Origin of the sequence: Eubacterium sp. ER2 (assembly GCF_000765215.1) — a bacterium.
Lineage (GTDB): Bacteria > Bacillota > Clostridia > Lachnospirales > Lachnospiraceae > Claveliimonas > Claveliimonas intestinigallinarum.
In genome coordinates, this window is sequence record NZ_JPJE01000002.1 from 1 (window position 1) to 57,671 (window position 57,671).

The 57,671-nt window shown below is 55.1% G+C and carries 51 protein-coding genes (1 of these 51 running past the window's edge); 7 read left to right on the forward strand and 44 right to left on the reverse strand.

Features of this window, described 5'->3' with window-relative positions; genetic code table 11:
- Positions 1-91: 91 nt before the first annotated feature.
- A complete protein-coding gene (treP, locus tag NI21_RS0100345) occupies positions 92-2,083 on the reverse strand; it encodes a PTS system trehalose-specific EIIBC component (protein WP_033124257.1) in 1,992 nt (663 codons plus the stop codon).
- Positions 2,084-2,277: 194 nt separating this feature from the next.
- Between treP and treR the strand changes: the two genes are divergently transcribed.
- Entirely contained in the window at positions 2,278-3,036 is a 759-nt protein-coding gene (treR, locus tag NI21_RS0100350; RefSeq protein ID WP_033124258.1) for a trehalose operon repressor, read from the forward strand.
- A gap of 74 nt (positions 3,037-3,110) precedes the next feature.
- Here the strand turns inward: treR and NI21_RS0100355 are convergent, their stop codons facing one another.
- The 33 genes from NI21_RS0100355 to rho form a co-directional block, all read right to left on the reverse strand.
- Positions 3,111-4,526 (reverse strand): glycoside hydrolase family 32 protein, encoded by a 1,416-nt coding sequence (locus NI21_RS0100355; RefSeq protein ID WP_033124259.1) that lies wholly within the window; start codon positions 4,524-4,526, stop codon positions 3,111-3,113.
- A 15-nt stretch (positions 4,527-4,541) separates the two neighbouring features.
- Positions 4,542-6,449 (reverse strand): PTS transporter subunit IIBCA, encoded by a 1,908-nt coding sequence (locus tag NI21_RS0100360; RefSeq protein WP_033124260.1) that lies wholly within the window; start codon positions 6,447-6,449, stop codon positions 4,542-4,544.
- Positions 6,450-6,575: 126 nt separating this feature from the next.
- The gene (locus NI21_RS0100365) at positions 6,576-7,637 is read right to left on the reverse strand and encodes a LacI family DNA-binding transcriptional regulator (RefSeq protein WP_033124261.1); all 1,062 of its coding nucleotides are present in this window, start codon (positions 7,635-7,637) and stop codon (positions 6,576-6,578) included.
- 4 nt (positions 7,638-7,641) lie between these two features.
- Positions 7,642-8,157 (reverse strand): methylated-DNA--[protein]-cysteine S-methyltransferase, encoded by a 516-nt coding sequence (locus NI21_RS0100370; protein ID WP_033124262.1) that lies wholly within the window; start codon positions 8,155-8,157, stop codon positions 7,642-7,644.
- A gap of 2 nt (positions 8,158-8,159) precedes the next feature.
- Positions 8,160-9,155, reverse strand: a complete 996-nt coding sequence (locus NI21_RS0100375; protein WP_033124263.1) for a hypothetical protein — start codon at positions 9,153-9,155, stop codon at positions 8,160-8,162.
- Between the two features lie 143 nt (positions 9,156-9,298).
- Complete coding sequence (locus tag NI21_RS0100380; protein WP_033124264.1) at positions 9,299-10,579, reverse strand: amidohydrolase family protein; 1,281 nt, start codon at positions 10,577-10,579, stop codon at positions 9,299-9,301.
- Between the two features lie 2 nt (positions 10,580-10,581).
- Positions 10,582-11,259: a hypothetical protein gene (locus NI21_RS0100385; RefSeq protein WP_033124265.1), complete on the reverse strand. Its 678-nt coding sequence runs from the start codon at positions 11,257-11,259 to the stop codon at positions 10,582-10,584.
- Between the two features lie 12 nt (positions 11,260-11,271).
- Positions 11,272-11,976 (reverse strand): DUF5058 family protein, encoded by a 705-nt coding sequence (locus NI21_RS0100390; protein WP_033124266.1) that lies wholly within the window; start codon positions 11,974-11,976, stop codon positions 11,272-11,274.
- Positions 11,977-12,206: 230 nt separating this feature from the next.
- Positions 12,207-12,794, reverse strand: a complete 588-nt coding sequence (locus NI21_RS0100395) for a TetR/AcrR family transcriptional regulator (RefSeq protein WP_033124267.1) — start codon at positions 12,792-12,794, stop codon at positions 12,207-12,209.
- Between the two features lie 146 nt (positions 12,795-12,940).
- Positions 12,941-13,528, reverse strand: a complete 588-nt coding sequence (locus tag NI21_RS0100400) for a 50S ribosomal protein L25 (protein WP_033124268.1) — start codon at positions 13,526-13,528, stop codon at positions 12,941-12,943.
- A 138-nt stretch (positions 13,529-13,666) separates the two neighbouring features.
- A complete protein-coding gene (locus NI21_RS0100405) occupies positions 13,667-14,677 on the reverse strand; it encodes a DNA/RNA non-specific endonuclease (protein WP_330637129.1) in 1,011 nt (336 codons plus the stop codon).
- On the reverse strand, positions 14,658-15,449 hold the full coding sequence (locus NI21_RS0100410; protein WP_052083731.1) for a zinc dependent phospholipase C family protein: 792 nt from the start codon (positions 15,447-15,449) through the stop codon (positions 14,658-14,660). The genes NI21_RS0100405 and NI21_RS0100410 overlap by 20 nt, the downstream gene beginning before the upstream one ends.
- 172 nt (positions 15,450-15,621) lie before the next feature.
- A complete protein-coding gene (xylB, locus tag NI21_RS0100415) occupies positions 15,622-17,079 on the reverse strand; it encodes a xylulokinase (RefSeq protein WP_033124270.1) in 1,458 nt (485 codons plus the stop codon).
- A 77-nt stretch (positions 17,080-17,156) separates the two neighbouring features.
- The gene (locus tag NI21_RS0100420) at positions 17,157-18,641 is read right to left on the reverse strand and encodes an L-fucose/L-arabinose isomerase family protein (protein ID WP_033124271.1); all 1,485 of its coding nucleotides are present in this window, start codon (positions 18,639-18,641) and stop codon (positions 17,157-17,159) included.
- Between the two features lie 36 nt (positions 18,642-18,677).
- A complete protein-coding gene (locus NI21_RS0100425; protein ID WP_033124272.1) occupies positions 18,678-19,298 on the reverse strand; it encodes a DUF4867 family protein in 621 nt (206 codons plus the stop codon).
- A gap of 244 nt (positions 19,299-19,542) precedes the next feature.
- A complete protein-coding gene (locus NI21_RS0100430; RefSeq protein ID WP_033124273.1) occupies positions 19,543-19,932 on the reverse strand; it encodes a hypothetical protein in 390 nt (129 codons plus the stop codon).
- Between the two features lie 156 nt (positions 19,933-20,088).
- On the reverse strand, positions 20,089-21,249 hold the full coding sequence (gene mmsB / locus NI21_RS0100435) for a multiple monosaccharide ABC transporter permease (RefSeq protein WP_033124274.1): 1,161 nt from the start codon (positions 21,247-21,249) through the stop codon (positions 20,089-20,091).
- Between the two features lie 2 nt (positions 21,250-21,251).
- A complete protein-coding gene (gene mmsA / locus NI21_RS0100440) occupies positions 21,252-22,769 on the reverse strand; it encodes a multiple monosaccharide ABC transporter ATP-binding protein (protein WP_369792750.1) in 1,518 nt (505 codons plus the stop codon).
- Between the two features lie 99 nt (positions 22,770-22,868).
- On the reverse strand, positions 22,869-23,975 hold the full coding sequence (gene chvE / locus NI21_RS0100445; RefSeq protein WP_033124276.1) for a multiple monosaccharide ABC transporter substrate-binding protein: 1,107 nt from the start codon (positions 23,973-23,975) through the stop codon (positions 22,869-22,871).
- A 187-nt stretch (positions 23,976-24,162) separates the two neighbouring features.
- Entirely contained in the window at positions 24,163-25,248 is a 1,086-nt protein-coding gene (locus NI21_RS0100450; protein WP_052083733.1) for a sugar ABC transporter substrate-binding protein, read from the reverse strand.
- Entirely contained in the window at positions 25,245-26,846 is a 1,602-nt protein-coding gene (locus NI21_RS0100455) for a response regulator (RefSeq protein ID WP_033124277.1), read from the reverse strand. The genes NI21_RS0100450 and NI21_RS0100455 overlap by 4 nt, the downstream gene beginning before the upstream one ends.
- Positions 26,824-28,326: a sensor histidine kinase gene (locus tag NI21_RS0100460; protein WP_033124278.1), complete on the reverse strand. Its 1,503-nt coding sequence runs from the start codon at positions 28,324-28,326 to the stop codon at positions 26,824-26,826. The genes NI21_RS0100455 and NI21_RS0100460 overlap by 23 nt, the downstream gene beginning before the upstream one ends.
- 3 nt (positions 28,327-28,329) lie before the next feature.
- Positions 28,330-29,358 carry a substrate-binding domain-containing protein gene (locus tag NI21_RS0100465; RefSeq protein ID WP_033124279.1) on the reverse strand — a complete coding sequence of 343 codons (1,029 nt, stop codon included), beginning with the start codon at positions 29,356-29,358 and terminating at the stop codon, positions 28,330-28,332.
- A gap of 6 nt (positions 29,359-29,364) precedes the next feature.
- On the reverse strand, positions 29,365-30,183 hold the full coding sequence (locus tag NI21_RS0100470) for an AraC family transcriptional regulator (RefSeq protein ID WP_033124280.1): 819 nt from the start codon (positions 30,181-30,183) through the stop codon (positions 29,365-29,367).
- Positions 30,184-30,215: 32 nt separating this feature from the next.
- Positions 30,216-31,064 carry a DUF368 domain-containing protein gene (locus NI21_RS0100475; RefSeq protein WP_033124281.1) on the reverse strand — a complete coding sequence of 283 codons (849 nt, stop codon included), beginning with the start codon at positions 31,062-31,064 and terminating at the stop codon, positions 30,216-30,218.
- A gap of 3 nt (positions 31,065-31,067) precedes the next feature.
- Positions 31,068-32,129 (reverse strand): histidinol-phosphate transaminase, encoded by a 1,062-nt coding sequence (gene hisC / locus NI21_RS0100480; protein WP_033124282.1) that lies wholly within the window; start codon positions 32,127-32,129, stop codon positions 31,068-31,070.
- Between the two features lie 16 nt (positions 32,130-32,145).
- Positions 32,146-33,333, reverse strand: coding sequence for a pyridoxal phosphate-dependent aminotransferase (locus NI21_RS0100485; RefSeq protein WP_033124283.1), 1,188 nt, complete (start codon positions 33,331-33,333; stop codon positions 32,146-32,148).
- 66 nt (positions 33,334-33,399) lie between these two features.
- Positions 33,400-34,305, reverse strand: coding sequence for a DUF2156 domain-containing protein (locus NI21_RS0100490; protein ID WP_033124284.1), 906 nt, complete (start codon positions 34,303-34,305; stop codon positions 33,400-33,402).
- A gap of 33 nt (positions 34,306-34,338) precedes the next feature.
- Positions 34,339-35,412 (reverse strand): peptide chain release factor 1, encoded by a 1,074-nt coding sequence (prfA, locus tag NI21_RS0100495; RefSeq protein WP_033124285.1) that lies wholly within the window; start codon positions 35,410-35,412, stop codon positions 34,339-34,341.
- Between the two features lie 28 nt (positions 35,413-35,440).
- Entirely contained in the window at positions 35,441-36,322 is an 882-nt protein-coding gene (gene prmC, locus NI21_RS0100500) for a peptide chain release factor N(5)-glutamine methyltransferase (protein WP_033124286.1), read from the reverse strand.
- Positions 36,285-37,226, reverse strand: coding sequence for a DUF1385 domain-containing protein (locus tag NI21_RS0100505; RefSeq protein WP_033124287.1), 942 nt, complete (start codon positions 37,224-37,226; stop codon positions 36,285-36,287). The genes prmC and NI21_RS0100505 overlap by 38 nt, the downstream gene beginning before the upstream one ends.
- Before the next feature lie 70 nt (positions 37,227-37,296).
- The gene (rpmE, locus tag NI21_RS0100510; RefSeq protein WP_033124288.1) at positions 37,297-37,500 is read right to left on the reverse strand and encodes a 50S ribosomal protein L31; all 204 of its coding nucleotides are present in this window, start codon (positions 37,498-37,500) and stop codon (positions 37,297-37,299) included.
- A gap of 98 nt (positions 37,501-37,598) precedes the next feature.
- Positions 37,599-39,098: a transcription termination factor Rho gene (rho, locus tag NI21_RS0100515; RefSeq protein WP_033124289.1), complete on the reverse strand. Its 1,500-nt coding sequence runs from the start codon at positions 39,096-39,098 to the stop codon at positions 37,599-37,601.
- Between the two features lie 214 nt (positions 39,099-39,312).
- Between rho and NI21_RS0100520 the strand changes: the two genes are divergently transcribed.
- From NI21_RS0100520 to NI21_RS0100530, 3 genes are read left to right on the forward strand one after another with little or no spacing between them, the layout of a single operon-like run.
- Positions 39,313-40,461: an NADP-dependent malic enzyme gene (locus NI21_RS0100520; protein WP_033124290.1), complete on the forward strand. Its 1,149-nt coding sequence runs from the start codon at positions 39,313-39,315 to the stop codon at positions 40,459-40,461.
- Entirely contained in the window at positions 40,461-41,423 is a 963-nt protein-coding gene (locus NI21_RS0100525; protein WP_347562484.1) for a TIGR01212 family radical SAM protein, read from the forward strand. The genes NI21_RS0100520 and NI21_RS0100525 overlap by 1 nt, the downstream gene beginning before the upstream one ends.
- The gene (locus tag NI21_RS0100530; RefSeq protein ID WP_033124291.1) at positions 41,416-41,928 is read left to right on the forward strand and encodes a DUF4364 family protein; all 513 of its coding nucleotides are present in this window, start codon (positions 41,416-41,418) and stop codon (positions 41,926-41,928) included. The genes NI21_RS0100525 and NI21_RS0100530 overlap by 8 nt, the downstream gene beginning before the upstream one ends.
- Before the next feature lie 44 nt (positions 41,929-41,972).
- Here NI21_RS0100530 and NI21_RS0100535 read toward each other — a convergent pair whose 3' ends face one another.
- The 6 genes from NI21_RS0100535 to NI21_RS0100560 form a co-directional block, all read right to left on the reverse strand.
- Complete coding sequence (locus NI21_RS0100535; protein ID WP_033124292.1) at positions 41,973-43,688, reverse strand: ABC transporter ATP-binding protein; 1,716 nt, start codon at positions 43,686-43,688, stop codon at positions 41,973-41,975.
- A gap of 2 nt (positions 43,689-43,690) precedes the next feature.
- The gene (gene cysK, locus NI21_RS0100540) at positions 43,691-44,626 is read right to left on the reverse strand and encodes a cysteine synthase A (RefSeq protein WP_033124293.1); all 936 of its coding nucleotides are present in this window, start codon (positions 44,624-44,626) and stop codon (positions 43,691-43,693) included.
- Positions 44,627-44,677: 51 nt separating this feature from the next.
- Positions 44,678-45,454: an SseB family protein gene (locus NI21_RS0100545; RefSeq protein WP_033124294.1), complete on the reverse strand. Its 777-nt coding sequence runs from the start codon at positions 45,452-45,454 to the stop codon at positions 44,678-44,680.
- Positions 45,455-45,579: 125 nt separating this feature from the next.
- Positions 45,580-47,526: a DUF5107 domain-containing protein gene (locus NI21_RS0100550; RefSeq protein ID WP_033124295.1), complete on the reverse strand. Its 1,947-nt coding sequence runs from the start codon at positions 47,524-47,526 to the stop codon at positions 45,580-45,582.
- A gap of 114 nt (positions 47,527-47,640) precedes the next feature.
- Entirely contained in the window at positions 47,641-49,482 is a 1,842-nt protein-coding gene (ftsH, locus tag NI21_RS0100555; protein ID WP_033124296.1) for an ATP-dependent zinc metalloprotease FtsH, read from the reverse strand.
- Positions 49,479-49,934: a hypothetical protein gene (locus NI21_RS0100560; protein WP_033124297.1), complete on the reverse strand. Its 456-nt coding sequence runs from the start codon at positions 49,932-49,934 to the stop codon at positions 49,479-49,481. Before NI21_RS0100560 ends, ftsH begins: the two co-directional genes overlap by 4 nt.
- A 210-nt stretch (positions 49,935-50,144) precedes the next feature.
- On the opposite strand from NI21_RS0100560, the gene NI21_RS0100565 reads away from it, so the two are divergent.
- On the forward strand, positions 50,145-50,687 hold the full coding sequence (locus NI21_RS0100565) for a TetR/AcrR family transcriptional regulator C-terminal domain-containing protein (protein ID WP_033124298.1): 543 nt from the start codon (positions 50,145-50,147) through the stop codon (positions 50,685-50,687).
- On the opposite strand, the gene NI21_RS0100570 is transcribed toward NI21_RS0100565, so the two are convergent.
- The 3 genes from NI21_RS0100570 to NI21_RS0100580 form a co-directional block, all read right to left on the reverse strand.
- Positions 50,684-52,432, reverse strand: a complete 1,749-nt coding sequence (locus NI21_RS0100570) for a S8 family peptidase (protein ID WP_033124299.1) — start codon at positions 52,430-52,432, stop codon at positions 50,684-50,686. The two genes, NI21_RS0100565 and NI21_RS0100570, sit on opposite strands and share 4 nt — an antisense overlap.
- Before the next feature lie 39 nt (positions 52,433-52,471).
- On the reverse strand, positions 52,472-53,086 hold the full coding sequence (locus NI21_RS0100575; RefSeq protein WP_033124300.1) for a rubrerythrin family protein: 615 nt from the start codon (positions 53,084-53,086) through the stop codon (positions 52,472-52,474).
- A 95-nt stretch (positions 53,087-53,181) separates the two neighbouring features.
- Positions 53,182-54,198, reverse strand: a complete 1,017-nt coding sequence (locus NI21_RS0100580; protein ID WP_033124301.1) for a glycosyltransferase family 2 protein — start codon at positions 54,196-54,198, stop codon at positions 53,182-53,184.
- Between the two features lie 191 nt (positions 54,199-54,389).
- On the opposite strand from NI21_RS0100580, the gene NI21_RS0100585 reads away from it, so the two are divergent.
- Positions 54,390-55,616, forward strand: a complete 1,227-nt coding sequence (locus NI21_RS0100585; RefSeq protein WP_033124302.1) for a 6-phosphofructokinase — start codon at positions 54,390-54,392, stop codon at positions 55,614-55,616.
- A gap of 80 nt (positions 55,617-55,696) precedes the next feature.
- On the opposite strand, the gene NI21_RS0100590 is transcribed toward NI21_RS0100585, so the two are convergent.
- Positions 55,697-57,148 carry an aminotransferase class V-fold PLP-dependent enzyme gene (locus NI21_RS0100590; protein WP_033124303.1) on the reverse strand — a complete coding sequence of 484 codons (1,452 nt, stop codon included), beginning with the start codon at positions 57,146-57,148 and terminating at the stop codon, positions 55,697-55,699.
- 131 nt (positions 57,149-57,279) lie between these two features.
- On the opposite strand from NI21_RS0100590, the gene NI21_RS0100595 reads away from it, so the two are divergent.
- Positions 57,280-57,671, forward strand: the beginning of a protein-coding gene (locus NI21_RS0100595) for a LysR family transcriptional regulator (RefSeq protein ID WP_033124358.1). 493 nt of this gene lie beyond the right edge of the window; 392 of the gene's 885 nt are visible here — the first part of the coding sequence; the start codon lies at positions 57,280-57,282; its stop codon lies off the right edge, out of view.

Genomic DNA, 57,671 nt, shown 5'->3' on the forward strand with positions numbered 1-57,671 from the left:
TCAGCAAATCTTATTTTACTCTGAGGTATCTTTTTTTCTCAACCACCTTTCGTGGAATTCCCTATATTTGTATTATACAGGAAGCTCCTGTCTACTGAAAGCGGATCACCGGTGTCTCCCCTGCCACGGCCTCCATGCCGGACAGGTACTGGATCCCCTTTGCGTTTCCTTCCTCTGTCACGATAAATACTGTCACGGACGGATGTCCTGCCGCGTGGATCTTCTCCTTGTCAAAGCGGATCAGCGGAGTGCCCGCCTTCACCTTCTGTCCTTCACTTACCAGCAGAGTAAATCCGTCTCCGTTCATATCCACTGTGTCCACACCGATGTGGATGAGCAGCTCCATGCCGTTGGCGAAGGTGAGTCCACAGGCGTGGCCTGTGTCTGCCATGACCGCATTCACTGTGGCGTTAGCCGGCGCCACCACTGTGTCGCTCTCCGGCTCAATGGCAATGCCGTCCCCCATGACATGCTGGGAAAATACATTGTCCGGCACATCGTCAAGAGGAATAACCTTTCCGGTCAGGCCGGCCTTAAGCTCTGTGAGGGGCTCTGCCGTCTCCCCGTCGCTCTCCTCTGCCGCCCTGACAGACTCATCAGACTGTATCTCAGACCCGCTCTGTGTGCCAGCTTCCTCTTCTGCCACTGCGTCTTCGCCGAGGAGGGCCTCCCTGGACAGCTTTCTGCTGCCGACGATCATGGTCAGGATAAAAGGAACTACGATGGCTACTGCCATGGCCAGCAGGAAGTACAGATAGAACTCCGGCTTAATGGACAGGATGCCCGGAAGGCCGCCCACGCCGATGCTGAAGGCCTGCACGCCGCTTCCCACGGAGATCATGGCCGCGATGGCGGAGCCGATCATGCCGCACACAAGGGGGAACCCGTATTTCAGGTTGACACCGAAGAGGGCCGGTTCCGTAACACCCAGGTAGCAGGAAATGCACGCAGGGATGTTGACCTGCTGCGCTCTCTCATTTTTCTTCTGCAGGATGGACATAGCCAGAACAGCGGAGCCCTGGGCGATGTTGGAAAGAGCGATCATGGGCCACAGGATGGTGCCTTTGTAAAGGCTTGTGAGCTGTGAGTCGATGGCGTTTGTCATGTGGTGCAGACCAGTCATGACGATAGGCGCATACAGGAGACCGAAGAGTCCTGCGAAGGCCACGCCGAAGGGTGACATCAGTCCATTGTAAACTACGTTTGCGATGGCATCACCGATCTTCCAGCCGATGGGTCCTACGATAGTGTGGGCGATGATGACCGCGGGCACAAGGGAGCAGAAGGGGACAACGATCATGCTGATCACTTCCGGACAGTGCTTCTTAAAGAATTTTTCCAGGTAGACAAGGACAAAGCCCGCCATCATGGCCGCGATGACCTGTCCCTGATAGCCAATCATCTCCACCTTGGCAAAGCCGAAATCCCACACCGGAATATCCGCCGCGGGGGTGTCCGCAACGCTGAAGCCGTTGAGAAGCTGGGAGGACACAAGCGTCAGTCCAAGGACAATACCGAGGATCTGGGTGGTTCCCATCTTCTTTGTGATTGACCAGACGATACCGACGGGGAGCAGGTGGAATACCGCTTCACCGATGAGCCACAGGAAGTTGTATGTACCTGCCCAGAACTGGGAGATATCTGCCAGACTCTGTGTACCGTCGTTAAAGAAGTTGATCTCACCGATCACGTTTCTGAAGCCCAGGACAAGACCTCCGCAGATCAGGGCCGGGATCAGGGGAGCGAAGATCTCGCCCAGAGCGCTCATGATCTTCTGCAGCGGGTTCTGGTTTGTCTTTGCCGCTGCCTTCACCGCGTCCTTGCTGACTCCCTCAATGCCTGCGTACGCGGTAAATTCATTGTAGAACACAGCCACATCGTTTCCGATGATGACCTGGTACTGTCCCGCCTGTGTAAAGGTTCCCTTTACGCTGGGGATCTTCTCGATGGCTTTCTCATCTGCCTTTTTCGGATCGATCAGGACAAACCGCATCCTTGTCATGCAGTGTGAGACAGCCTGGATGTTCTCTTTCCCTCCTATGAGGGTCAGAAGCTGTTTGACATCATTTTCATACTTTGCCATTGTTTCCTCTCCTTTTTCCACGATAATCCGTTCCAACTTGTTTGAACAAGCATAAAATAACACACTTGTTTAAACATGTCAAGCACAACTTGTTTAAACAAGTTTGACTGTTTTTCTTGACTTCCCTCTTCTGTATATTCTATAATAGTATTAAATTGTTTAAACAGGATTATTCATGACTGGATGTGAAGCGATTGCCTAGAAGTAAATATGAAGCTATCTACAGAGATTTAAAACAGAAGATTGAGAACAACGAATTTGCCAGCCATGCCCTGCTTCCCTCAGAGCACGCTCTTGTGCAGGAGTACGACTGCTCCAGGAACACGGTGCGTCGGGCCATAGCCCAGCTTGTATCAGACGGGTATGTGCAGACACTGCAGGGAAAGGGTGTGCGCAACATCTACCGCCCGGTGGATCAGGCCGCCTTCACCATAGGGGGGATCGAGTCCTTCAAGGAATCCTCCGCCAGGAACCACAAATGGGGCGTCACCAGAGTTCTCCAGTTCATGGAGCTGACATCAGACGAGAAGATCGAGAGGCGTACCGGCTTCCCCGCGGGGACCCAGCTGTACTACATACAGCGCCTCCATTACCTGGACGGGAAGCCCCTCATCATCAACCACAACTACTTTCTGAAGGACGCGGTTCCGGGACTGACACCCCAGATCGCCTCCGACTCCATCTACGAGTATCTGGAAAAGGAGCTCCACATGACCATCGTCAACAGCCAGCGGGTCATGACGGTAGAGAAGATCACACAGATCGATGAGAAATATCTGGAGATGGATGTCAACGATTACAACTGCGTGGCCGTGGTGAGCAGCCACACCTACAACAGCGACGGCGTCATGTTCGAGTTCACTCAGTCCCGCCATCGGCCGGACTACTTCCGGTTCCAGGATAACGCGGTGCGCCGGGCGCCGGAGCCGGCGCAGGCCAGAAGCGCGGGATAGCTCTTTAAGAATAGAAGAAGAGATAAAAAACGGATGGGAGAAAGCACATCGCCTCTCCCATCCCTTTTCTTTTTTTACAACTCAACAGAGTACAGGGAAATCTCTGCCCCGTCTGCCTCCGCCTCCAGGGTGCGAGTCTCCGGATAGTACCTGGTGGTAAAGACATATTCTCCGCTGTTCACGAACACCTCCACAGAGGAGGCATCCCCCAGTATCTTCACGCTGTCCAGGCTTTTCATCTCCTGATACCTGAGTCTCCTTCCGCCGGAGATCTTCTCTCCCTCCGGGCCCTCAAAGCGCATTTCAAAGCGGCTGCCGGTGTATGTCAGCGCCAGACCGCCGCCCAGCACCGCCCGGAAGGCTCCGCCCTGGATGCCTGTGATGTCTGCCTCCCAGGCCGACGGGCACTCCGCCTCAAGGCGGTCCTGCGCTTCCTTCACCTTTCTCTTAAGCTTCTCCAGCTCCCGGACGGGCCTCTGGCGCACAGCGCCGTCCCTGATAAAAATCTCCCTTGGGAAGGTGAAGCAGTGCTGCCACCCCTCCGCGAGAGCCGGTTCGTTGCCGTACTCCGGGCAGTCCGGCATGCCCATCCAGGCCACCAGGACCACCCGGCCATCCTCTGTCACAAAGCTCTGAGGCGCATAGAAGTCAAATCCGCAGTCCCAGAGCTGGTACTCTGAGAGGCTGTACTCTCCCAGGATATCCCCTTTTATATAGAAATAACCGGACTGGTAAACATTTTGGTCCCTCCACTTATCTCCCTCCAGGCCCTGGACGGAGGCCGAGAGGAGCTTCTGCCCGTCCACATCCATGTAGTCCGGGCACTCCCACATGTAGCCAAAGGGCTCCTCTGTGCGGATCCGCTTCAGAGGGCTCCAGGACAGCCTGTCACCGGACACGAAGATCTGGGCCTCCCCCACATCCTCCTTTGTCCTGACTCCCTGGATCATGTAGTACCGGCCGTCCTGCTTCCACACCTTCGGATCCCGCACGTGACAGCTGAGATCCGCAGGGTAATCCTCATTTCTCATGAGGAGCTGCTTTCTCCCCATGCTAAAGCCATCTTCACTCTCCACCAGCACGGTGTTGCCCTCCCGTCCGGCCAGCACATAGTCGTACTCCCGGTCCTCCAGCTTCACGTTACCGGTGTAATAGAGGTACATCCTTCCGTCCTCCACAAGAGCACATCCGGAGTAGGCGCCGTGGCAGTCAAAGGGCTGGTCCGGGTAGAGGGCTGTGCCCTGGTACTCCCAGTGCACCATATCCCTGCTTGTGCAGTGTCCCCACATTTTCACGCCCCCCTCCGGATTGAAGGGAGAATACTGAAAAAACGCGTGAAAAAGGCCCTTGAACTGGCACAGCCCATTGGGATCGTTGAGCCACCCTGTGGGGGGCATCAGGTGGATCTTCTGGCGGAAGTGCCCCCCGGCCGGCGCTGCCTTCTCCGCCAGCTCCACCAGCTGCTTTAAATCTCTCGTCAATGCGTTCATATGCTCACCTGCTTTTTATGCTTTCTCAATCTTCATGACAATGCTGGACGGATCCACCTGGCCCGGCTCGGCCTTCTGCGTGCTGGCATAGTCGTCCGCATTGGTCAGGATCATCATGGTGGCCGTGTCGTAGCCTGCGTCCCGGATAGCGTCAAGATCCGCCTCCACCAGCACATCTCCCGCCTTCACCTGGTCGCCGTCAGCGACCTTCTTTGTAAATCCTTTTCCCTCCATCTTCACCGTGTCGATGCCGATGTGGATCAGAAGCTCTCCGCCTGTCCTTGTGGTCAGGCACACGGCGTGGCCTGTGTCGTAAATGCTGGACACGGTGGCGTCGCAGGGTGCCAGGATCCTTCCGTCTGAGGGGACCACAGCCACGGTAGCGCCCAGGATCTCCGATGCAAATGTCTCATCCTTCACTTCTGTGAGGGGGATCAGCTTTCCCACGGCCGGGCTGTGGAGCTCCTCCTCCTTCGTCTCCTCCTCCTTTGTCTCCTCCTTTGTCTCTTCCTCCTGAGCGTCCGCTGTCTGTACATCTGCCGGCTGCGCATCCTTATACAGGATAAAGGAGAGGACAAAGGCAACGCCCACAGCGATCACCATCTCGATCAGGTACTGCACCGGTGTGTCCAGACAGAGCAGGATGCCGAAGATACCGGTCACGCCGGTCCCCTTTGCCCCCAGATGGACGATGGAGGCGTAGAGGGCTCCGCAGCCTCCACCGATACATCCTGCGATGAAGGGCTTGAAGAACCGCAGGTTCACACCGAAGATGGCGGGCTCGGTAATGCCCATGAAAGCGCTCAGGGAAGAGGGCAGAGCCAGTGATTTGATCTTCTTGTCCCTGGATTTAACCGCCACAGCCAGAGCCGCCGCTCCCTGGGCGATGTTGGCCGCGCTCGCCAGGGGCAGCCAGTAGGTGACGCCGTACTGGGCGATCTGCCCGATATCGATGGCCGTGTACATCTGGTGAATGCCGGTGACAACGGTGGGCGCGTAGAGCGCTCCCATGACAAGGCTTCCCAGCCCAAGGGGCAGGGTCAGCAGCCACTGGATGCCTCCCAGGATGGCGTTCTCAGCCCAGACAAAGACAGGGCCGATGATGGACAGCGTCAGATAGCCGGTGACAAACACGCTGACAAGGGGTGTGACAAACAGGTCCAGCACCTCCGGCACCACCTTGTGAAGCTTTTTCTCGATAACGGACAGAAGCCACACGGCGATGACCACAGGGATCACATGGCCCTGGTATCCCACCATGTCAATATCGTAGAGCCCGAAAAACACGGACTGAGTCTGCTGCACTCCCTCCGTGGCCACTGTGTAGGCGTTCTGCAGGGACGGGTTGATCATGATCATGCCGATGACCGCTCCCAGATAGGGGTTGGCTCCAAATGCCTTGGCCGCCGAGAAGGCGATCAGGATCTGCAGAAACGTGTAGGCCGTGTTGCTGAACAGGCTGGCAAACACGTAGATAGAGCTGCTCGTATCCATGCTGATAAATCCGTTGTTGATCATAAAGTCCAGGGAATTCATGATCCCCATCAGGAAACCGCTGGCGACGATGGCCGGAATGATGGGCACGAAAATGTCACCCAGCAGCTTGATAGCCCGCATGAACACGTTCTGCCTCTGGGCCGCCGCCTCCTTTGCCTCGGCCTTCGTGCTGGCTGTGATGTTGCCGATTTCAATAAACTCGTCAAACACTTTGTTTACGGTTCCGGTTCCCAGAATGATCTGGAGCTGTCCGGAGGCCTCAAACACGCCCTTGACTCCCTCCACATTTTCAATGGCCTCCTTGTCCGCCTTGGAATTGTCAGCGATGACAAGTCGGAGCCTGGTGGCGCAGTGGGCGGCGGACACGATATTTTGGCTGCCGCCTACTTTGTCCAGAATTTCCTGCGCGGTCTTTCTGTAATCCATAAGTTCTCTCCTTCCTTTATATGTAATCGATTTCATATTTTCCATATAAAATAATATCGGCAAAACTCCCGTTTGTAAAGACGGAATTTTTGCCGATTTTGGTTTCCCTGTTTTGTGCATATTGCACTATTTTGTGAAATCGATATTATTTTCATTCTCCTGACCACTGACCAGCCGGAAGCCCAGCTTCATCTCCACAGGGATCTGCTCTCCCCTCTCGATCACGTCCAGGAGCAGCTCCGCCCCCCGGATGCCGCTCGTCTTATATCCAAAATGTACAGTGGGAATCCCCCCTGTGACAGCCTTCAGGAACTGGTTGTCCCCAAAGCCAGTCACCCGGATCCCGGTGCGGTTCAATATATATTCCATCCTGCCGCCGGACTGTACGGCGGACCTGGGAATTTCCGCCCGGGTGTAGACCAGCAGGGCCTCAATGGCCCCCGCCGCGATGGTGTCTGTAGCGCAGGACAGAACGCCTATATCCCGCTTTTTTTGCAGAAGATCCAGAGCCGCCGCAAAGCCCGAGTCCATGGTAAACTGAGCCCGCCGAAAGCAGTCATCCTCAATCTCCATGCCTGCTGCCCGCAGTCCGGCCCGGAAGCCGTCCTCCCGGGATACACCCACGGCCCGGTCCTCCCTTGTCACGCCGATGTAGGCTATCCGGCCGCGCCCGGCCGCCTCCTTTGCCGCCAGCTTCCCCATGGCCTTCCCGGCGCCGTAGTCGTCGTGATAGATGCAATTGGCATATCTGGTGTACTGCCCCACCACGACCACCGGCGCCCTGGCGCCCTTCAGGAACTCCCGGTGCTTTGGCGTGATCACCGTGCCGATAAGGATGATACCGTCCACCGGGTAATTTTCAAACAGCTTCAGGTATGTGAGCTCCTTTGCCGGATCGTTGTCTGTGCTGGCCAGCAGCATCTGATATCCCCTGGAGGAGAGGACGCTCTCGATGCCCGCTGTGATCCGGCTGATGGACTCGGAATTAATCTTGGGCACCACCACCCCCACAAGGCAGGCCCGCTTTGTCCGCAGCATCCTGGCCTGGGCGGAAGGCTGGTAGCCCGTCTCCTCGATAACCCGCCTAATCTTGTCCTTCTTCTCCTCGCTGACATAGCCCCCGTTCAAATACCTGGACACGGCGGCGCTGGACACACCGGCCAGCTGCGCGATTTCCTTGATAGTCATAGGTTCAGTGTCTCTCCCTTCTCTCCAGCTTCAGCAGATATTCCTTTTTGTCCAGTCCCCCCGCGTAGCCGGTAAGCTGTCCGCCGCTTCCCAGGACGCGGTGGCAGGGAATGATGATGGAGATGGGATTGTGTCCCACAGCTCCGCCCACAGCCTGTGCGGACATGCCTGTCTTCTCCCCGGACAGGGCCTTCGCTAGATCTCCGTATGTCCTCGTCTCCCCGTAGGGGATTGCAAGGAGGAGCTCCCACACCTGCCGCCGGAAAGCGGAACCCTTGGGGGCAAGAGGAGGCCGGGACATAGGGCGCTCCCCCGCGAAATAGGCGTCCAGCCATTTCTTCGTCTGCCCAAACACAGGGATATCCTCCCCCGCCCTGTGCTCCGGCAGCTCTTCGCGCTCCTTATCCAGCGTGCTTCCGAAATATTTCTGCCCGTCAAACCAGAGACCTGTCAGATGTATGCCGTCCGAGGCCATGGTCATCTCGCCAATGGGGGAGCTGTACCCGCATGTGTATTCCATTCTCATTTGTCTCCTTTCCCGTAATGGTCGGGCTTCAGATTGCCCTGCCCGTCAAACTCCAGCGCTGCCGGCCCTTCCAGCAGGCGGATCTGCGGGTTGTCCTTCAACTCCTCATACAGCGCCTCCGACACATAAAGCCGTGCGATCTGGTTCGTGTTCTCAATGCGGACCACCCTGGCCTTTTCCGCGTCCTCCAGTCCGGCTGTCTCCAGAGCCGCCCGGATGGCTTCCCTGTCATTTTCCAAAATGCAGGGGATCTTTCCCTGTGCCGGAGCCATAGAGGCCACCGCGTTCTTTGCCGTGGCGGCAAAATCGATTTTCTCCAGCACGGCCCTGGTGGAAAAGTCCGCCAGCCCGATCCCGATGGCATTGCCGTGGGACTCCTCTGTAAGGCCCAGCACCGCCAGCCTTTTTACCCTGGGGCTCTTTGGCTCCTTCTGACCGGTCACGTACACCCGCCCTATGACCTTTGTGTCCATGCCGGAGCCGGAAATATTTTTCCCCATCTCATCCACGATCAGCACATCGATCCTGTCTGAGGGAAGCTTCATGCGGCCGCTTTTCACCTCTTCCAAGAGTCTCTTCTCCGTCTCCAGAAAATTCTCCGGTCTTTCCATATAGATACCGTTCAGCTCATGGACTGCATTCTCTGTCAGGAGCACGCCGAAGAGCACCGGAGCCCCCGTCTCCTCCTCCGTCACGCCCAGAGAGGCCAAAATCTCCCGCTGCCCCCGGGCCGTGCCGTTTCCGTGGGAGCCCATAGCGCCGAAGATATACGGCTCTCCCCCTGACTTTCTCACCGCCTCCACAGTCATGCGGACGACCTGCTGTATCTTGTCAATGCCCCTGCTTCCCACAGCAATCCCCACTCTCTTCCCACGGATCTCCTCTGTGGAAAGCTGAAGACCCTTCAGTCTTTTTTTGAATTCTTCCTCCACATCCCCAAGTCTTACGCTGTTGTAGTCCTGATTGTGGATGAGTGCCATACGAGGGAACATGCAAACACCTCCCATTTTTTCTTTATCTGCATTATAGCTTTTTTCTCTCCGGCGCACAAGATAAAAGGGCGTGCGGGGAAAAGCTCCGCAGGCCCTTTTATCCTGTTTCCTTTTATGTATCCGATTTCATATGCCGCAAATATCTATGCGTCCTCGTCCATATCCTCGCATCTCTCTGTGGGATATACCACGCCCTCCTTCATGACAAAGGCGCAGTCGAGAAGCGCCTTGGGATCTGTCATCAGATCCCGTTTCCATGCGGAGATGTCCGCCAGCTTGCCCTTTTCGATGGTGCCGATCCTATCGTCCAGCTGCAGGATCTCAGCGTTGATCCTGGTGGCTGCCTCCAGGGCCCGGAAGGGATCCATGCCGCTCTCCAGCCATGCCTTGTACTCGTAGCCGCTCTCATAGTTCTGGTGGGTAGCCACCTGGTCTGTGCCGTAGCCCAGCTTACACTTGCAGTTTTTGATGACCTCACGCCCGGCCTGAAGAGCGTCCTTGTAGTACTCCAGCTTGGCCCGGAACTCCGGCTGCTTGGTCTGGATCTTCACCGGATCATAGTGGACAGCCTCCTCGTAGGGGCAGAAGGTAGGAACAATGTAGGCTCCTGCCTCCTCTACGATCTGGGCTGTCTCCTCGTCCAGAAGGGAGCAGTGCTCCAGTCCGTCGATGCCAAAGCCCACCAGCTTGCGGATATGGTCCGGGCTGTACACGTGGGCGGTGACTGTCTTACCCCACTCATGGGCGGTGCGGATGACTGCCTCCATCTCCTCGTCATTCATCTGCTGCTGCCGCGGATTGTCGTAGGGTGTAAAGAAGCCGCCTGTGGCCATGATCTTGATAAAGTCTGATCCTGCCTTGATCTCTTCGCGGACCGCGTTTGCGAAGAAGTCCTTTCCTGCCCCCAGAGAGCTGATCATATTCTGGACAGCAAAGGAGAACTCCGGCCTCCTGGCAAAGGTCTGGGAGAGATCCCCGTGGCTCCCTGCCGTGCAGATCAGCCTTGCGGCCGCCACGATCCTGGATCCGGAGAAATATCCCTGGTTAATCATATCTCTCACATCCAGCACGCCGAACCCGTTGGAGGTGATCCCGCCGGGATGACGAACCGTCGTAAACCCGCGGGAGAGAGCCTTCTGTGCCGTCCGAAGAATGCCAAGCGCCTTGTGCTCCTCGGAGGTGTAGTAGACCTCCTGGCGGATCGTATGCCAGTCAATATTGTCCATGTGCATGTGGGCATCGATCATGCCCGGTGTGACTGTGGTGTCTGACAGGTCAATGACCTGGGCTGACTCGGGCTGCTGTACCTCCGGTCCCACCTCCACGATCCTGTCGTCCTCGATCAGGATTTTTTGATTTTCCTTCAGCTCCCGGTCTATGCCGTCATAGAGCTTTCCGCAGATAATGTACGTCAGTTTTCCCATGATTACTCCTCCTTTTCTTTTCCTTTCTTATAATCCACGATGTAGATCGCCGCAGAGACAGCGATAGCGATCAGCATATAGTAGGCCCCGCTGATAGGGGTGAAATAACAGCACACAAGGCAGACCGCCAGGGGAACAAGGTAAAATCCGAACTGCTTCTTCCCCTTCAGTATCGTCTGGGCCACCAGTCCTCCAAAGAGGGCAGGCACTACGTAGTCAAAGGCCGGCTGCAGCGTAGGCGAGTTGAGCACCGGCGAGAGAGGCGCCGCGACCACAACGCCGATGGCCACGATGGCCACTGTAGTGATAACCGACGCGCCGCAGGCAATGATAGCCATTGTGTGGCAGGCATCTGTGTTGGGCTTGATCCCCAGGGAATTGATGGTCCCTACCGTGGCGGGCATCCTCAGGTTCGTGACATTGCCCGTGATATAGGACATGTACAGAGCTCCCGGTCCCATGACGGGCATGTACCCGATGGTCTCAGCCGGCCAGTAGGGGGCCATGAACAGGATCACCGCGATAAACCCGGGCCACAGCGCTCTGAAGTCCGGCCACAGGCCGTACACTGCGCTGGCCACTACCGGGAATGCGGTCATTCCCACAAAAAGTATCAGGCTGGACAGTATGCCAAATCTGTGTGTCCACTTGTTGAAATCTTCTCTAGACTGTAGCTTCATACCGTTCCCTCCTTAAAAAATGATGCACGCTGCCGCCATTCCGATCAGCATGCTGATAGCCATGATATAATCAGAGAGCCATTTCAGCTTTGGAAATTTCTTATGTAGAATAACTAAAACCGCGCCCGCCGCAAAGCTGATCAGGAAGACCACGCCCTGGGTGGACATCTGTCCGAAGCCGTATGCCACAGAGACATATGCCATTACACCGGCCAGGCAGCCGCTTCCGATAGCGAGCACAAGGCCCATATCAATCTTCTCCGCCTTATTGTAAAGGGAGGAGATGGGCTTGATCATGATGGTGGACCAGAGGATACAGGCGCTTCCTCCCACTGTCATGACCCAGGCAGCCGCGATCCAGCCTACAGCCGAGTACCCGTTTACCGTCAGGGACTCGCCCACGCACTCCAGCGCGGTAGTAGCCGCGTAGGTCTCATAGTACGCGGATCCGATCACTGAGAGCCGAAGCCAGGGCAGAGGAGCCCCGAGAAGAGGCATGAGGGACAGAAATACGACCAGTACCGGCAGAGTCGGCACAATGCTGATGGTCACTCCCGTGGTCAGGCCTTTTCTTATCTGCTGGTTGGAAAGGCCCAGCCCCCTCGCCCTCGTCCACGCCTTTTTCATGAAGATCAGGCACTGGACAATCACTGCGATCAATAAAACTCCTACCCAGATGTACATCCACGGTGCGTTGCATATATCACTATAACTCATAGTATCACTCCTTCCTTTAGAAACCGTGGTCTGTTGATTTTCGTTAATTGTATCACGATCTTCGCTTTCATACAAGTATGTTGTCCCTATAATATGGATTTTTGTGAAATATTTTCTATTTCATTTGTGAATATTAGATAATTTTCAGATAATATTTTGTGTATATTTACCCTTGAAAAAAAGACCGCGGTTTGCTAATAGATAAAAAATCGCAGAAGAGAAGATTGCCTCTACTCTTCTGCGTCCTTCCCGGATGGCTCCAGAAATTCCATATAAAGATTAAAGCTGTGGGCGCCGAAATATCCCAGAGAATACCCCCCGTCCTCCACACACCAGTCTGTGAGGAGTCCCCGCTCCACGAGGAGTATATGCTTGACCAGCTCGTCCGCAGTCAGGTCTGACCGTATCTCTCCCTTCTTCTGCCCCTCCGTGATCAGTCTTTTGACAAGTCTGATATAATATCTGTTCGGATCCAGAAAGTGGGTCTGCTTCTTTTCAGCCAGCTGAGACCTGTACAGGGACGCCAGAAGATCTACCTTTACATTCCCCTCGATAAAGTAGAACACATACTGGTTCAGCAGCTTGATCTGCATGATGTAGTTCAGGGATTTGTCCATGCTCTGATAATACTTTTCATATTCCCGGTCAAAGAAATAGTACAGAGAGTTCAAAAGCTCGTCCTTGGCATGAAAATAGTAGTAAAATCCGCCCTTGGACGTCCCCGCCTTCTCGATGATCTCATTGACTGTGGTCGCTGTGTACCCCTTCTCCTGGAACAGCTCCCAGGCTGCCTCCATGATCTTTTTCTTCAGATCCATATGTGCTGTACTCCTTTTCTCAGTCTATCTTTAGATATTATCACAGAAACCGCGGTTTGTAACCATAAAACGCAAAAAAAGACTGTGCTTTCACACACAGTCTTTTCCTTATTCTATCCTGTAGCCGGAGAATATCTGCCGCACTCCTATGCTTCCGCCTCGGCGTCCTCCTCGGCATCCTCCACCGGCTGGTTGTGAATCTCTGTGACAGCCACAACCGTTGTCTCCGGATTGGTGATCAGATCGATATCTTTATTCTTCGCGATATCCAGATCCTTAACCTGGATGGAGTCTCCCAGCTTCATATCTCCTACATCTATCTCGACTTTCTCTACCAGCGCAGCGGGAACAGCCTTGAAGGCGATCTCATGGAGCATCTGGTTCACAAGCCCTGTGTTGACCTTCTCATGGTTCAGCAGGATCACCTCTGCGACAGAGTGTACCTTCTCACCGCTCACCAGAGCCTGAAAATCAATCTCGTAAATCTCTGTCTTGAGGGGGTTGAAATCAATCTCTTTTACAAGGACGTCCATGGTCTGTCCGTCTACCTCCAGCATAATCTGGCTTCCCTTTCCGTGTGTCTTTACAAGACGCTCCGCATCGGCCTTCAAAATCTGGATCGGCATGGACTCCTTCATTTCCCTGCCAAATACATTGCCGGTAACAAATCCTTCTCTTCTTAATTTCTTTGCTTTTGTCTGCATGTTTCTCTTTTCAGCTTTTAAAGTATTCATTTATCTTTTCCTCCAAAATCTGATGATGCTTAGCAGCCTTCAACTTTGCAAAACAAAGAGGTCAGTTAAGTATGTTTTCTTGTTACACGTATATTATAACACCTATGATAGATAACACAAGAGTTTTTTTCAATTTTTTTACGGGCAGCATCTGCCGCAGGGTTCATATCCCTCATCAAGGAGCTGCTGCCTGTCCCCGGTATACTCCTCTTTATTCTTTTCCTTGATATCCTCCACGCTGGCGCAGCCCGGGTCGTGGAATTTGCGGGTATTCCTGTTGAGGATGTAGGTTCGCTCCTGGCCGTCGTCCGCCCCCTGTGCCTGGCTGGCATCGGCCTGGCCGCTTTGCGCCTGGCTGCCGTCCTGCGCCTCCCGGCTGTCCCCCTGGGCGTAGTCGATCTCTATGCCGGGCTGCACATTGTAGACGTACACGTTAAAGGAGACGCCCTGGCCGTCGTCCTCCACGGACTCGGCCTCCATCCACACACCGGAGACTACCAGATTGTCCCCCTCGAACACAGGAGTCACCCGGTACAGGACATGGTTCCCTGTCTCCTCCACATAGTCGGCCACTTCGTCCTCAAAGGGAAGCATGCCCTCTGTGTTCATATATCGGGTGCCTGTGATCAGATTTTTCTCATTGGCGTTCTCCGCGGTAAGCTGGTAGCCGATGAGATGACACCGGTTGTAGAGGTAGCCTCCGTCCACCCCGTCATACTCCACGGACTGCCACCCGGTAGGCTTCACCTCGCTGATGCTCTCCCGCTCCCCGTCAGGCATGGTCTCCTGTCCCACACAGGCCTGGGCCTCCTGACATCTGCCCAGCTCGTCCAGGTCACTGTAGGACTCGTAGGGCTCCTCCGTCATCTCCTCCTCCGCAAAGTCCGGCTGGCCGTTCTCCACCTCCACGTAGGGGTCGCCGCTGTACTCCGGTATATCCCCGAGAGCGATCTCCTCCTCCGTGACAGAGACCGTGCCGGCAGACGAGACGGGAGCGGTGGGGGTCCCGGGCAAGCCAGCTTCCGGTATGCTCTGGCAGGAAGAAAGGAGAAGAACCGCCAGCGCAAGAACATATGCGCCGGCCGTTCTTCTCCTGTATTTCCATATTCCGCGGTTCTGTCCTTCTCTCCTATTCGAATGTTCTGTCAAACCGCCTGTTCAGCTCCTTTCCGGTCTGTATCGTCTCATCCAGGCTGTAGATCATATCCACAGCGATCTTTACCGCTCCGTCAAACCGTCGCAGCAGCTCCTGGCTGCTCCTTCTGCACCGCAGGTTATCCCTGTGCTGGTTCATCAGTCCCTTCATGTAGGGGTACTTCCCAGTCAGCTTCATCACTGTGTTGATGGTGTCGTGCTTCAGTCTTCCCGGCGCGGTGAAAATTCTCTTCACCAGTCGCATATCTCTGAGGGCCGTGAGGGCCGTCTCCTCTGTGATGTCATCGTAGAAGGGGCAGATGGCCTCCGCCGTGGTCTCGTCCGCCGGCACCAGATCTGCCAGAGGATAGGCAAAGGGATCCTTCCCGTCCATCCGCAGGAGCAGCTTCTCAAACTCCTCCTCGATCTCCAGGTGCTGTACGCCGCTCTTCTTTATATAGGCCTCCACAAAGGGATGGCACTCGCTGTCCAGGATAAAATGGCACACAAAGCCCAGAAGATAGGCATACTCCTTACTTGTTCGCCCTTTCTCCCTGACTACAGCCGCCCCGTGTCGGAAAAAGGGATAGGCAGATATCTCATGGAGATGATTTCCATATTTGGAGACCTTATTTGGATGCCAGGGCCGGTAAAAGAAAAAGAGATCCGGTCCCTGCAGCCCGATCCGGAACTGCCGGCTGTGCTTTTTGATCGTCTGTTTTATCTCTCCGTCCAGTCTGGAATACACCTTTCTCCCAAACCGGTCATGTGCGTAAAATGCGGGCATGATGATATCTCCAATCTTTTCTGATCTATTTTTGCGGCTCTGTGTTTGTCTGTTGTTCACTTTACCGCCGCATGACCTCATTATAATCCGTTTTTTGACAGATAACAAGAGTATAAAAGCTCCAAAACCCGTATGAGGGATTTTGGAGCCTGCTGTTTTTTCATCCTGTTTTTTAATACAGACACTTCACCGTGGGATAGATGGTGCGGAACTTCTGGTACTTCTCCTCGTACTTTTTCACCAGCTCCTCCTCCGGCTCAACAGTGTCCACGACCTTCACGATCTTCTCCGCGATGGTCTTCACATCCGGGTACTCGCCGCAGCCCACAGCCGCCAGCATGGCGCCGCCCAGGGCCGGGCCCTCCTCGCTCTCGATCACATCCACCTTCAGATTCATGACATTGGCAATGATCTTCTTCCAGAGAGGGCTCTTGGCTCCTCCGCCGCAGATCTTCGTCCGCTCGATCTGGATGCCCAGACTTCTGGCCACCTCCAGGGAGTCCCGAAGGCCAAAGGCAACACCCTCCAGCACAGCCTGGGTCATATCCTCTCTTGTGGTGTCCATGGACATGCCGATGAACATGGCTCTCGCGTCCGGATTATTGTGAGGAGAGCGCTCTCCCATAAGGTAGGGAAGGAAGAACACATTGTTCTCTCCCAGCTTCTGGATCCCCTCCTGCTCCTTTCCGAAATCCTTTGTCTTTAAAATATCCTCCATCCACCACTTATTGCAGGAGGCAGCGCTGAGCATACATCCCATCAGGTGGTAGTTTCCGTCCGCATGGGCAAAGGAGTGGAGGGCATTGTTCTCATCCACGCCGAAATTCTCGCTGGAGATAAAGATCGTTCCGGATGTGCCCAGGGAAATGTTGCACATGCCGTCTCCTACTGTGCCGGTTCCCACAGCGGCAGCCGCATTGTCCCCGGCGCCCGCAATCACTTTTACGTCGGCTGAAAGTCCCAGCGCTTCCGCTACGTCTTCCTTTAAAGTTCCTACTACTTCGTAGCTCTCATAAAGCTTTGGAAGCATCTCCTCTGTAATGCCGCATATCTCCATCATCTCTTTGGACCAGCAGCGGTTCTTCACATCCATCAGCAGCATGCCTGAGGCGTCTGACACATCTGTGCAGAAGGAGCCGGACAGCCTGTAGGCCAGATAATCCTTGGGCAGCATGATCTTTACAATCTTCGCAAAATTCTCCGGCTCGTGCTTTTTCATCCAGAGGATCTTGGGGGCTGTAAATCCCGCGAAGGCGATGTTGGCTGTGTACTGGGAAAGCTTGTCCTTGCCGATCACATTGTTGAGGTAGTCGGTCTCCTCCCCGGTGCGGCCGTCATTCCAGAGAATGGCCGGCCGGATCACCTGATCATCCTTGTCAAGGGCCACCAGGCCGTGCATCTGCCCGCCAAAGCTGATGCCCGCCACCTTTGACCTGTCAAATCCTTCTGTCAGTTCTCGAATCCCCTCCATGGACTTTTCAAACCAGTCCTCCGGGTTCTGCTCAGACCAGCCCGGATGAGGGAAGAACAAAGGGTACTCCTTTGACACAATATTTTTGATATCTCCTGTCTCGTCCATCAGAAGGAGCTTCACCGCTGATGTGCCGAGATCCACGCCAATATATAACATATGTACCTCCTGAAACAGAGGGCGGGGTTATGCTGTCACCCCGCCCTGTTGTATTGTCAATATAGCTGCTCTTTTACTTATCTCCAGGGATTTTCTGTCGGATATCTCACGCCCGCCGGCTGGTTGTATCCGATCTCGTCCACCGGAACGCCTATGTATTTGAACACTTCATACAGCGCTTTTCCGTGATGTCCGAAAGCGACTGCCCCGTGATGCGGGAAGCCTCCCTCGATCAGCACATGGCGGTAGAAGCGTCCCATCTCCGGAATAGCGAACACGCCGATTGCTCCGAAGGATCTGGATGCCACCGGAAGCACCTCGCCCTGCGCGATGTACGCACGGAGGATGTTGTCTGATGTGCTCTGCAGGCGGAAGAATGTGATATCGCCTGGAACGATGTCTCCCTCCAGAGTTCCCTGTGTCACTTCCTCAGGCAGCGTTCTTGCCATGATCTTCTGGTACTTCATCTCGCAGAAGGACAGCTTTGAGGAGGCTGTGTTTCCGCAGTGGAAGCCCATGAACACATCCTGAAGTGTGTAGTTGTATTTGCCCTTGATATCCTCGTTGTACATATCCTTGGGCACGCTGTTGTTGATGTCAAGCAGGGTGACTGTATCGTTGCTCACAACGGTTCCGATGAACTCGCTGAGAGCTCCGTAAATATCCACCTCGCAGGACACCGGAATGCCCTGGGCTGTCAGGCGGCTGTTTACATAGCAGGGCACAAAGCCGAACTGTGTCTGGAATGCAGGCCAGCATTTTCCGGCGATCGCCACATATTTTCTGTAGCCTCTGTGCTCCTCCACCCAGTCTTTTAAAGTCAGCTCATACTGAGCCAGCTTGGACAGGATCTCCGGCTTCTTGTTTCCGGCTCCCAGCTCCTCTTCCATCTCCTTGACAATGGCGGGAATTCTCTCGTCCCCTGCGTGCTTATTGAAAGCCTCGAACAGGTCGAGCTCTGAGTTCTCCTCGATCTCCACGCCGATGTTGTAGAGCTGCTTGATAGGTGCGTTGCAGGCGAGGAAGTTCAGCGGACGGGGTCCGAAGGAGATGATCTTTAAGTTGTTCAGTCCCACAATTGCTTTTGCGATCGGAACAAACTCGTGGATCATGTCCGCGCAGTCCTCAGCGTCGCCTACCGGATACTCCGGAATGTAGGCTCCTACGTTGCGCAGCTTCAGGTTATAGCTTGCGTTGAGCATACCGCAGTATGCGTCTCCTCTTCCGTCCAGAAGGTCATTTCCTGACTCCTCCGCAGCGGCGATGAACATCTTCGGTCCGTCAAAGTGCTTTGCAAGCAGTGTCTCGGAGATCTCCGGTCCGAAGTTTCCAAGGTATACGCACAGAGCATTGCAGCCTGCCTTCTTGATATCCTCAAGAGCCTGCACCATGTGGATCTCACTCTCCACGATGCAGATAGGACATTCATAGATCTCCTCTGAGCCGTACTTCTCTGTGTAGGCTTTCATCAGGTTCTGTCTTCTCGTCACAGACAGACTCTCCGGGAAACAGTCACGGCTTACAGCCACAACTCCGATTTTTACTTCTGGCATGTTGTTCATAGTGTTTCATTCCTCCTTTAAATTTTATCAAACATTCTACAGTGTGATGTTCTCTCCTTTTAATCCGTTAAACGCGCCCTCGATCTTTGCTTCCTCGTGGGCGATAAGCCACTTATTCTTTGCGGTGATGAGCCTGTCCTCCCCGTCTTTTCCCACAGGGAAGGTCAGGTCCGTGTTGGTGTCCTTAGGCAGCACGACTACCACGCGGAAGCCTTCCTTGTCCCCCACTGTACAGGGAGCGTAGTGAAGCGTTGTGGCATACACCTCTATGGCTGTCCCGGCAGGAACAAGAAATGCCTCCACCTTCGATGTATCGTAGGTGTAATCCGGCTCCACATCCTGCTGCTTTCCGATCAGCAGGATAGCATCCGTCACTGCCACATTGATCTCTGACGAGCGGTGATACTCCAATGCGTTGAGCTTTTTATTGTTTCCATTGCAGTATCCGATCTCGATCGGCAGACCACCAAACCCACGGTTTTTCAGTTCCTCCGCCACCGGAAGGGTCTCCAGCTCCTCCACAGAGGGCACATAGATGACATCGTCAGCGGGCAGGGGCGTGTGCTCCATCTCCTTTAACAGGCGGCCGAAATCATAGCCTTCCAGCACCTTGCCGTATGCCCTGAAGGACGCATCCGTCACTTTCTGGATCTGCATGTCCATCTCCTCCTTCTTTTATTCACTAAAGTCAGTATATCAACATTTTTTATTGAATACCACCAATTTTTTGTGCTCTTTATGGCAAATTCTTATCTTTTTGCACTCTTCTCTCTGCTATTTTGTATCACATTGTTTTGGGGAAAATAAAAAACAACAACTCACATCATCTGACAGCAGCATATGCCGCTTACACGAAAAGATAAAGATATTTAACAGATACCTGTTTTGGGGCAGGATAAAGCTAAAGAGCCATCCGCTCTTTGATTATGTGTACTTCATTTTCAAGATGTGTAACCCGAAGAAGCAGCAGTTCCTTCTCATTGTCTACTTTCAGCGCGTCATCCAGCTTTCTCGATAAGTCAAGATGTCCCTCCGCAATTATTCTGATCCCGCGGTTTGTCTCGTTCTCCAGCGTGGTCTCGATCCGGGTCAACCTCTGCTTCACTCCACCCATTTCTTCTCTCATGGAACCAATCTCTGACCGCATGGAGCCCATCTCCTGCTTCAGGCCACTGATATTCTGCTTTACATCGCTCATATCCAGCCTGAGTTCACGGATATCTTCACGAAGGGGACTGATTTTTGCTTCCAGCATTTCTCCTATTGAGATCAACAATTCCTGGCTTGTCATATTCTGTTCACCTCCTTGCCGTAAATCTTTTGAGTAAATGGATTATAGCACAGGGAGAGGCAGATGTCCAGCTTCACATAACACATGGATACACAAAAAAGAGAACGGCGGTCTGCAAAACTGCCGTTCCCTCTGCATGTAACATTTGTTCTCTGTTTATCTGGAATTCTTCTTGGACTCCACGTCGAAGATAACAGCCGCCAGAACAACCAGACCCTTTACAACCTTCTGCCAGTTCATGTCGATACCCATGATAGACATACCAAGGTTGATGACACCCATCAGCGTAGCACCGATGATAACGCCGGGGATAGTTCCGCTTCCGCCGTATGCGGATGCGCCGCCGATGAAACAGGATCCGATGGCGTCCATCTCGTAGCTGTCACCGGCTGTCGGGTTAGCAGAGTTCAGACGGGCGATGGTCACCATACCTGCAACTGCTGCCAGAAGTCCCATGTTGGCGTAGGCGAAGAAGTACACCTTGTTTGTGTTGATACCGGAGAGCTGTGCAGCCTTCTCATTTCCACCGATGGCGTACAGGTGACGTCCGATGGTTGTCTTGGATGTGATGTACCCGTAAATGAGGACGATCACAGCGATCCAAAGGAGCATGTTGGGAAGACCCTTGTACTGTGCCAGTCTCCACATAAAGCCGATGATAACAATGCTGATGATAGCGCAGCGGATAATGTCGTTGCTTGCCTTGTTCACCGCGTAGCCCTTCTTGACCTTGGACATTCTTCCCTTGAATGTGATGAAGATAAAGACAGCTGCCGCGATCACACCGATGAGCACACAGGTAATGTTCAGTCCCTGACCTCCGAAGAAGTCAATGATGTAGCTGTTGAACAGGTTCAGGTAGCCCTGGGGCATAGGCGCGATGGTGAAGCCGTCCAGCACGATGTTGGAGAGACCTCTGAACATGAGCATACCTGCCAGAGTTACAACGAATGGAGGGATACGCCTGTAGGCGATCCAGAAGCCCTGCCATACGCCGATGGCCAGTCCTACCGCCAGCATGACAATGATACCGATGAACACATTCATCTTCATGTTAACCATGACCGTAGCGCCCACAGCGCCCACGAAGCAGACTACAGATCCCACGCTCAGATCGATGTTACCGCCTGTCAGGATACAGAGCAGCATACCTGTTGCCAGGATGAATACATACGCGTTCTGCGCGATCAGGTTGTTGACGTTCTGCGGCAGGAGCATCCTTCCGCCTGTCTGCCATGCAAAAAACAATACCACAATGACCAGGACAATGACCATTGTATACTTCTTCAAAAATTCTGATACTTTACTCTTTTCCATAGCTATTCTCCTTTGCTCGATTTCAAGATGCGTGACATGATCAGTTCCTGGGTTGCCTCTTCCCCGCTCAGCTCTCCCACCATCTTTCCTTCATTCATGATGTAGATGCGGTCTGACATGCCGAGGACCTCGGGAAGCTCGGAGGAGATCATGATCACGGATTTCCCCTGCGCCACCAGATCGTTGATGATGCAGTAGATCTCATACTTGGCTCCCACGTCGATACCTCTTGTGGGCTCGTCCAGGATCAGCACATCCGGCTCAGCGAACATCCATTTTGCCAGGAGCACCTTCTGCTGGTTACCACCGCTCAGGTTCCCTACGTTCTGCTCCACTGAGGGGCATTTTGTCCGCAGCTTTTCGCGGTATTCCTCCGCAACGGCGATCTCCTTGTCGTTGTCGATGACACCGTGGCTGCTGACTCCTTCCAGATTCGCAAGAGTGGTATTGACACGGATAGGATTGCTCAGGATCAGTCCGTTCCCCTTCCGGTCTTCTGTCACGTAGGCCAGTTTATGTTTGATAGCATCCTTTACAGAGTGGAGATGCACTTCTTTTCCATTTATAAACAGCTGTCCGGAAATGTTTTTGCCGTAGCTCTTTCCAAAGATGCTCATGGCCAGCTCGGTACGTCCTGCACCCATCAGTCCGGAGATACCGAGAACCTCTCCCTTTCTCACGTACATGGATACGTTGTCCACGACTTTTCTCTCAGAATACAGCGGGTGATGCACGGTCCAGTTCTTTACCTCCAGGGCCACATCCCCGATATTTTTCTTCTCCCTCTTGGGGAAACGGTCCGTCAGCTCACGGCCAACCATCCCCTTGATGATCCTGTCCTCCGTAAAGGTGTCCTTCTTTTTGTCCAGCGTCTCAATGGTAGAGCCGTCACGGATTACAGTGATTTTATCTGCCACATAGGCAATCTCATTTAATTTGTGTGAGATAATGATCGAAGTCATGCCCTGCTTCTTGAACTCCAGCAGAAGATCCAGGAGCGCCTGGGAATCCTCCTCGTTCAGAGAAGATGTGGGCTCATCGAGAATGAGCAGCTTCGCGTTCTTGGCCAGAGCCTTGGCGATCTCCACAAGCTGCTGCTTGCCGGTTCCAATGTCTTTGATAAGTGTGCGGGAGGACTCTTTCAGTCCTACCTGCTTCAGGTATTTGTCCGCCTCCCCGTATGTTCTGCTCCAGTCGATGGCAAAGGATTTTCCCTGCTCATTTCCCAGATACATATTTTCACCGATCGTCATCTCCGGTACAAGAGCCAGCTCCTGGTGGATGATAACGATGCCTTTTTCTTCGCTGTCTTTGATCTTGTTAAATTTACAAACTTCTCCGTTGTATATGATATCTCCCTCATAGCTGCCGTACGGGTAGATACCGCTTAAGACGTTCATCAGTGTGGATTTCCCGGCTCCGTTCTCACCCACAAGAGCGTGGACCTCGCCCTCCTCCACCTGCAGATTTACATTGTCAAGTGCCTTGACGCCGGGGAAAGTCTTGGTAATATTTTTCATCTCCAACAGGATATTTGCCAATGTTCTCCCTCCCTTTCCTTCATAAAACAGGCGGGCCACTCGTTCCCGCCTGCATTTTCACAAGTTACATTTTCACTCTTACTGAATATCGGATGCCTCATAGTATCCGGAGTCAATCAGCATCTCTTCGTAGTTGTCGATGGTTACAACTGTAGGCTCGCAGAGGTATGTAGGAATGACACCTGTTCCGTTGTCGTAGGACTCTGTATCGTTTACTTCTGCTTCCTCGCCGCCCATGATGGCGTCTACCATCTTAACGGTCTGCTCTGCAAGGAGACGTGTGTCTTTGAATACAGACATTGCCTGCTTGCCGGCTACAATGTTCTTAACGTTCGGCATATCGCAGTCCTGACCTGTGATGATCGGCCACTCGCCTGTGTAGTTTGCCTCAAGAGAGTTCTCAACACCAAGTGCTGTGGAGTCGTTGGAGCAAAGTACAGCGTCAAGCTGCTTGTCTGCGTAGTTGGAGCTTAAGATCGCATCCATTCTGGACTGAGCCTTCTCTGTGGACCAGTCTGCTGTAGCGCACTGCTCTTTTGTCGTCTGTCCGGACTGAACAACCAGCTTTCCTTCGTCAATGTAGGGCTGAAGGACATCCATAGCGCCGCCGAAGAAGAAGTTTACGTTGTTGTCACCCGGGTCACCTGTGAAGATCTCGATATTGAAAGGTCCTGCCTGGTTCTCAAGGTCGAGAGCGTCCACCAGGTACTCGCCCTGCTTCTGGCCAACTAAGTAGTTGTCGAATGTGGCATAGTATTTAACAGCTGTCGTGTTCATGATCAGACGGTCGTAGGAGATAACCGGAATACCCTGCTCCTCTGCTGTTGCCAGAGGTGTTCCGAGAGACTCGCCGTCGATGGAGCCGATAACCAGAAGGTCGCAGCCACCGGAGATCATGTTCTCAATCTGGGAAACCTGTGTGGCGATATCGTTGTTCGCGAACTGAAGGTCAACCTCGTATCCGGCATCCTCCAGCTGTTTCTTCATGTTCTCGCCGTCCTGGTTCCATCTCTGCAGATCCTTTGTCGGCATGGCAACGCCGATCTTTCCTGATCCGGCCTCAGTCTGTTTGTCATCGCTTCCGGAGGTAGCTCCGCCGCTTCCCTCGCTTGAGCATGCAGCCAGAGATGCTGTCATCGCAGCGATCAGGCCGATTGCCAGAAGTCTCTTTGTTCTGTTTTTCATAATATCGTTCCTCCATTCATTTAAGAATTATTTGATGGTATTACTATAACAGGATGTCATCTGGACATGTTTGCAAAGGTCTGCACAAATTTACGAAAATTCAGGTTCAAAAAAGGGACTAGCACATTTTTGTGCTTGTCCCTGTTAAAAATGTCCTATTGACACGTGCTGTTCCCGTCTCTTTTTGTCAGTTTTCTACATTCAGGTATACCTCTTCCCTGGAGTGGAAGCCCGAGGAAATGATCACCCTGTCCATATTCTCCTTTGTCACGGCCACCGGCTCCAGCCCGTAGTAGGGAACCTTCTGTCCATCCTCATTTTCTTTCACGTCGGAAGCATCCAGCAGGTCTCCCGTGATCTGTTCCCCTTTTGCCAGCTTTACGGTGCACTCCGCCGCCTCCTTGGCCAGATCGTTGATGGGCTTGAAGACGGTCATGGCCTGGGTTCCCTCCACGATTCTCTGGCAGGCCTCCAGATCCGCGTCCTGGCCAACCACCACCACATCCCCGGCAAGCTGTCTCTCGCTCAGGGACCGGATCACATAGCCGGCCAGCCCATCGTTTCCGCACATAACCGCATCGATCTGCTCCTCCGTCCCCGCAAAGGCATCCGCCACGGCCTGGGTGCCGTTCTCCGGAGTCCAGGATTTCACATGGCTCTTGTACACGATCTTCCAGGGCCCCTCGCCCAGCTCCGCCTCAAAGCCGTTCACCACGTCCATGCTGTTGGAGTCTGCCTCCGGGCCGCAGATCATGACTACATTTCCTCCATCCGGGAGATTTTCTTTGATGCTCTGGGCCATCAGGGCACCCACCATCTCGTTGTCCACCGTGATGTACAGATCCGTCTGCTCCCCCTGGATGAGCCTGTCGTAGGAGATGACCTGAATTCCCTTGTTTCGGGCGTCCTTGACCTCCTCTGACAGAGCGTAGCAGTCTGTCGCCACAACGACGATGGCGTCCATGTTCTCCTCCGTGAATTTGCGGATCTGTGCCTTCTGCTTCTCCACGTCCCCGTTGGCTGTCTGCACGTCCACTGTGGCTCCCAGCTTCCGGGCCGTGTCCACGAACACATCCCTGTCCCTCGTCCAGCGCTCCAGCACAAAGGTGTCAAAGGTGATGCCGATGCGGATCCCCTCGTCCGTCTCCTTTTCCATCTCCCCGGAGGGCTCCTGGGAGGTCTCCTGAGAGGTGTCCGCGCAGGCGGTCAGAAGGAGACCCGCCGCCGCGATCAGGGCGGCTGCAGCTGCAGCCAGTCTTTTTAGTTTCATCATATAGATACACCCCCTCGGTACTCTGTCGGCGTCATGCCTGTCCACTTTTTAAAAATGCGGCTGAAATAGTTGGGATCCTGGTAGCCCGCGTCATGGCAGATCTCCTTGATGCTCCTGTCGGTGGTCCCCAGCTGCTCCTTGGCGTAATCCATCCGCAGCTTTGTCGTGTACTCTATGTAGCCCGTCCCCTCGGACTCCTTAAAGAGCTTGCTCAGGTAGTAGGGGCTGATCCCCACCTCCCTGGCCATCTCCTCCAGGGACAGCTCCTTGTTAAAATGCTCCGCAATGTACTGCTTTGCCTGCTCCACCACGCTGTCTGTCTTTGTCTGCTGCTTCCGGGCAATGTGGCAGACGCTCTCGTCCAGCTTTTTCAAAAACCAGTGCCGCAGCTCCTGGTAAGAGTTAAAGGAGAGGAGGAGCTCCATATACCCCTCTCTGTCCTCAAACCGGTACTCGGAGAGGCCTCCCTGCATATAGGCAAGATGCTCCGCCCAGAGGACAAACTCCATAGCCTTCAGCCGGACCACGTTCTTCAGCTTCGGCTCGTAGCCCTGCATCCAGTCCATATACCGCTCGCCCAGGATTCGGGTGTTCTCCACATCCCCCTCCCGGACGGCCTCAAAGAGCTGCTTCTCAAGATCAACGGGATAGTCGTCGGCATAGCCGCAGCTCGTGGAGATATCCTTCGCGTGGATCACCTTTCCCACTGTCTGGTGCACGCTCTCCAGGGCCTCACGATAGGACTCCTCCATCTCCTTCCAGCTCTTCACCGTGCCGATACCGGCCTTGAACTTCAGCTCCGTCTGCTGCTCCAGCTTCCGCAGGAGAGCCCGGGTGTTCTCGATCTTCATGACCCGCTGGCTGTACTCCTCCTCCTCGCTCTGACACGGAATGAGCACGATCACCTTGTTGGCCATGAGGGCTCCCACGATTCCTCCGGTGGCCTCCTTTACTGTCTCCCGGAAGACCATGTAATGCTTCTGCAGCTTAATGCCCGAGCCCACCGTGTTGGTCAGCTCTCCTCTGTGCAGCTCATCACCGCACTCGATCACCATGACGTAGCCGTACTCCTCCTCCACGTTGAGGAGGTCCCGGTATCCGACGTACTCCTCCTTGCCGGTTCCCTCCATGAGAACGCTGTACACAAAACCGCTCTCGATCATGGGGACGACGGCCTCCAGCTTTTCCTTGATCCGCAGGTCGTTTCTGGCCTTCTCCCGGCGGTCCCGCACCTGCTTCATGGCCTTTCTCAGGGTGTCCGTCAGCGTATCCCGGTTGATGGGCTTGGTCAGATAGGACAGGACGCCCACGTCGATGGATTTCTGGGTATACTCAAACTTATCATAGGCAGTCAGCACGATAAAGACCACATGCTTGTCTTCCTTTCGTATCTCCTGCATGGCCTCCAGCCCATTGATACCCGGCATCTGGATATCCATCAGGATGATATCCGGGTGAAAGCTCTCAGCCAGCTCTATGGCCGTCCTTCCGTTTCGCGCGAACTCCAGCTCGCACTCATCACCGAAGGCCTTCTCGATCATAAACTGAAGAGATTGCCTGACAATTCCCTCATCGTCACAGATCAGTATTCTCGTCATCCTCTAGCTCCTCCCCTTTCTTCGGAATGTACAGCGTTACCGCCGTTCCCCCCTCTTCTCTTCTCCTGATCTCAAACACATGCTGTCTGCCATAGTAGCTGCGCAGCCGGTTGATCACATTGTCCAGGCCGATTCCCTCCGAGTCCCGGCCGCTCATGCTGTGGACGCTCTCTCCTCGCATGACCTTAGCCGCGGTCTCGGGCTCGATCCCCACTCCGTTGTCCGTGATCTCTATGCACACCTCGGCCTCATTCCCAAAGACAGACAGGTGGATGACTCCCTCACCCTCCATCTCACGGATACCGTGGTTGACAGCATTTTCGATGATGGGCTGCAGGATCATGCTGGGCATGGAAATGTCCAGAAGCCTCTCATCGATCTGTCTGCTGTAGTGGATATCCCCCGCAAACCTTACGTTCAGGATGTAAATGTAGCTGTCCACAAGCTGCAGCTCCTCCCGCAGGGTCACGTCCTTCTCCATCTTCCGGACATTGTACCGGAAGAAATCCGCCATGTTCTGGATGAACATACAGGCCTTCTCTGCCCCCTCCATCATGGCCAGCTGGGCGCCGGCATTCAGACTGTTAAAAAGGAAATGGGGGTTGATCTGTGCCTGCAGGTACTTGAGCTGGGCCTCCTTCAGGTCGTTTTTCATCCGCAGCTCATTGGCCACAAGCTCATTCTCCCTCTCATAGTTTCTCTTTGTCTCTTCTATATAATTGCGGATGCTGCCGATCATCTTGTTGCAGGCCTTGGCCACGGCAGTCACCTCATCGCCGGTCTCCACAATAGGGAAATCCACATCCATATTTCCCTGGGCGATCTCAGTGGCCACGCCAGCCAGCTCGATCAGGGGCTTCGTAATGCTCCTGGTCATCATGATGATCCATCCCACCGCGATCGCCATGACTCCGAAGAGAACGCAGATGCTGAAGCCGGTGGTATAGCTTAAGATCACCCGCAGCGTAGAGTAGTTCTTGGCGTTGCTCACAAACGTCGAGGTATTGACGCTGCTTATGTTGGCCTGGATATAGCCGTATATCTCCTCCGTCTCCTGGTAGGACTCGCGGACTCCCGCCGCGTCCCTTCCCCTCTTTCTGTCCACCGCCTCGTCCGCCACCTCCAGATAGGTCTGGGACAGGTAATAGATATTTTTCTCCGCCAGCTTCACCGGATCGCCGCTGACCTGATTGTTCAGTCCGTCCAGAAGCTCCTGATAGTCCTGGCTGTACCGGTAATAGTCCTCCAGGGAGTCCGAGCTCTTTGTGCTCAGATACTGATAGAGAGAATTCTGGATTTCCCCCACGTTCTCTGACAGGTCGTTAAACTGGATATTGCTGTTGTAGACCGTATCCATCTCCCGTATAGTCCTGTTCAGATTATAGTAGATAAAAATCACAATGACAAAAACCGTGACCGACACAATGAGGAATATCTCCACCAGCTTCACACGTATTGACTTTGACTGGGATCCCTCCATCTCTTACTCCCCGCTTTCTTCCTGGATATACTCTTCCACGTTTGCCTCATTGACCAGCTTCACAGACACCGGAAAGTACTCGCTTGTGTATCTCTGGGACAGATACTCCTCCATGGCCTGCATGCACAGCTCCCCTGCCTCCCTGGCATCCACCACAATGGTGGACTCGATGATGCCCTTCTGGATACCCTCCAGTATTTCCGGGGAGGAGTAGTAGCCGATGATCTTCACCTTCCCCACCAGGTTGTAATCCCTGACACACTGGTAGGCGCTGATGGTGTCCACCACATTCAGGCAGACAAGCACATCCGGGCGGCTCTCCTCGTCCAGCAGAAGGCTGCGCACCCGCTCCTCTGACAGGAACTCCCTGTCTTCCCCTGTCCGCACCGTGGACACGGATATAGCTCCGGAGGCACGGCCAACCGTCTCACTGATGCCGGTGTAGATAAAGCTGGGTGAGGTTTCCTCCTCGTTCACCGGCACGAGCACCGCGGCGCTCGCGCTGGTCCTGTCACTTCCCACCGCCTTCAGCACCTCCTGCCCGTACATCTCACCCAGAGTATAATCATTGGCCCCCACGTAGCTGACCCGGCCGCTCTCCGGAATATCCTCCATCAGCGTGACGACGGGGATGCCCGCCTCCTCCGCCTGGCCGATCAACTCCTCTATATCCTTCGTGTCGTCCGTCTCCACAATGATCCCGTCCACTCTTGAGTCTATCGCCATGCGCATCAGCTCCGAGGCCGTGTAGTCCTCGTTCAGCAGAGCGCCGAAATTCTCCGCGTAGATGCCGGCACTGGCGCCGGTGCTTCTGGCCTCTTCATAGAGAGACTCCCAGAACACGTCCGATGTATCTCCGCTGACCATGGCCACATGGTAGGCATAGCTCTGTCCATCGTCCGCGTCCCCCTTCTTCCCGTCTCTGTCCTGGTTCAGAAACACACTGAATCCGACCATGATACTCAGGGCAAGGAGGACCGTGGCTGCCATGACCACATACATCAGCCGGTTGTTATCTTTAAAATACTTCATTCCCTGTCAGTCCCCTTTTCGAAATCTGCTCGGCAGCACCCCATACTTCTCCCTGAACGCTCTGGAAAAGGACTTGCTGTTTGGGAAGCCGCACCGCACCGCGATCTCCCCTATGGAGAGATCCGTCCTCTCAAGCTGCTCCATGCCGTGCTCCAGGCGGATGCCGTCCAGGTAGGCCTTATAGTTTGTCCTGGCATACTTTCGGAACATCCTGGAGAGATAGGTGGGCGAGTAGCCAAAGGTTCTGGCCAGCGTCTCCAGGGACAGCTCCTTATTATAGTTCTTTTTCATATAATCCGTGATGGCGGACAGGCGGTTCAGCTTTTTCCCAATGCGCACCATCTCCGGATTGACCTCCATCTTCCGGTACTTTGTCACCAAGATGTAGATCAGCATGTAGAACTGGCTCTGTACCTTCAGCTCGTAGCCACATTCCCTGGCCCTGTAGGTCCGGTACATATCCTCGATGAGCTTCATCACCTCGTCGTCCTGGAGCCTGGAGCTGCGGGAAAAATAAATAAACCGCTCATCAGTGTAGTAATTTTCAAACGTAGAGAGCGGTATCTGCAGCACGATAGTCTGGTTTGCCCTTGGCGAAAATACAGAGTGTACCTCGTTGGAATTGACCAGCATAAACTCACCGGGCCTTAAGGGATATTCCTCCTCATTGATGAAGAACGTCAGCTCCCCCTCAAAGAGGGCGAATATCTCTATGGACCGATGCCAGTGCTTCTGCCTTATGTAGTTTCCGTCCTTCCCCTCGAACACAAAAAGCTTGAAGGGGATGTCCTCGTTGGGTCTTATGATCTCGTGGGAATATTCCATAAAAGCACCTCCGGCTGTTTCTGTGAGTCAGTCTATTCTCCTCCCAGGCGCCCTGCGACAAACCAGCCGGCCACAAATGCCACAATGCCCGCGGCAAGTGTGAGGATCGAGAACGTGCTCCAGTCGATCTTGATGAGGATCGCCAGGGGAGACGCCACGATCAGGCCGATGATGGCGTAGTACGCGTGGATCTCTGCCCGGGCAAAAATAAATTCTATGATCTTGGCGATCAGAAAAATTCCCAGCAGCACGCCGATGCCAAAGGGAATCAGTATGCCGCACCGCACCAGAAGCTCCGGCACGTCAAAGGCAAACAGGGCGTCCATAAACTGGTTGATGGTCCGAAGGATCGTATCGTAATAGCCCAGCAGCATCAGCATCATGGAGCCGCTCACACCCGGAATAACCATCGTGGCCGCGGCGATAATCCCCACCAGCAGCAGCTTGATCTCGTTGATCAGGGTAAAGCTCACATCCGCCGCCTTTCCCCCTGTCTCCCCCATGACAGCCATCAGGATGACAATGGCAAAGAACACGAGAAGCGGAATCATCCTGCTGACGGTCGGCCTGTGGCCCTTCACCTTCTGGAAGATAAAGGGAAGGCTGCCGGCGATGAGTCCGCAGAAGGCAAAGTTCGTCGGGATCGGATACACCTCCAGAAGAAACTCGAACACCCTGGACAGGATCACAATGGCAAGCGCCGCCCCTATCAGAATGGGAAGGATCAGCTTCATGCTCTTTCCAAATTCACTCTTCAGATGGGTGATGGCGTGGATCAGCCTGTCGTAAAGTCCCATGGCGACCATCATGGTTCCGCCGCTGACTCCCGGTATGATATTGGCCACTCCGACCACAACTCCCTGTAATATAAGTCTTAACATGTTTTATTCCCCTTTTGAAAGATATTGTTCCAGGAAGGCAAAGAGCTTTTCCATCTCCTCATCCGTTCCCACTGTGATGCGCATGTACTGGCGGATTCTCTCGCTATCCCACCAGCGTACGTAGATGCCCTCTCTCTTCAGCGCCTCAAAGAGCTCCCTCGCGTCGCAGTCCGGATGGGTAGCAAAGAGGAAGTTGGCGCTGGACCTTGTACAGGAAAAGCCAAGGCTTCCAAGCCTCTCCATGGCTCTCTCCCGCGTGGCTTTGATCTTCTCCACCGTCTCCTCAAAATAGGCCCGGTCCTTTACCGCCTCCGCCCCGCACACGAGGGAGGCACGGTTCAGAGTGTAGGAGTTGAATGAGTATTTCACATCGTTCAGATACCGGATCAGCTTCGGATTCGCAATGGCATATCCGATGCGCATGCCCGCCATGGACCGGGACTTGGAGAAGGTCTGGGTCACGATAAGATTGTCGTACCGGTCCACCAGCTCCACAGCCGATGGCCCCGCATAGTCTATGTAGGCCTCGTCCACAATGACGATCACATCCCGGTTGTGGCGGAGGATATCCTCCACAAGCTCCAGATCCTCGTAGAGGGCCGTGGGTGCGTTGGGGTTGGGAAAAATGACGCCCCCGTTCTCCCCGTAGTAGTCCTCCCGAACGATTCGAAACTGCTCATCCACCCTCTTGCACTCATACGGGATGCGGTACAGCTGGGCCCATACCTTGTAGAAGGAGTAGGTGATGTCCGGAAAAAGGATCGGTTTATCCGAGTTGAAAAAGGTGAGGAAGCACAGGGACAGGACATCGTCGGAGCCCACTCCCACGAACACCTGATCTCTTCCCACCTTGTAGAAATCCGCGATGGCGTCCACCAGCACGCTGCAGGCCGGATCCGGATACAGGCGGAAATCCGCCGTGTCAAGCTCCTTAAGAGCCCGCTCCACCCCCGGCGCCGGGGGGTAGGGATTTTCATTTGTATTCAGCTTGACCACCCTCTGCCGGGGCTGCTCACCCGGCACGTAGGGTTCCACTTTCCGTATATTTCGCTCAAATGCTTCCATGCGTTGTCCGTCCTCTCTAGAAATACTCTTTGGCCAGCTCCCTGAACCCCGGAAGCGAATTCACAATGGTCTCGTGGGACACGCAGTAGGCCAGCCGCACGTAGCCCGGGCAGGCAAAGGAGCTTCCAGGCACCATGAGGATGTGGTATTTCTTGGCCGCCGCGCAGAATTCCTTCTCATCCTCCACCGGAGATTTTACAAAGAGGTAGAAGGCCCCCTCCGGCTTGATGCACTCAAAGCCGCACTCCTTCAGGCCGCCGTAGAGAGTCTCCCGGTTCCTGTCGTAGAAGGAGATGTCTGTCTCCTCGTCGATGCACTTTGCCACCACCTTCTGCTGCAGAGTGGGGGCGTTCACAAATCCCAGGATGCGGGTGGCCACATTGGCGGCAGAGAGCACGGTCTCGCTGTCCGTCACCTCGTCCGGGATGACCAGGTAGCCGATTCGCTCTCCCGGCAGGGACAGGGACTTGCTGTAGGAATAGCCGACAATCGTGTTGGCGTAGTATTTCGTCAGATAGGGAACCTCCACTTTGTCGTACACCAGCTCACGGTAAGGCTCATCGGAGATGAGGTAAATATCTGTTCCGAACTCCTTCTGCTTTGCCTCCATGATGGCCGCCAGCCTTTTGATGGTATCCTCAGAGTACACGACACCGGTTGGGTTGTTGGGGGTGTTGACAATAACCGCCTTTGTCTTCGGGGTGATCTTTGTCTCGAACTCGTCCAGTTTGGGCTGGAAGGTGGCTGTGTCGGGAGATACCTCTACGAGAACTCCGTCATAGTTGTTCGTGTAGGAGCGGTACTCTCCAAAGTAGGGCGCAAAGGTAATGACCTCGTCCCCCGGGTTCAGCAATGTCTTCAGGATCACGTTGAGCCCCCCTGCTGCCCCAACGGTCATGATTATGTTTTTTCCCTCAAAGGAGGTTCCGAAACGCCGGTTCAAGGACTGGGCCACTGTCTCTCTCACGTCCGCGTAGCCGCTGTTGCTGTTGGTGTAGCCGTGGAGCACCACCGGGTCCTCCTCATCAAGAAGCTCGATAATCGCCTTCTTCACAGAGGCGGGAGCCGGGACATTGGGATTGCCCAGGCTGAAATCATATACATTCTCCGCTCCAAACTTCTCCGCCATCCTTGTGCCCTCCTCGAACATGGCACGGATTGCTGAGCTGTTTGCCACCATTCCCTTCATCTTATCTGCGATCATTTCTTTTTCCTCCTTATCCTGCACCTGGTTCTGCCTGCCCCGCCCTTTCCGGCGCGCCTGCAGACCCTAATTTTTTTCTGTCACAACGCCCTTTTCCACCATGAACACAGGCCTGTAGGAGCGCTTTGCCTTGCGCAGTCCCTCGTCCCCCGTGTCCTCCTCCCGGTTCACATACCTGTAGTCCATGCACTCATGCTCCACAAACTGCTGGTTGATCATGGTGTAGGCTCCCTGCACATCCGGGAAGGCCTTCTCAATATGCACCACAAAGGTGTCGGAGCAGACCGGCTCCCCTATGGTGAAGGCCACGATCTGTCCGTCCACCCTGAGGATGCCTCCCGTCAGCTCCAGCTCCCTGAAAAGCCGCAGGGAGTTGAGTGTGACGCACATCTCGGAGTTCTTCTCCGGATCGTCGTCACAGCCGTTCTGGTTCCTCCACTTCAGCGCCATCTGGAAGCACTCCTCCACATTGTCGCCTGACATGGTCTCATAGCTCCACCGCCCCTCGTAGAGAGACTTGAACTTGTTGATGTGATTCCGCTTGCCGTGGAGCTTCTTGCCCGCCAGGGTGCAGAGCTTCTCTGACTCGTACACATAGTCGGCCAGATCCTCGTTGTACTCAATCTGGAACCGTCCCGGATACCATGCCTCGATCTGCTCAAAATGATCCGGGGTCACGTTGTACAGCCGGAAGGGCACGCCCCGCTCCTGGCTGTACTGGTACAGCGTATCCAGCGCCTTCTTCACGTTCTCCGGCTCTCCCGCCGGGTAGGCGAAGGCAAAGCTGTTCTCATCCTCGCTCTTGAAGACGAGCGTGTCCTCAATGATGGCAAAGGTCACATTGTAGAACCTTGCCCAGAGAAATACATTCACAAAGGTCCGCTCACAGCTGCGGCTGGTGTGATGCTTAAAATAATGGGAAATCACTTCCTTGTCCTCCAGCTGGGGCCTCTTAAAATCAAATTCCAACATACAATATCAGTCCTTATTCTCCTTAAACTCTGTCTATTCTTCGTTCATATTCGCCAGCTTGGCCGCCTGGTCCGCCGCGATCAGGCTGTCGATGATCTCGTCCAGATCCCCGTTCATCACACTGTCCAGCTTGTGGAGGGTAAGCTTGATCCGGTGGTCTGTCACTCGTCCCTGGGGGAAGTTGTAGGTCCGGATCTTCTCGGACCGGTCCCCTGTGCCGATCTGACTTCTGCGGGCCTCCGCCTGGGATGCCTGCTGCTTCTCCAGCTCCAGGTCATAGAGCTTGGATCTCAGGAGCCGGAAGGCCTTCTCCTTGTTCTGGAGCTGGGACTTCTCTGTCTGGCTGTAGATCACGATGCCTGTGGGGTAGTGGGTCAGACGGACAGCCGAGTCCGTGGTGTTGACGCACTGTCCGCCGTTTCCGGAGGCTCGCATGACGTCGATGCGGATATCCTTCTCATCGATGACCACGTCCACATCCTCCGCCTCGGGCATGATGGCCACGGTGATGGTGGATGTGTGAATGCGGCCGCCGCTCTCTGTCTCCGGCACCCTCTGCACACGGTGGACGCCGCTCTCGTACTTCAGCCTGGAGTAGGCCCCCTGGCCGGTGATCATAAAGACCACCTCCTTGAAGCCGCCGATGCCGTTCTCATTGACAGAGATCAGCTCTGTCTTCCACCTGCGGCTCTCCGCGTAGTGGACGTACATGCGGTAGATCTCGGCTGCGAAGAGAGCCGCCTCATCGCCGCCCGCTCCGGCGCGGATCTCCACGATAACGTTCTTGTCATCGTTGGGGTCCTTGGGGAGAAGGAGGATCTTCAGCTTCTGCTCCAGCTCCTCCACTCTGGCCTTGGACTCACTCAGCTCCTCCTTGGCCAGCTCCTTCATCTCCTCGTCTGTCTCTTCCTCCAGCATCACCAGGCTGTCCTCGATGGCCTGGTTGTTTGCCTTGTACTCTTTATATGCCTCCACAATAGGGGCCAGGTCATTCTGCTCCTTCATCAGCTTCCGGAAGCGGTCCTGATTGTCCGCCACGCCCGGCTCTGACAGCTCGTTCATGATTTCCTCATAGCGCACGAGCAGATCGTCCAATTTATCAAACATGTTCTCTCCTCCTACTATTCATTGCACTTTATTTATTGTACATGCCCATGACAACACGGTCAAGTCCGGCCAGATCCTTTTTCCCCTGGATGCAGGTAAATCCGGCCTCCGCAAGGAGCCGGGACACGTCCTTACTCTGGTCATGTCCGACCTCCAGGAGAACCCATCCGCCCCGCTTCAGATGCCGGCCCGCCTCATCGGCAATCCGGCGATAGAAGTAAAGGCCGTCCTCGTGGCCGTCCAGGGCGATGTAGGGGTCGTGCAGCCGCACTTCCTCCTGCAGCCCCTCTATGACGCCGCGCCTGATGTAGGGCGGGTTGGACACGATCATGTCGTAGGAGCCTTCGATCCTCTCAAAAAGGTCACTGTGTATCAGGCGTACCTGCGCCCCCAGCGCCCGGCAGTTCTCCCTCGCTGTGTCAAGGGCCTCCGCCGAGATGTCTGCCGCGTCAAAACAGCGATCCGGGAACACCTTCCCCTGCTTTTTTCCTATTAAATAGAGGCTGGCGGCGATGCACCCGGAACCGGTGCAAAGATCCAGTACCTCCATCTCCGGCTCCAGCTTCTCCAGAGCGCACTCCACCAACGTCTCCGTGTCCTGCCTTGGGATCAGCACGTGCTCATTGACACGGAAGGGATATCCCATGAATTCCTGCTGCCCGGTGATGTGCTGCAGAGGGATCCTGGCGGCCCGCTTCTCCACCGCCTCGTGGTAGGCCCGCACTTTCTCCTCCGGCAGCACCTGGAAGGGATCCATCATGTAGTCCTGGACAGTGATGCCGGCGGCATACTCCAGAAGAAGTCTGGCGTCCAGGTGCGCCTCCTCGATCCCGGCCTCAAACAGCTTTTCCGCCGCCTCCCTCACAAGGGCCCTAAGCTGCCCGGTCTGTGCCAAAGTTTTCTCTCTCATATTCCCTCCAGTCAAAGACAGCCTCCACCGCCTGGATGGCCACCTCGATCATACTGTCATCCGGCTCCTTTGTGGTCAGTCTCTGTATGCCAAGTCCCGGCATGCTGAGCAGATTAATGACCGGATTGTCTGAATTTCCCGCGGCCTTGAGCACCTCGTAGGAAATCCCCGCGATGACCGGCAGAAGGGCGATGCGCACGGCCCCCCGCATGACCGGGGACTCCACCTGGACGAGGAGCAGCAGGATGATGCTGATCAGCAGGACAAAGAAGAGAAAGCTGGTGCCGCATCTCTTGTGCTGCCTGGAGCTGATCCGCACGTTCTCCACCGTCAGGGGAAGGCCGTGCTCAATGCAGTTGATGCACTTGTGCTCCGCCCCGTGGTACATAAAGGTGCGCTGGATATCCTCCGTCCTGGAAATGAGGAGGATATAGACGATAAAGATACCGATGCGCACGAAGCCTTCGATCACGGTTCGCACATGATAGGAGGGGACAAGGGGCTCCAAAAGTCCGGACAGGAAATAGGGAAGCACCATGAAGATGCCCACCGCCAGCACAACGGAGAAAGCCACAACGCCCCGCATGATCCACTTTTCCTGTCTCTCCTTTTGCTCCTCCTGGTCCTTTGTCAGCTCCTTTTTCTCTTCCTCCTCGTCCTCAAAAAAGCTGGCCGACCAGGTGAGGGTCTTCATCCCCAGCACAAGGGAATCTACAAAATTGAAAATCCCCCGGATAAAGGGAACCCTTGCCAGGGCGCCCACTCTGCCGGCGATCCCCGTGTAGCGGTCCCGGCTCACCTCGATCTGTCCGTCCGGCTTCCTCACCGCCACGGCATACTCCTCTCTGTGCTTCATCATGATCCCTTCCAGGACCGCCTGGCCGCCTATATTCGAAGATTTCATAGATGTCCTCCTTAATTCCTGCTATGAAAAAGGGTTGAGATCGTAAAATCTCAACCCTTTCACTGTCATCTTATTTGTCCAGGCCGTATTTCTTGTTGAACTTATCTACACGTCCGCGAGCCTGAGCGGCTTTCTGCTGTCCTGTGTAGAACGGATGGCACTTGGAGCAGATTTCTACGTGGATATCTTCTTTTGTAGAACCGGTCACAAATGTGTTTCCACAGTTGCATGTTACAGTTGCCTGATAGTAAGCTGGATGTATTCCTTCTTTCATTGCCTTTCACCTCTTCTTTATTCTCTCGCGCCAGAGCGCAATAATCTTATTCTTTTTCTAAACAGCTCTGTAATTGTATCACAAAACTTTACTCTTGTCTAGATTATTTTTGTCTTTTTTACAAGCTGCACAAGCTCCCTGTTGGACCGGGTGCGTGTGAACATGTTGAGGATATTGTCTACGGCCTCCTCCGCCCTCATGCCGTTGAGAGCACGGCGCATGGATGTGACGGCCTCCTGCTCTTCCCTTGAAAGAAGCAGATCCTCCCGCCTTGTGCCGGACTGGGGAATGTCGATAGCCGGGAACATACGCCTCTCAGACAGCTTTCTGTCCAGCACAAGCTCCATGTTTCCTGTTCCCTTGAACTCCTCGTAGATCACATCGTCCATCTTGCTTCCCGTGTCCACAAGGGCTGTGGCCAGGATCGTCAGGCTTCCGCCCTCCCGGATGTTTCTGGCCGCTCCGAAGAACCTCTTGGGCATGTGCAGGGCCGCCGGATCCAGACCTCCGGAGAGGGTGCGCCCTGAAGGCGGCACGATCAAGTTGTAGGCCCTGGCCAGCCTGGTGATGCTGTCCAGAAGGATCATCACGTCCTTGCCGTGCTCCACAAGCCTCTTGGCCCGCTCGATCACCATCTCGGACACCCTCTTGTGGTGATCCGGCAGCTCATCAAAGGTGGAGTAGATGACCTCCACGTTCTTTCCCGCGATGGTCTCCTTGATGTCTGTCACCTCCTCGGGGCGCTCGTCGATGAGGAGGATGAGCAGATGGATCTCCGGATTATTCCTCTTGACAGAGAGGGCCACCTCCTTGAGGAGGGTAGTCTTTCCTGCCTTCGGCGGGGACACGATCATACCTCTCTGCCCTTTTCCGATGGGGGAGAGCAGATCCATGATACGCATGGCTGTGCTGCTCCTGCCGCTCTCAAGGGACAGCCGCTCGTTGGGGAAGATGGGGGTCAGATCCTCAAAGTTGGGCCTTCTGGCCGCCACGGCGGGATGGATATCATTGATCCTGGACAGGTACAGAAGAGCGCTGAATTTCTCCTGCTGTGTCTTGATCCTCGTGTTTCCCTCCAGGATATCCCCGGTCTTCAGATTAAATCTGCGGATCTGGGAGGGGGACACGTACACGTCGTTGTCCCCGGGCAGATAGTTCTCGCACCGGATGAAACCGTACCCGTCGGGCATGACCTCCAGGATGCCGTGGGCTGTAATGCCGCTGTCCAGGCGGTCTATGTCATGGATCTCCCGGTCTCCCGTGTTGGCGGACAGCTCTTTTACATTGTCCTCAGTCAGCTTCACCTGGTTCATATCAGAGTGGTTTGCGTTCACATTTTTCATATTTTTGCGATGCCCCTCCTGGCGGTGCTGATCAGACCTCTCATGCCTGTCCCCCCGCGAGGCGCTTCTGTTCTCCGCAGGTCTGTCGGCAGATTTCTCCTCCGCCTTCTCCGCTTTCTGTTTATCCTTTTCATCCTCCTCAAGCATACGCTCGATAAGCTCCGCCTTCTTCAGGCCGGAGATACCTTTCAGTCCTCTCGCTTTCGCAAGATCCTTCAGCGTGGCAAGGGAAAGAGACTCATATTTTTCTCGCATATAAACTAATCCTTTCTTTCACTGTTTGTTTATCTTTATGTTTTCGGGATTGTTAGTCTGACTTGACCGAACTGAAATATAGGCTTATTATACAATACCTTTCCCGATTTTTAAACCCCCAATTTTATAGAAATGTTTTTTATTGCGCCGCAAATAAATGAATGTTATGATTATAAGCGGTATAAAAAGACGAAAAGAAGAAGGTGGAATTCATATGACATTACAGGAAAAAGCCCTTGAAATGCACAGAGAATGGAACGGAAAGCTGGAGACGACGGCCAAGGCCCACGTCAGCTCCCGGGAGGATCTGTCCATCGCCTACACACCTGGCGTGGCGGAGCCCTGCAAAGTGATCGCAGAGAACAAGGAGGCGGCCTACACTTACACCATGAAGGCCAACACAGTGGCCGTGGTGTCTGACGGGAGCGCGGTCCTTGGTCTCGGAAACATTGGCGCCCTGGCAGCCATGCCCGTCATGGAGGGGAAGGCAGTCCTCTTCAAGGAGTTCGGCGGCGTCAACGCGGTGCCCATCTGCCTGGACACCCAGGACACGGAGGAGATCATCAAAACAGTGGTCAACATCGCCCCCGCCTTCGGCGGCATCAACCTGGAGGACATCAGTGCCCCCCGCTGCTTTGAGATCGAGTCCCGCTTAAAAGAGCTCCTTAATATCCCGGTGTTCCACGATGACCAGCACGGGACAGCTATCGTAGTGCTGGCAGGTATCATCAACGCCATGAAAGTGACGGGAAAGAAAAAGGAAGACGTGCAGGTGGTAGTGAACGGCGCCGGAAGCGCCGGCGTGGCCATCACCAAGCTGCTCCTCACCTACGGCTTCCCCCATGTGACCATGTGCGATATTAACGGCATCATCGGGGAGCACTCTGAAAATCTCAACTGGATGCAAAAGGAGATGGCCAAGGTCACCAACCTGGAAAAGAAGACCGGCACACTGGCAGACGCTCTCAAAGGAGCCGACATCTTCGTGGGCGTGTCCGCACCCGGCATCGTGACACAGGAGATGGTGGCGTCCATGAACAAGGACTCTATCCTCTTTGCCATGGCAAACCCGGTTCCGGAGATCATGCCGGATCTGGCCAGGGAGGCCGGCGCGAGAGTCGTGGGAACAGGCCGCTCTGACTTCCCCAATCAGGTCAACAACGTAGTCGCCTTCCCGGGCATCTTCAAGGGAGCTCTGGAGGGGCGGGCCACCCAGATCACGGAGGAGATGAAGCTGGCCGCCGCCCACGCCATCGCAGGCCTGGTGCCGGACGAGGAGCTGAGCGAGGACAACATCCTTCCGGAGGCCTTTGACCCCCGCGTGGCAGACGTGGTGAGCAGAGCCGTAAAGGAACTGATCTAGTGGAAAATCTGACGGAAGCTCTGGCGAGAAAGCCCGTATACTGGAGCGGCAGGCCCTACCACAGCCTGGACTACCACATCCGGCAGACCTTCGGGGAAAAGCTCTACAAGATCTCCCTGGACGCCGGTCTCACCTGCCCCAACCGGGACGGCACCCTGGGCGAGAGGGGCTGCATCTTCTGCAGCCAGGGTGGCTCCGGGGATTTCGCCTCGGACCGGCGCCTGTCCATCACGGAGCAGATCGAGTCCGGGAAGCAGCAGTCAGCCGGAAAATTTAAAGGAAGCGGCTACATCGCCTACTTCCAGGCCTACACCAACACCTACGGGCCTGTGTCCCGGCTGCGCCGCCTCTTCCTGGAGGCGGCCTCCCACCCGGATATCCGGGCCCTCTCCATCGCCACCAGGCCGGACTGCCTGGGACATAAGGTGCTGGAGCTCCTCAAAGAGGTAAACCAGATCAAGCCGGTGTGGGTGGAGCTTGGCCTGCAGACCATCCACGAGAGGACTGCCGCCTTCATCCGCAGAGGCTACACATTTCCCGTGTTTGAGCAGGCTGTCCGGGACCTGCGGGCCGCCGGGCTGGATGTGATCGTCCACGTGATCCTCTTTCTCCCGGGGGAGACGCAGGAAGATATGTACCAGACCATCCGTCAGCTGAACCGGATGGATATCCAGGGCATAAAGCTGCAGCTTCTGCATATTTTAAAAGGGACAGATCTGGCTGGCTTCTATGAGTCGCACCCCTTTTTCATCCCCTGCATGGAGGACTATTTCCGGGTGCTGGGGGGCTGCCTTGGCATGCTGCGCCCCGACATCGTCATCCACAGGCTCACGGGAGACGGTCCAAAGGAGCTTCTCATCGCACCCCTGTGGACCGGAAACAAGCGGTACGTGCTGAACCAGTTCCACGCCTATCTGAAACGCCAGCATATCTGGCAGGGAAGGAGTTATATACATGTCTGAACCATTTACACTATACAAGCTGATCATACTGTACATGCTGGACAAAGTGGATTTTCCGCTGACAAACGCCCAGATCTCCGGGTTTATCCTGGACAAGGGCTACACCACCTACTTCAAACTCCAGCAGGCTCTTTCCGAGCTGACTGAGTCCGGATTTATCCGGGAGGAGGCGACCCACAGCAGGACCTTCTACCATCTGACTGAGGACGGCGAGGAGACCATCCACTTCTTCCGGAACAAGATCTCCGATGCCATCCAGAAGGACATCGACGAATTCCTGAAGGAAAAGCACTATGAGCTGAAAAATGAAGTGTCCGTGAAGTCCGACTATTTCCCCGGCTCCGGCGCGGAATTCACGGTCCGCTGCCAGGTCATCGAGAACAACCAGCCTCTCATCGACCTGACCCTGACCGTCCCCTCTGAGGCGGAGGCGGAGACTATCTCCAACAACTGGAGTAAAAAAAACCAGGAGATCTATGCACTCATCATGCAAAATCTCCTGTAAAGCATCTGATTTATTCCGGGAAGCTGTTCTTTCAGCGGAAGCTTTTATTTCAGCTCCTGCGTGTGATACAGACGGGCGTACTGCCCGTCTTTTTTTATGAGCTCCTCGTGGGTGCCGCTCTCCTGGATCCTTCCGTCGTCGATCAGGATGATCCGGTCTGCGTCCCGCACAGTGGCCAGCCTGTGGGCGATGATGAGGGTTGTCCTGCCAGCCCTCAGCTCGTCAAAGCTCTTCTGTATATAGCTCTCCGTCACCGTGTCCAGGGCCGAGGTGGCTTCGTCCAGGATGAGGATCTTCGGGTCCTTCAGGAAAATGCGGGCGATGGCAATTCTCTGTTTCTGCCCGCCGGAGAGCATGGTCCCCCTCTCCCCGATGTAGGTGTCAAAGCCTCCTGGCATCTCCATGATATCCTCAAAGATCTCCGCCTTCTTCGCCGCCCGTACCACCTCCTCGTAGGAGGCGTCAGGCTTTCCGTAGCGGATGTTCTCGTACACCGTGTCCGCAAACATGAACACATCCTGCTGCACCATGCCGATGTTGTCCCTCAGGGATCTCTTCTTCACATCCCGGATGTCCATCCCGTCGATCCTGATGGAGCCGCCTGTCACATCGTAAAACCGTGGAATGAGCTGGCAGAGGGTGGTCTTCCCGCCGCCGGAGTGTCCCACCACGGCCACGGTCTGTCCCGGCTCGATGTGAAGATCCACGTCCGTCAGCACCTCCCCGTTTCCATTGTAGGAAAAGCTGACATGATCCATATCGATCCGCCCTTCCCTCACAGTCAGGTCCAAAGCCCCCTCCTTTTCCTTCACCGTCGGCTCTATGGCCATCAGCTCCTGGAAGCGCCGAAGCCCCGCCGTGCCGTTGGTGAAGATCTCCGCAAAGTTGGAGAGCTTCCGTACCGGGGTGATGAAGGTGCTGATGTAGAGATTAAAGGTGATCAGGTCCACATAGTTCATCCGCCCCTGCATGATCAGCCATCCGCCGAAGGTGATCACCGCCACGGGCATGATGCACATGAAAAACTCCAGGGAGGCGTTAAACCTTCCCATGGCCTTGTAGTAACCGCTCTTGGAGGATTTGAACATGTCGTTGGACTGATCGAACCGGGCCTGGTCCACCTCCTCGTTGGCAAAGGCCTTGGAGGTGCGGATGCCTGAGATGCAGGACTCTATGTCCGCGTTGATGGAGGCCATCTTCTGCTTCACCTGCAGGGAGGCGTCCGACATGCTTCTCTTACAGAGCATGACCACCACAAGGAAGACCGGAATGATCACCGCCACCACAAGGGCCAGCCGCCACTCGATGGAAAACATGACTCCCAGGGCTCCCACAATGGTGAGGACAGAGATCAGCAGGTCCTCCGGCCCGTGGTGAGCCAGCTCCGTGATCTCAAAGAGGTCTCCCGTCAGCCGGTTCATCAGCTTTCCCGTCCTGTTAGCGTCGTAAAATTCAAAGTCCAGATCCTGGAGGTGACGGAACAAATCCCTCCGGATGTCCGCCTCCACCCGGACGCCGAAGGTGTGTCCCCAGTAGGTCATGATGTAGTTGCAGCCGGACCGCAGCACATAGCTGACCGCCACAATGGCCATGACCGTGAAGAAGGTGCCGTACAGCTTATCCGGCAGCATCTCGTACATGGCGTGCCTGGACACCAGGGGAAAGGCGAGATCCACCGCCGCCACCAGGACGGCGCAGAACATATCCAGAAGGAAGATGCCTATGTGGGGCTTAAAATAGGAAAGCAGTGTTCGCAGCATCTCTACTGTCCCTCAAAAAGAGGTGTGGAAAAATACCTCTCCGCCGTGTCCGCCAGGATCGTCACCACCGTCTTTCCCTTTCCCAGCTTTCTTGCCATGCGCTTTGCCACGGCCACATTCGTCCCGCTGGAGATACCGCACATGAGTCCCTCCTTTGAGGCCAGCTCTCTGGCTGTCTCCAGGGCCTCCTCGTCTGTCACGATCTCAATGTGGCTGTATATCTTCTGGTTCAGGATGGCCGGGATGACACCGTCGCCGATGCCCATCTGGATGTGGGTGCCCACCTCTCCTCCTGAGAGGATGGCCGCGTGCTCCGGCTCCGCCGCCCAGATCTCCACGTCCGGGTTGGCCTCCTTCAGGGCCTCCCCCACGCCTGTGATAGTGCCCCCGGTTCCGATTCCGGAGCAGAACCCATCAATAGTGATACCTGCCTGCTCCAGGATCTCCCGACCCGTCTGCTCCTTCTGGGCCTGGCTGTTGGCCTCATTTTCAAACTGCTGGGGTACATACACGTCCGGATTCTCCGCCGCCATCTTCATGGCGGTCTCCAGACACTCATCAATACATTTTCCGATATTTCCTGCGTCGTGGATCAGCTTTACCTCCGCCCCGTAGTGCCTTACCAGCTTTCTCCTCTCCTCGCTCACCGAGTCGGGCATGATGATGATGGTCCTGTAGCCCTTGACCGCGCCGATGAGGGCAAGGCCAATGCCCTGGTTGCCGCTTGTGGGCTCCACGATGGTAGTCTTACCGGGCTGGATCAGCCCCTTTTTCTCCGCTGCCTCTATCATGTTAAGGGCGGTCCTCGTCTTGATGGAGCCGCCTGCGTTCATAGCCTCGAATTTCACGAGGATCTGGGCGTCCTCAGGTCCGGTCATATGGTTCAGCCGGATCAGAGGCGTGTTCCCGGTTGCCTCAAGTATATTCTCGTAAATCATTCCTTTATCTCCTCCGCACATTGTGATTAATATATCATATGACGCCGACCCCTATTTCGTCTCCGTCTTCTTCGGCCGGGCGATATTGAACGGGATATTGACTCCCAGGGGGTTCACGATCACCCCTTTGGCCTCAGGCGGCAGGAGCTCCGGGATCTTGGCGTACTCGATGACCGCCGTCCTGTACTTATTGTCCCTGTTGAACTTGCGCAGCTCGTCGGGATCGGTGAAGATGGGCAGGAACACAGACCCGTCCTTCTGCTTCATGACAAGGAGGCCCTTGTCCGGCTCCGCCGGCACGAGATACTTTCCTCTCTGCAGGTCAACCAGCAGCTCCTCCTGCATCTCTTTGAGCTCCTCTGTCATCTGCTGCTTCGGGTCCTTTCTCATCTGCTGCATAAAATAGAGGGCGGTGAGATGAAACTGGGGGTTTTCCACCCATTTCCTCCCATCGGGAAGGTTGTCCATATCCGGCCTCTTTACCAGCTCTCCCAGCTGCAGATGGATCTCATCCTCCAACCCCTTGTTCACCGCCATGGCGTTGACTCCCATGGTGAACAGGTTCGAGTAGAAGGACAAAAGATGCCTGTTCTCCAGCTTTGCGATGTTGACCGGGTCCTTCTGCGCCAGAAGGAGCTTCCCGCCCTTCTGGGCCTCCTCCTCCGTCTTGTAGAGAAGCACCTCGTCGTCAAAGGTCTCCGGATCGCAGAAGACAAAGGGCATCCTTGTGTGCATGGATATGATGACAAAAAGCTCCTTTGCGTTTCGCAGATGGGCCAGCGCCTTCTGCCTGTCCGGGCTGTTTTTTGTATTGTTCTCTTCTTTCATAGGGATATTCCTTTCTGCTGTTTCAGTACGTAATCCGCTATTTATCATACATCATTTAGAAAGGAAATTCAACCGGACGCAGGGTCTTCCGGCGGGCTCTTTTACAGGGCTTGGAGGCGGCTCCTCTAGCTGGCCGAGAAATCATACTGGCGGGGCAGCTTCGCCTCCCTGCCGGCCTCATCCCGGTGAAGAGACTGCCACAGCTTCCCGATGGAGTCCTCCCCCTCCCGGATATCCTCTAAAAGAAGGCCTCCCTTCTCCTCCAGAAGTCTTTCTGCCTCCCGGTTCTCCCCCAGTCTGTGGAGAGCGAAAATATAGATGAATTTCAGTCGGCTGTTCGCCTTCAGCTCTGCCTCCATCTCTCTGTAAAATGTCCGGATCTCCTCCGATGCGCCCATCATATGCAGCATCCGGAAGCCCTCCTTCATGTAGGGGAGCCGGTCCTCCCGCCGGGGCAGCCCTGCCGCCAGATGCATGCCCCGCAGGATCTCCTCCCGTGCTCTTATCTCCTCCCCCTCTCTCAGGCTGACGCAGGCCAGGGCGTGGTACGCCCAGGGATTTTCCTCAAGCTCCAGGGACCGCTCCAGCATAGTCCGGGCCCTCTCCCCCTGTTCGGCCTGAGCCAGCCAGACGCCGGCCTGGTAAAAGGCGTACCAGTTGTCCCGGTTGCAGCCCTCAAGGGTGCTCTCCAGAAATCCGATACTGTCCCCGTCTATGAGGAATTCATCGGGCCGCTCTGTCACATCCGGCGCCTTGAGCTCCCCGGTCTCAAAGAACCGCTGCCAGCTCTGAAGCGGCCCCTCCGGCACCTGGAAGGCAAGATGCTCTGTCCACCTTCCCTGGTTTCTCATAGCGCCATAGCCGCTCCCTGCGCGAACCAGGCAGGCCGGGCTCTTGGCCATGGCCTTTGTGTCTGCCAGGAGCCGCTCCATCCGCTCCGGCTCCCCGGACTTATGTATGGCCGCTGTCAGGGCGGCGCTCCTTGCGGCGTGGGGAAGGTCCAGCACCTTCTTTTCCACACAGGCAGAGCCGTATCTCTCCAGCCACTCCCAGGCCGTGTGGGGCGACATGGGAATACAGCCGTACTGGGTCTTTCCAAGCCCCGCCTGGATCTCGATATATCTGCCCGCCTTGTCTGTCAGGAACTCCTGCCACCTGTCCGAGCCCTCCCGGCTGCCCCAGGAGAAAAGCTTCCGGCTGCGCAGCCTTTTGGTGGACATCTGGAGAAGGCCAAAGCCCTCCCTGTCTACGTTGGCCACGTACTTGGGCGACTCCTGCGGGATGTCGAAAAAGTAGTCCACAGACCGGGGAATTTTCTTATAGTCCGTGATATCCACCCCGTTCACCACCGGGATATCCACCTTGAACACAGCGCCGTCCGCGTAGGTGAAGGCCTGCTTTGCGGGAACGATCACACGCCCGCCCTCGTACTCGGGAACCGCCATATTGCTCCACCAGTACATGGGAATGACCTGGCTGCTCTCATTGACGATCCGCATCCGGCAGTTCAGGAACCGATCCTTCTCCCCCAGCCAGAAATCCATCTGGTACGTCACTTTTCTTATCCTCTCATACTCGTACATGCGCAGCACGGGCTCCCCGCTCCCAAGAGCCGTCCGGGCCGCATACAGCGGCTCTGTGGTCAGGGGCGTGTGGCCGATAACGCCGATGTTCCACTCCACGCCTCCGCTGAACCAGGCGTTCCGCACTGCCAGGTTGCTGAACCGAAGGACATCGTTTGTGTAGAGAAGGTTGCGGCCCTTCTCCTTGTCCCACAGCTCCCACAGCCGTCCCCCGTACCCTGGAAGAAAGACCGCTCTCAGGAAGTCATTTTCCAGCACAGCGCTTTCTACGTCCCTCTCCTCAAGCTTTCGGGTGTAGCAGCTGTACTGTCTGTACGGGTAGGCGTTCTTCCGCCTGCCGTAGCCCTCATAGATCTCATCCTCCTCGCTCAGCCGGAAGACAAGGTCGTTCTGCAGGATCTTCTCCCCCAGAAGATCAGGAAGGCAGGACTCCTCTCCGAGTCCTGCCACTCTCATTTTCTTTGTCTCAAATCGCAGTTCCGGTCTCATAGAAATTTTCTCCTTTTGCCGTGTAGAATTTTAGATAGTTACATCTATAGTATCCTATCACGGCGGTCGGTGCAATCTGAATTCCTGCTCTCTTATTGTAATTTATTGCTCCTGTTACTGCGGCCCCTCCTCACCTTTCTTTGTCAGTATTTTCATGAACTCCTCGCCTGTTATGGTCTCCTTCTCATAGAGATACTGTGCCAGCTCGTCCAGCTTCTTCTTGTTCTCGCGGATGATCCGGATGGCCTTCTCATGCTGCTGCTTCACCAGCTCTACAACCTTCTGATCTATCTCTGCCTGGGTCTGGGCAGAGCAGGCAAGGGAGGTATCCCCGCCCAGGTACTGATTTGTGCGGGTTTCCATGGCCACCATGTCAAATGTGTCGCTCATGCCGTACTGGGTGATCATGGCCCGGGCCAGCTTGGTGGCCTGCTCAATGTCGTTGGAGGCGCCTGTCGTTATGGAGTGGAACTCCACCTCCTCAGCTGCCCTTCCGCCTGTCAGAGTGGCGATCTTGTTCTCGATCTCCTCCTTGGTCATCAGGTAGTGATTGCCCTCCTCCACCTGCATGGTGTAGCCGAGAGCCCCGGACGTCCTTGGCACAATGGTGATCTTCTGCACCGGAGCCGACTGGGTCTGCATGGCAGCCACAAGGGCGTGACCGATCTCGTGGTAGGCCACGACCAGCTTCTCCTTGTCTGTCAGGATGGCGTTCTTCTTCTGGTAGCCTGCGATAACCACCTCGATGCTCTCCTCCAGATCCGCCTGGGTGGCAAACTTCCTGCCATCCCGGACCGCCCGGAGGGCCGCCTCATTGACAATGTTGGCCAGCTCTGCCCCCGAGGCGCCGGATGCCATGCGGGCAATCTTGTTGAAGTCCACATTGTCCGCCACCTTGATCTTTCTGGCGTGCACCTTTAAAATATCCTCCCTGCCCTTCAGATCCGGCAGCTCCACCGGCACTCTCCGGTCAAACCGTCCCGGCCGCAGGAGGGCGGGATCCAGGGATTCCGGACGGTTGGTGGCCGCCAGGATGATGACGCCTGTGTTCTCCTCAAATCCGTCCATCTCTGTAAGCAGCTGGTTCAGTGTCTGTTCTCTCTCGTCGTTTCCGCCCAGCTGGCCGTCCCTCTTCTTTCCGATGGCATCGATCTCATCGATGAAGACGATACAGGGCGCCTTCTCCTTTGCCTGACTGAACAGATCTCTCACCTTGGAGGCGCCCATGCCCACGAACATTTCCACGAACTCAGAGCCCGAAATGGAAAAGAAGGGCACGTTTGCCTCGCCTGCCACGGCCTTGGCCAGCATAGTCTTGCCGGTTCCCGGAGGGCCCACAAGGAGGATGCCCTTCGGCATGGAGGCTCCGATCTCTTTGTATTTGCCGGGGTCATGGAGATACTCCACGATCTCAGTCAGATTTTCCTTTGCCTCGTCCTCCCCTGCAACATCGGAGAATTTAATCCCCTCAGAGGACTTCACGTAAATCTTGGCATTGCTCTTTCCCATGCCAAACATCATGGAGTTGGGGCCTCCCCCCGCCCTCTTGGCCAGCTTCCTGGACATGTACTGTCCGATGGCGATGAAGATGATGATGGGGATCAGCCAGGAAAAGATGGCCGTCACGATGGGCGACGTCTGCTGGATCTCCTGTCCTGAAAAGGACACTCCGGCGTCATAGAGGCGCTGGGTCAGGCCTTCGTCCTGCACCATGGCAGTCCGATAAATATGCTCTTCATCTTTGTCTGTAAAAAGGATCGTATTCTCCTGCTCCTGTATCTCCGCTTTCCCTACTTTCCCTTCATTCGTCATATCGATAAACGTTCCGTAGTCCACGTCCTTGATCTCCCTCTCAGTGATAAAGGGCACGGCCAGGAAATTGAAAAGCAGGAGGGCGATGATCACGATCATATAGTAGTAGATCAGCGGTTTCTTCGGTGTCTTTACTTCTTTCATTGTGCTTCCTCCTGTTCCTGTGTCTTTTGTTCCTCACAGCTCATCTGGGCATCGATGGCCGACAGGGCCGCCCGCATGGCGTGCCTCATGGCCTGAACGGCGAAATCCATACTGAACTCCGCGTACAGAGTGCTGGCCTCAGCCCTCCTCTCCGCACGGTCTTCTATATCGGACATATCGTCCGCCATCTCGTTCTTTAAAATATCGTCCGCTTTTTTCATATATTCGAGCTGGATGTCAGCCAGCCGCCTGGCAGAGCGGGAGCGGCACCCCTTCATGCCCTGCTTCAGGATGTACTCATTTTCCATACACTCCTGATCCATACGGCGGCACTCTTCTCTGATAGCCTCGTGTTCCATCTGCTGACACGTCACCAGATGAGCCTGGAATTTCTCATACTGCTTCTCCATCTCACAGAGCTTCGCCGAAAAAATCCCCTGCTGTACACTCATTTCTGTCAGCCTCCTTTCCGTATTTTACTTTACCAGAGCTGAAACCCTTTTTCCATTTTCAATCTTTTCCAGCTGACTAGACAGATCCCGGGATTTGTAAAGCTGGACAAGAACATCTCCTCCATGCTATCATGGACGGGAAACAGCCCCTCACGGCAGCACGAGCCCGTGCAGGCTCACATACATAGGTTCACGACAGGAGGCAGGATTTTGGCTGAGAACGTAAAAGAAAAAATCGCGGAGACCTTTCTGGCCATGACCGCCAGAAAGAATTTTGACAAGATCACAATCAAAGACCTGGTACAGGAGTGCGGCATCTCCCGCCAGGCCTTCTACTATCATTTCCAGGATATACTGGAGGTTATTGAATGGATCATGCAAAGAAGCGCGGACGAACTCCTGCGGCGCAGCCTGCAGGCAGAAGACCCCAAGGCCGCCCTCCGCCTCTTCATTGATTTTTCCATGGAAAACAGAAGCTTCATCCACCACCTGCTCCGATCCCGGCAGCGTGAGCAGATGGAACATATCATCCACAAGAACTTCCACAGCTACCTGGAAAGCCTCTACAGACACACGGCAGTGGACGCATCCTTAAGCTACCGGGATCTGACCATGGCCCTGGACTTTTTCACCTACGGGATCTCCGGCGTGCTGATTGAGAGCTGCCGCAGCGGCCAGGCTGACCCGGAGGCGCTGACAGACCAGCTGTACAGACTGCTGACAGGGCAGATGGTACAGCTGCCCTCCTCTTAATCCGGTATACTCTCCTCCACGCACAGCGCCCCATACCCTACCTGGTTGTTGGGGTAAGCAGCAAAGCCCGGAAGCTGCCGGGCTCCTCTTCTCAAATAGGCCTTTATCTTTTCCCCGTAGAGATAAGGGTCGTTTTCTTTTATGATCCCCCACTCCATGAGGAGGGCTGCCCCGCCCGTCACAAAGGGGGTGGCAAAGGAGGTGCCGGTGACTGCCGTCACTGTGCCTCCCGGCGCCCGCGTCATAATCCCCACGCCGGGAGCCGCCAGATCCGGCTTGGTCCGGTAGCCCTCCCCCTCGCCCCCGCGCCCGGAAAAATCCGCATAGGTAAAGGTGAGGGCATCGTAGGCCCCCACCGTAATCACCCGGGAAGCGGTGGAGGGAATGGTGAAGGTGGCCTCCTCCGAGGGCAGGAGAAAGCCTGTGCCCGGGTTCAGGACAGCCTCTGACGGAAGCCACATCTGATACCGTCCGTCCACGATCCTTCCCGTCTCCAGCCGGATGGTCCACACCCCGGAGGCGATGTAGGTCTCCACCGGCAGAAGATCGATGAAGATCTCCTGCACCAGGCTGTAGGGGCTGGGCTCCCCATAGTAGACGAGGATCTCCGTGGGGCCGATCCGCATCCTCTGGGTGCCCCTTATCTCCTGGATGGGATCGCTGCGGACCCCGGAGGGGGTGATAAGTAGGATGCGCACCTGATCCGCGTAGGTCTTCCAGATCTGGATGCTCATGGCCGTCTGCCTGGGCTGCACCCCCAGCTCAATATCCTTTGTCTCATAGCTTGCAAGCCTCCCCGTGGTGTGGCCGGCTGCGTTCCCCTCATTGCCCGCCCCCACGCAGATGGAGGTACGGCCCAGGTTGGCCACATCGTCTATGTACCGCTCCAGAAGGGAGGAGCCGTCGTGGGCCCCGTACGTATTTCCAAAGCTGATGTTTATGGCCAGGGGCATCCGGTACTCCAGCGATTTTCTCACCGCATAGTCAATGCCCGCCATCAGCTCTGTGGTTCTGGGAAATCCCTCTGCCCGTGGCACGCCCAGCTTCACGATGAGAAGGCTGCTCCGGAAGGCCACTCCCCTGTACCTGCTCTCTCCTCCCCCGTTTCCCGCCGCGATAGCTGCCACGGAGGTGCCATGTCCTGAGGTGTCCACGCTGGGGACAATGCTCCTTTGCTCCGCCTCCCCGGGAGCCGCGATGGCCTCATCGATCTGCTCTCTTGTGTACTCTGTCCCCAGGGCATATCCAGGCGGCGGTCCCTCTCCCCGATCCGATCTGGGAACCGCGGACTGATCCCACAGCGCAAGGATCCTGGTACGGCCCTCCTCATCCCGGAAATCCGGCAGCATATAGTCAATCCCCGAGTCTATGACCGCCACCAGGACTCCCTGTCCGAAAAGGGAAAGGCGCCCGCCCTGCACTGTATCGATGCAGGACACGCGCCTCCCGTCAGCGGTCTGAAAAAACAGCCGCTTTGGCTTTTCAATATACTCCACCTCCGGCAGCGCCGCCAGGGCGGACAGCCGGGACTCCTTCACAGTGACGATGGCATACTCGTTCAGGAGCTCTGTCATCCGGACCGACAGGGCCTTTATATCATCCAGACTCCCGGAGTATTTCACGATCACGTCCCACTCTCTCTCGATGGGATCGTACCCCACATCCAGCTCCAGCGACTTTTCTCTCTCCTCCTGGGTAACATCCAGCGCAAGATTCAAAAGATCCTCGATCTTCTGTCCCGCCATCTGCCCTCACTCCTTTGACAAGTTATTTTGCATGATATTCTACATGACCACGATCCCGCTGTCCGTGTAGGGAGCCAGGGAGAGGGGAATGAAAAAGCCCTTTTCATGCCGGCAGACCGGGCATACCTCGGGCGCTTTTGTTCCCCTGTGGATATGGCCGCAGTTCAGGCACATCCAGGCTCCCTCCTTCGCCAGCTCAAAGTAGGTGTTTGTCTCCATCAGCTCCCGTATTTTCCCGAACCGCTTGGCGTGGGTCTTCTCCACCTCGGCGATCTGGTAAAAAGCGGATGCCGCCTCCAGAAAGCCCTCCTCCTTGGCCTGGTCGCCAAAGGCCTGGTACACGTCCTTATATTCCTCCGTCTCGTTGTGCTCCGCCGCCCGCAGAAGGTCTGTCAGGGAGTCGTAGGTATCCACCGGGAAGCCGCCGCAGATCTCTATCGTCTCCCCCTCGGCCTCCTTCAAGAGCTCATAGTAGCGCTGGGCGTGGGCTCTCTCCTGGTCCGCGGTGAAGAGAAAGATCTGCCCCACCGAGTACATGTGGTGCTCCATGGCCATCTCCGCCGCGATGGTATACCGGTTTCTGGCCTGGCTCTCCCCGGCAAACGCCTTCATCAGATTTTCCTTTGTCCTGCTCTTACAAAAATCAACTGCCATGATACATACTCCTTTACCTTTTTACATAGAGTATGTACCATGGCAGTGATTTTATACCTTGTATTCCACGTTTTCCCGGCTGTCACTTTGCCTATCTACTGGAAACCGATCAGCCTTCTGGCCACCATGTAGGCCAGAGAAGAGATCTTTCTTCCGGATCTTCCCGGCAGGTTCATGGTCTGTCCGAGGATGCCGTAGCGAATCTTCACATAGGTTCTGGCGTCCTTCTTCCGCAGGTACAGCCACAGATCCTTTTTCTTGTCCAGGTTCTCCTTCTCCTTGGAGCGGATGCACAGAATGGAAGAGACGGTCATCATGATGGCGAGATAGTTGATCATGTATTTTTTCAGCTTCTTGTTGGTGATCTCCCTCATCTGATACATGTCGATCATCTTCTTTGTGACAAAGATCTGCTGATCCAGTCTCTTGATCATAACCTTCTCGTTGACCGACTGATCCTCACGCCCGATATAGTAGCGGTAGAAATCCTCATCCATATAGTAGAGCTTCCGCACATGGGGCAGCGGATAATATACATAGATGTTATCCACATAAAAGGTGTGCTTGGGCAGCCTCAGCTGACACAGAAGCAGCAGCTCTGTCCGGTAGATCACCGAGTGCATAAGGATGTACTGATCCAGATGAAAATGCCCTATATCCGACCAGTGGAATATCTCGTCCTGGGGCAGTACGTTCCGGTAGTGGATACATTTTTTATTCTCCACTCCGACCTTCTCATACACATAGTTGGCGATGAGCATATCCACCTCCTCGCCCTCGTCCTCGAAGTTCCTGAGGACCTGAAGGATTCTGTGAAGGGATTCCTCATTCACCCAGTCGTCGCTGTCCACAACCTTAAAATATTTTCCTGTTGCGTTGGAAAGCCCGCAGTTTACTGCGTCTCCGTGTCCGCCGTTCTCCTTGTCGATCACTTTTACGATATCCGGATATTTCTCCGCATACTCATGTCCTATCTTTGATGTGTCATCGCTGGATCCGTCATTTACAATGATGATCTCCACGTCCTCCCCGCCCTGAAGGATGCTCTCGATCGCATGCGCCATATAATCCTGGGAATTATAGCACGGGATCGCAAACGAAATGTACTTCATATTTTTCTTCCTCCTGACTTTTATAGTATATAGTATTCCTCCGGTTTTTCCAACTTAAACTTTGCAAAATCTTCATCACACAATTGTAAAAAGGAGGGTTTTCCGGTATAGTTATGTGTAGAAGGCCGACGGGCCCCTTGCCCCTGCCTGGCAGGGCCCTGGCCGCTGAACAAAAGCTTGGAGGAGAGAACATGAAAAAAAATATCATTGTGGGACAGTCCGGAGGTCCCACGGCAGTCATCAACGGAAGTCTCTACGGTGTTGTGTCTGAGGGTATCAAAATGACAGACCACATCGACACGGTATACGGAATGATCAACGGAATAGAGGGATTTCTCCAGGGCCACTACATGGATCTGGGAGCCCTGGACACAACCAACGAGCTGGAGCTTGTGCGCACCACGCCAGGCGCTTACCTGGGCTCCTGCCGCTACAAGCTGCCGGAGGACCTGCACGACCCAGTGTACCCGGAGCTGTTCCGACGCTTTGAGGAGCTGAATATCGGCTACTTCTTTTATATAGGAGGAAACGACTCCATGGACACGGTGAGCAAGCTGTCCCGGTACGCCGGATTTATGAACAGTACCATCCGCTTCATCGGCGTTCCCAAGACCATTGACAACGACCTGGTGGAGACAGACCACACACCGGGATATGGAAGCGCCGCCAAGTACGTGGCCACCACCGTGCGGGAGATCGCCATCGACGCCTCCGTGTACGACAACAAGCAGTCTGTCACCATCGTGGAGATCATGGGCCGCCACGCCGGATGGCTCACAGCCGCCAGCATGCTGGCCAGGAAGTTTGAGGGGGACAACCCGGTGCTCATCTACCTGCCGGAGGTGGCCTTTGACCAGGATGCCTTCATCGAGAAGGTGCGCACCTCCCTGGAGACCACACCCAACCTGGTAGTCTGCATCTCCGAGGGCATCAACGACGGAAAGGGCACCTTTATCTGTGAGTACGCCAGCGAGGTGGGCACAGACACCTTCGGCCACAAGATGCTCACCGGCTCCGGAAAATATCTGGAGAACCTGGTAAAGGAGCGGCTGGGCGTCAAGGTTCGCTCCGTAGAGCTGAATGTCTGCCAGAGATGCTCCTGCTCACACCTGTCCCGGGTGGATCTGGACGAGGCTGTCAACGCGGGTGTCTACGCCGTACAGGCAGCCCTTGCAGGGGAGAGCGGGAAAATGATTACTTTCATAAGAAACAAAAGTGTACCCTATGAGCTCTCCTACAGCACCGCGGACGTCAACATCATCTGCAACAAGGAGAAATGCGTACCTCTGGAGTGGATCACAAACGATGGCTCCGACATCAGCGACGCCTTCATCGACTATGTCCGCCCCCTGACCCAGGGACACGTGGAGCTTCCCACAAAGAACGGCATCCCTCTTTTCGCCTACCGCAAGGCATAGAAAGGGACACGTACCGGACAGAGGGCAGCTCCGGATCCATAAGAAGCTATAGAAAAAGCAGGGCAGCGCAGCCCCATAGGCTACGCTGTCCTGCTTTTGTTCTGCTCTTGTCTCCGGTCCGAGACAGCCTTTGTCTCCATCAGCCTCTCGATGGTGCGCCGGATATCCTCCTTTGTCGTCTCAGGATGGATGGTGCACATGCGAAGAACCTTCCTCCCCCGCAGCTCTGTCGTAAATATCTGGGCAAAGCCGCTGTCGGTTATCTCCGCGGATATCTCCTGGTTCACGGCGTCCAGCTCCGCCTCAGACAGAGAGCCGTCCGCCCTGTAGCGGAAGTTCACGATCCCCAGCCAGGGGCCGGACAGGAGCTCCCATTCCGGCTCTTTTCTGATGATCCCCGCCGCCAGCTCTGCCAGCTCACAGCCGTGTTCCACCACACGTCCCAGCTCCTCTGTCCCCATAGTCTGGAGCGTAAGCCACAGCTTCAGTCCCCTGGCCGGCCTTGTCAGCTCCGGCCCCAGATCCCAGAATTCCACGCCTCCCTCCGAGGTCTCCGCGTCCTTTAAATACTCCGGATGAGCGGCAAAGCTGCGGACCAGATCATCCCTTCTTCTCACCAGAACCGCGCTGCACCCGTAGGTCTGCAGCATCCACTTGTGGGCATCCCAGCTTAAGCTGTCCGACAGCTGGATCCCGTCCAGCTCTTTTTTGTATGTTTCAGACAGGAGGGCTGACGCCCCGAAGGCCCCGTCCACATGCATCCACATATCATATTTCCGGCAGATACCCCCGATCGGCCTCAGAGGATCCACGCTCCCCGTATTCGTTGTCCCCGCAGAGGCGATGACCGCAAAGGGGATTTTCCCGTCCGCAAGATCCTTCCTGACCGAGGACTGCAGCGCGGCCATATCCATGCGGAAGCTCTCGTCCACGGGGAGGATCCGGATCTGCTCCCTGCAAAACCCGATCATGTGAAGCCCCTTGGACACAGAGGCATGGGTCTGCCCGGACAGGTAGACTACAGCCCTCCCCCGGTCCTCCCATGCCAGCTTTGCGTCTCTTGCCGCTGTCAGGGCAGTCAGATTGGCAATAGAGCCGCCGGACACGAAGAGTCCTCCGCTCCCCTCCGGATACCCGGCTTTTTCACACATCCATCGGATCAGCTTCTTCTCCACCAGATCTGCTGCTGGTCCGTTGACCCGGCAGCTGGCGTGGGGATTGTAGGCGCTGGTCATCACATCCCCCATCCAGGAGAGGAGGGACATGGTGGACGGAACGCAGGAAAAGCTGCGTGGGTGCTGCCCCAGGAGTGTGCTGGAATAAATATCCTGCTCCATCTCCCGGAAAACCTCCTCCACAGAGCGCCCTCCGGCCGGGATAGCCTGCTTTTCTATGCGCGAAAGGCTGTCCTCGGCAGCTGGGCGGCAGACAGCCTCATTTTCTATGTGCTCATAAAAATCCACGGTTCTGGAAACAAACGCTCTCAACAGCTCTCCAATCTCCCGATTTTGTTCTCTCGTGTCTATACGCATATTTCTTGTACCTCCTTGACCGCTTCTGATTATCATGCTAACATGAATAAAAACCACTGTAAAATTCATAGTTTTTATAGAAACATTCAATAATTTTGAACATTCTTGTCAGAAAGCAGAAAGGCATTGTCATGGAAATACGCAATCTCATAACCTTCGTCCGCATTGCGGAGCTCCGGAATTTTTCAAAGACCGCGCAGGAGCTGGGCTACTCCCAGTCCGCTGTCACCATGCAGATCAAGCAGCTGGAGGCAGAGCTGCAGGCACAGCTCTTCGAGCGGATCGGAAAAAGAGCCAAGCTGACGCAGGCCGGCGAGCGGCTTCTCCCCCTGGCTCTTAATATACTGGACTCTGCCAGGAAAGCGGAGGACATCGCCAGGGAGCCGGAGCAGATCTCCGGAAAGCTGCGCATCGGCACCTGCGAGTCCTACGTGATCAGCGTTCTTCCCCCTGTTTTCATGGAGCTGGGAGAGCGCTGTCCCGGCGTGGAGATCAGCACCCACACTGCTCCCGTGCCTGATCT

Excerpts from the sequence above, each read along its gene's own strand:
- chvE (WP_033124276.1), bottom strand. The coding sequence starts at position 23,975 with ATGAAAAACAGAACAAAGAGACTTCTGGCAATCGGCCTGATCGCTGCG.
- rho (WP_033124289.1), bottom strand. The coding sequence starts at position 39,098 with ATGCGAGAAAAATATGAGTCTCTTTCCCTTGCCACGCTGAAGGATCTT.
- NI21_RS0100590 (WP_033124303.1), bottom strand. The coding sequence starts at position 57,148 with ATGCGTATAGACACGAGAGAACAAAATCGGGAGATTGGAGAGCTGTTG.
- NI21_RS0100375 (WP_033124263.1), bottom strand. The coding sequence starts at position 9,155 with ATGTTCCCTCGTATGGCACTCATCCACAATCAGGACTACAACAGCGTA.
- NI21_RS0100550 (WP_033124295.1), bottom strand. The coding sequence starts at position 47,526 with ATGAGACCGGAACTGCGATTTGAGACAAAGAAAATGAGAGTGGCAGGA.
- treP (WP_033124257.1), bottom strand. The coding sequence starts at position 2,083 with ATGGCAAAGTATGAAAATGATGTCAAACAGCTTCTGACCCTCATAGGA.
- NI21_RS0100370 (WP_033124262.1), bottom strand. The coding sequence starts at position 8,157 with ATGGAATACACATGCGGGTACAGCTCCCCCATTGGCGAGATGACCATG.
- rpmE (WP_033124288.1), bottom strand. The coding sequence starts at position 37,500 with ATGAAAGAAGGAATACATCCAGCTTACTATCAGGCAACTGTAACATGC.
- NI21_RS0100455 (WP_033124277.1), bottom strand. The coding sequence starts at position 26,846 with ATGACGAGAATACTGATCTGTGACGATGAGGGAATTGTCAGGCAATCT.
- NI21_RS0100535 (WP_033124292.1), bottom strand. The coding sequence starts at position 43,688 with ATGCTGCGAACACTGCTTTCCTATTTTAAGCCCCACATAGGCATCTTC.
- hisC (WP_033124282.1), bottom strand. The coding sequence starts at position 32,129 with ATGGAAGCATTTGAGCGAAATATACGGAAAGTGGAACCCTACGTGCCG.
- NI21_RS0100355 (WP_033124259.1), bottom strand. The coding sequence starts at position 4,526 with ATGAACGCATTGACGAGAGATTTAAAGCAGCTGGTGGAGCTGGCGGAG.
- NI21_RS0100490 (WP_033124284.1), bottom strand. The coding sequence starts at position 34,305 with ATGTTGGAATTTGATTTTAAGAGGCCCCAGCTGGAGGACAAGGAAGTG.
- NI21_RS0100410 (WP_052083731.1), bottom strand. The coding sequence starts at position 15,449 with ATGCCCGCATTTTACGCACATGACCGGTTTGGGAGAAAGGTGTATTCC.
- mmsA (WP_369792750.1), bottom strand. The coding sequence starts at position 22,769 with ATGAAAAATATTACCAAGACTTTCCCCGGCGTCAAGGCACTTGACAAT.
- NI21_RS0100400 (WP_033124268.1), bottom strand. The coding sequence starts at position 13,528 with ATGAATACTTTAAAAGCTGAAAAGAGAAACATGCAGACAAAAGCAAAG.
- NI21_RS0100430 (WP_033124273.1), bottom strand. The coding sequence starts at position 19,932 with ATGACAAGCCAGGAATTGTTGATCTCAATAGGAGAAATGCTGGAAGCA.
- NI21_RS0100425 (WP_033124272.1), bottom strand. The coding sequence starts at position 19,298 with ATGCAGATCCAGAAAGTGACGGATGCGTCCTTCAGGGCATACGGCAAG.
- NI21_RS0100470 (WP_033124280.1), bottom strand. The coding sequence starts at position 30,183 with ATGGAATATTCCCACGAGATCATAAGACCCAACGAGGACATCCCCTTC.
- NI21_RS0100560 (WP_033124297.1), bottom strand. The coding sequence starts at position 49,934 with ATGAGTGTACAGCAGGGGATTTTTTCGGCGAAGCTCTGTGAGATGGAG.
- NI21_RS0100505 (WP_033124287.1), bottom strand. The coding sequence starts at position 37,226 with ATGAAATCTTCGAATATAGGCGGCCAGGCGGTCCTGGAAGGGATCATG.
- NI21_RS0100450 (WP_052083733.1), bottom strand. The coding sequence starts at position 25,248 with ATGATGAAACTAAAAAGACTGGCTGCAGCTGCAGCCGCCCTGATCGCG.
- NI21_RS0100365 (WP_033124261.1), bottom strand. The coding sequence starts at position 7,637 with ATGACTATCAAGGAAATCGCGCAGCTGGCCGGTGTGTCCAGCGCCGCC.
- NI21_RS0100420 (WP_033124271.1), bottom strand. The coding sequence starts at position 18,641 with ATGAACAACATGCCAGAAGTAAAAATCGGAGTTGTGGCTGTAAGCCGT.
- xylB (WP_033124270.1), bottom strand. The coding sequence starts at position 17,079 with ATGTTATATATTGGCGTGGATCTCGGCACATCAGCGGTGAAGCTCCTT.
- NI21_RS0100570 (WP_033124299.1), bottom strand. The coding sequence starts at position 52,432 with ATGGCGGGACAGAAGATCGAGGATCTTTTGAATCTTGCGCTGGATGTT.
- NI21_RS0100385 (WP_033124265.1), bottom strand. The coding sequence starts at position 11,259 with ATGAAGCTACAGTCTAGAGAAGATTTCAACAAGTGGACACACAGATTT.
- prfA (WP_033124285.1), bottom strand. The coding sequence starts at position 35,412 with ATGTTTGATAAATTGGACGATCTGCTCGTGCGCTATGAGGAAATCATG.
- NI21_RS0100475 (WP_033124281.1), bottom strand. The coding sequence starts at position 31,064 with ATGTTAAGACTTATATTACAGGGAGTTGTGGTCGGAGTGGCCAATATC.
- NI21_RS0100485 (WP_033124283.1), bottom strand. The coding sequence starts at position 33,333 with ATGATCGCAGATAAGATGAAGGGAATGGTGGCAAACAGCTCAGCAATC.
- NI21_RS0100585 (WP_033124302.1), top strand. The coding sequence starts at position 54,390 with ATGAAAAAAAATATCATTGTGGGACAGTCCGGAGGTCCCACGGCAGTC.
- NI21_RS0100395 (WP_033124267.1), bottom strand. The coding sequence starts at position 12,794 with ATGGATCTGAAGAAAAAGATCATGGAGGCAGCCTGGGAGCTGTTCCAG.
- NI21_RS0100465 (WP_033124279.1), bottom strand. The coding sequence starts at position 29,358 with ATGAAGTATTTTAAAGATAACAACCGGCTGATGTATGTGGTCATGGCA.
- ftsH (WP_033124296.1), bottom strand. The coding sequence starts at position 49,482 with ATGAAAGAAGTAAAGACACCGAAGAAACCGCTGATCTACTACTATATG.
- NI21_RS0100575 (WP_033124300.1), bottom strand. The coding sequence starts at position 53,086 with ATGGCAGTTGATTTTTGTAAGAGCAGGACAAAGGAAAATCTGATGAAG.
- NI21_RS0100520 (WP_033124290.1), top strand. The coding sequence starts at position 39,313 with ATGACATTACAGGAAAAAGCCCTTGAAATGCACAGAGAATGGAACGGA.
- mmsB (WP_033124274.1), bottom strand. The coding sequence starts at position 21,249 with ATGGAAAAGAGTAAAGTATCAGAATTTTTGAAGAAGTATACAATGGTC.
- NI21_RS0100390 (WP_033124266.1), bottom strand. The coding sequence starts at position 11,976 with ATGAGTTATAGTGATATATGCAACGCACCGTGGATGTACATCTGGGTA.
- NI21_RS0100580 (WP_033124301.1), bottom strand. The coding sequence starts at position 54,198 with ATGAAGTACATTTCGTTTGCGATCCCGTGCTATAATTCCCAGGATTAT.
- NI21_RS0100380 (WP_033124264.1), bottom strand. The coding sequence starts at position 10,579 with ATGGGAAAACTGACGTACATTATCTGCGGAAAGCTCTATGACGGCATA.
- NI21_RS0100460 (WP_033124278.1), bottom strand. The coding sequence starts at position 28,326 with ATGGAGGGATCCCAGTCAAAGTCAATACGTGTGAAGCTGGTGGAGATA.
- NI21_RS0100545 (WP_033124294.1), bottom strand. The coding sequence starts at position 45,454 with ATGAAAGAAGAGAACAATACAAAAAACAGCCCGGACAGGCAGAAGGCG.
- NI21_RS0100530 (WP_033124291.1), top strand. The coding sequence starts at position 41,416 with ATGTCTGAACCATTTACACTATACAAGCTGATCATACTGTACATGCTG.
- NI21_RS0100360 (WP_033124260.1), bottom strand. The coding sequence starts at position 6,449 with ATGGATTACAGAAAGACCGCGCAGGAAATTCTGGACAAAGTAGGCGGC.
- cysK (WP_033124293.1), bottom strand. The coding sequence starts at position 44,626 with ATGATTTACGAGAATATACTTGAGGCAACCGGGAACACGCCTCTGATC.
- prmC (WP_033124286.1), bottom strand. The coding sequence starts at position 36,322 with ATGAGAGAGAAAACTTTGGCACAGACCGGGCAGCTTAGGGCCCTTGTG.